A 57,671-nucleotide genomic window follows, 5' to 3' on the forward strand; every position below is an offset into this window, starting at 1 on the left:
GTCCGCGCGTCTACATCGAGCGCATCAACGTGCGCGGCAACAGCCGTACCCGTGACTATGTCATCCGTCGCGAGTTCGATCTCGGCGAAGGCGACCCCTACAACAAGGTGCTGATGGAGCGCGCCGAGCGCCGCCTCAACAACCTTGGCTTCTTCAAGCGCGTTCGTGTTTCGAACGAGCCGGGTTCCGCCCCTGACCGTGTCGTCGTGAACGTGGACGTGGAGGATCAGAGCACGGGTGCCTTCTCGATTTCGGGCGGTTACTCGACCTCCGACGGCTTCATCGGTGAAGTCGCGGTCAGCGAGTCGAACTTCCTCGGTCGTGGTCAGTATGTCCGCGTCGCCGGTCAGCTCGGCCAGCGTACCAACGGTGTCGATTTCTCGTTCACCGAGCCGTATTTCCTCGGCTACCGTCTGGCGGCCGGTATCGACCTGTTCTCGAAGTTCAGCGATCAGACCAAGTATGCCCGCTACGAGAACCGCATGACCGGTGGTCAGCTCCGGTTGGGCATGCCCTTCACGGAAGAACTGACGATCACGGCGCGTTACTCGCTGTATCAACAGAGCCTGAAGATCCCGAACGACTTCAAGCAGCCCTACAACGACTGCTCGGTGCCGCTCGCGAACACGCCTATCAATGGGCCGGACACGATCGCTCCCGGCACGCCGAACCGAACCTTCTGTGAAGGCAACGGCGAAGCCTCGCTCGCGATCAAGCAATCGCGCGGCGACACTCTGACGTCGCTCGCGGGTCTGACCTTCAACTACAACACCCTCGACAACACCAAGGATCCGCGCTCCGGCTTCTATGCCGAAGTGAAGACCGACGTGGCTGGCCTGGGTGGCGACTCCAAGTACTTCCGCGCCACCGGCGACGCGCGCTACTACTACGAAGTCCTCGATGACGTTGTCGGTATCGCTCGCGTTCAGGGCGGTCAGATCACCGGCTTCGGAAACAACAACAGCAACGGTTTTGCTGGCGGCGGAAATCTCCGCATCGTCGACCAGTTCTTCCTCGGCCCGTCGCTGGTTCGCGGTTTCGCGACCAACGGTATCGGTCCGCGTGATATCTCGACCCTCGATACGAACGCCAACGCCGTCGGCGGCACGACCTACTTCGGTGGCTCGCTCGAACTGCAGTTCCCGATCTTCGGGCTCCCGCGCGAGCTGGGTCTGAGGGGCGCTGTGTTCGCCGATGCCGGTACTCTCTATGGCTATGAGGGTCCGACCCGGTTCGACACCAACAACAACGGCGTCATCGAAGGCTTCAGCCCGACCCTTGGCTGTACGCGTACTGCCCTTGTTTCTCAGGAATGTATCGTCGTGCGCGACAGCCACGTGATCCGCTCCTCGGTCGGTGCCTCCATCCTGTGGACCTCGCCGCTCGGACCGATCCGGTTCGACTACGCGTTCGCTCTCTCGAAGGATGACGGCATCAAGGTCAACGGCGTTAGTGTCGGCGGTGACCGGACCCAGGCCTTCCGGTTCTCCGGTGGCACTCGCTTCTGATTTGGGAGGGCGCCCTTGCGGCGCCCTCGATCTTTCTACATGACAGATTCCAGTTTCTTCTCGCAGACCCGGACGTTGCTTTTGCGTCAGGTCGCGGAGATGGCAGGTGCAACACTCCCCGAGGGTTCCGACGGGGAGTTTTTGCTTACAGGGGTCGCGCCGCTTGAAAGTGCGGGGCCGAGCGAACTCGCGTATATGGACAATGCCGCCTATGGCGAGATCCTGCGCGACACCAATGCGGGCGTCTGTCTCGTCACGCCGCGCTTCGCCGCCAAGGTTCCCTCCGGCACTATCGCCATCGTCACGCCGCAAGCCTATCGTGTCTTTGCGCAGGTGATGGCGCTGCTCTTCCCGAGCTCCATGCGCCCCGGTTCGTTCTTCGAGGCGGCCGGTGTTTCTCCGGGTTCGTTCGTGCACCCGACCGCACGCCTGGAACACGGTGTGCGCGTCGATCCGGGCGCTGTGATCGGACCCGGGGCTGAAGTCGGTTCCGGGACAATCGTCGGGGCTCACGCGGTCATCGGACCCCAGGTGCGGATCGGGCGCGATTGCTCGATCAGCCCGAACGTGACGATTTCAAACGCTCTCATCGGCAACCGTGTCATTCTACATCCCGGCGTCTGCATCGGGCAGGACGGTTTCGGCTTCGCCATGGGGCCACAAGGCCATCTGAAAGTGCCGCAGGTCGGCCGCGTCATCATTCAGGACGACGTGGAGATCGGGGCGAACACCACAATCGACCGGGGCGCCAGCCGCGATACCGTCATCGGCGAGGGCACCAAGATCGATAATCTGGTCCAGATCGGGCACAATGTCGTCATCGGGCGTCATTGCGTGATCGTGGCCCAGGTCGGCATTGCAGGATCCACGACCATCGAGGATTTCGTCGCGCTTGGTGGGCAGGTGGCAGTTAAAGGTCATGTGCGCATCGGCATGGGCGCGCAGATCGCTGCAACCAGCGGTGTGAACGGCGATGTTCCCCCGGGCGCACGCTGGGGTGGCATACCGGCCCGGCCCATGCGCGAATGGTTCCGTGAGATCAACGCCCTAAAAAAGCTTGCATCCCAGAGCGATTCCAGCGATTCCGCCGGGGATTGAGAACGTTTTCGGTCGCGGCTCTATCGCTGCGCCACAAGAAAAATGCGAAACATTTCAAACCGAGCCTGATCGAGCGAGCCCGCTCAATCGAGGTTTGTAAAAGACCTTCGGAGTTGACGTCATGAACGAAGCGCCGACTACGCTTCAAACCGCCGATATCATGCAGATCCTCGATCTGCTGCCGCATCGCTACCCGTTCCTTCTCGTGGACAAGATCATCGAGATCGACTCGGACAAGTCCTGCATCGGCATCAAGAACATCACGTTCAACGAGCCGCAGTTCCAGGGCCATTTTCCGACCCGGCCGATCTATCCCGGCGTGTTCCTGATCGAGGGCATGGCCCAGACGGCGGGTGCGATCTGCGTCGCCTCGAAAATTGCCGAGCAGGCCAAGCCGAAGCAGGTCTTCTTCATGACCATCGACAAGGTGAAGTTCCGCCGTCCGGTCGAGCCGGGCGACCGGGTCGAGTTCCACATGACCAAGCTCAACAACCGCCGCAACATGTGGTGGTATCGCGGCGAGGCGAAGGTGGACGGCGCTCTCGCCTGCGAGGCGGAAGTCAGCGCCATGCTGGTGATGGAATGAGCGCGCTCATTCATCCCAGCGCCATCGTCGACGATGGCGCGAAGCTGGGGCAGGGCGTCAAGATTGGGCCGTTCTGCACGGTCGGTGCGGATGTACAGCTCGGCGACGGATGCGAACTCGTCAGTCATGTCGCGGTTGCCGGTCACACGACGATCGGCGCGAAGACGCGGATTTTCCCCTTCGCGTCCATCGGTCATATCCCGCAGGATCTGAAATATCACGGCGAGCCTTCGACCCTGACCATCGGGTCTGATTGCATCATCCGCGAAGGCGTCACCATGAATCCCGGCACCGAGGGTGGTGGCATGGCGACGGTAATCGGCAACAATTGCGCGTTCCTCGCCAATTCCCATGTGGGCCATGACACGAAGGTCGGCAACAGCGTCATTCTGTCGAACAACGTGATGCTCGCGGGCCATGTGACGGTGGGCGATTTCGTGATCTTCGGCGGCGGCGCTGCAGTGATTCAATTCGCGCGCGTCGGCTCTCACGCTTTCGTCGGCGGCCTCACGGGGCTCGAGAACGACCTCATTCCCTATGGCATGGCCATGGGCAACCGGGCTCATCTCGCCGGTCTCAACATCATCGGCCTGCGCCGACGTGGTTTCACCCGCGAGCAGATCCACGAGATCCGTCGCGCCTATCGTCTCCTCTTCGCGGAAGAGGGTACGTTGGCCGAGCGGGTCGAGGATGTGGGCAACGAGTTTTCCGCACATCCTTATGTGCAAGAAATCATCGATTTCATTCGTGCTGGCGGAGATCGCGCCATCTGCACGCCTCGGGACCCGGTCGGATCCGCTTGATGACGACGAGTGGCCCGATTGCGATCCTCGCCGGGGCCGGTCAACTTCCCATTCAGCTTGTCGACCACCTCAAGCAGAAGGGGCAGGATTACCGCGTTCTGGCGTTCCGGGGCTTTGCCGCTCCGGAACTGCGCTTGCGCGCGGACGCGACCGTCGGTCTGCTCGATCTGAAAACGATCATGGCGACCCTCGATACTTGGCAGCCTTCGGCGGTAGCCCTTGTCGGCGCGGTCCAGCGCCCCGGCTTTTCGGCGCTGCTCGGAGCCTATTCACTCCTGCGCAACATGCAGGAAGTGAAGGACGTGATTTCGCGCGGCGACGATCAGGTGTTGCGCGGTGCCGTCATGCTCATCGAGGAGCGCGGTCATCGCGTGGTCGGCGTGCAGGATCTCGCGCCTGAACTCATTGCACCGCCGACCTTGCGTGGGCGGTTGGAGCCGAACGCCGAAGATCGCGCGGCTATCGTCTTCGGTCTCTCTTTGCTCGAATCTCTCTCCGATTTCGACATTGGTCAGGCGGCGGTTGTCGCCAAGCGGCACGTGCTCGCCATCGAGGGGCCTGAGGGAACCGACCGCATGCTGCGTCGGGTGAGGGGATTGCGCCGCTCCATGTTCGGCTTCGGCCGACGCAAAGAAGGCGGTGTTCTCATCAAGGCGGCCAAGAAGGGGCAGGACCTGCGCGTGGACATGCCCGCCGTTGGCCCGCGCAGTGTCGTCGAGGCTGCACGTGCGGGCCTCTCCGGCATCGCCATCGGCGCGGGCTCGACTCTCGTGCTCAACGAGGAAGAGACCCTTCGCACTGCTGACCGCCTCGGCCTTTTCTTCACCGCCGTCGAACTGCCCTGAGGAGCTGCCATGCCCGATGCGAAACCGCTCAAGGTCTGGATCGTGGCGGGTGAGGAATCCGGCGATCAGCTCGGCGCGAAGCTGATGCGCGCGTTGAAGGCGCGGCTGGGAGTGGAACGTCTGCAATTCGGTGGCGTCGGCGGTCACGCGATGGATCAGGAGGGGCTCAAGAGTATCTTTCCCCTCGAAGAGATCGCGGTGATGGGCTTTTCCGCCGTCATCGCCCGGTTGCCTACGATCCTGCGTCGGATCAAGGATACGGCGAACGCGATCGTCGCTGCAAAACCCGACATTCTCATCATCGTCGACAGTCCCGATTTCACGCACCGGGTCGCGAAGGCCGTGCGCAAGCGTGCGCCGCAGATTCCCATCGTCGATTATGTGAGCCCCTCCGTCTGGGCGTGGCGCCCGGGGCGGGCCGCGAAGATGCGCGCCTATGTGGATCATCTTCTGGCGCTTCTGCCGTTCGAGCCGGAGGCACACCGCCGCCTCGGCGGTCCGCCGACCACCTATGTGGGGCATCCGCTCATCGAACGTCTCGACGAGATCAGACCAACCGGAGCGCGCCGGCTCGCGCATGAAGGTCCGTTACGCCTTCTGGTTCTACCGGGCAGCCGCCGCTCCGAGGTCAGCCGTCTGATGGAGCCTTTCGGTGAGGCATTGTCGCTTTTGAAACAGCGCTCTTCACGTCCCTTCGAAGTCACCATTCCGGCTGTGCCGCATCTGGTGGACGAGATCAGGGAGCGCGCGAAGTCCTGGAGCGTGACGCCTAAAATCGTGCAGGGCGAAGCGGCGAAATGGGCCGCTTTTCGCGAAGCGGATGCCGCGCTTGCCGCCTCCGGCACGGTGACGCTGGAACTTGGTCTCTCGGGCGTGCCGATGGTGGTGGCCTATCGCGTGTCGAAGATCGAGGAAGTGCTGAAATACCTCATCAAGGCTCCTTCGATCGTCCTTACCAATCTGGTGCTCGGCGAGAACGTGATTCCCGAATTGATCCAATGGGATTGCACGCCGGAAAAGCTTGCCGATGCGCTCCTGCCGATGCTCGGCGAGACGCCCGAACGCCAACGGCAGATTGAGGCCTTTGCAAGAATGAACAGCCTCATGCTAATCGGTGACGAGATGCCGAGCGAGCGCGCAGCGCGCATTGTGGACGAAGTGCTGGCGGCGCGATCTTCCTCATAGGGGCGTGCATATGGGAAAGACCCACTCATCTCTGTTCCTCGCGGCTGCCGCAGGAGTGGGGCTTCTCTCTTTTCAGCAGGCTCATGCGGACGAACTGAAATGCGAGGGGCCTTTTTCACCGGACACCACGCATGCGCGTCTCGTCAAAGCCTTCGGCGCGAAGAACGTCTTGCGCAAGACCACCCATGGCCCGGAGGGCGAGGTCTATAAGGCAAGCATCGTGTTCGACAAGGATCCGGCGCGCAGCCTGGAGGTGATCTGGCACGATGAAGCCGGTGGCAGGCGTCCGGCCCGCATCTATTTCACCGGTGCCGGTTGGTCGGTAGGGAACGGCCTGCACGTGGGAGCTTCGCTGGCCGAGTTGGAGGCCGCGAACGGACGGCCCTTCACCCTCTACGGATTCGAGTGGGATTTCGGAGGTCTTGTCTCCAACTGGAAAGGGGGCGCGCTCGAAAAGCAGCCCGGAGGCTGCACCGTCTTTGCCATGCTGGAGACGGACGAAAGTTCGAAAGAAGAAGACCTGACGAAGGTCGCCAGCGATCGCGAGTTCAGTTCTCAAGACGAGGTCATGAAAGCCGTGCGCCCGAAAGCGACGTTGCTCGGCGTGCAATATACGCGCAAGTGAAATCAAACGCGGCGGCAGACAAAGAAAAGGGGCCTTTCGGCCCCTTTGACGTTTGCATTGGGGTGAAACCCTTTAACCGCGCGATGCAACCGTCACGTAGTCGCGCTTGGGCGAGCCCACATAGAGCTGGCGCGGGCGGCCGATGCGCTGGGACGGGTCTTCGATCATCTCGCTCCACTGGGCGATCCAGCCGACCGTACGGGCGAGTGCGAACAGCACCGTGAACATGGAGGTGGGGAAGCCCATCGCCTTGAGGGTGATGCCCGAATAGAAATCGATGTTCGGGTAGAGCTTCTTCTCGACGAAGTATTCGTCCTTGAGCGCGATCTGCTCGAGTTCCACGGCGACGTCGAGGAGCGGGTCGTCCTTGATGCCGAGTTCGTTCAGCACTTCATGCGTGGTCTTCTGCATGATGCGGGCGCGCGGGTCGTAGTTCTTGTAGACCCGGTGGCCGAAGCCCATGAGACGGAACGGATCGTTCTTGTCCTTGGCCTTGGCGATGTATTCCGGAATGCGGTCGGGCGTGCCGATCTCTTCAAGCATCTTGAGCGCGGCCTCGTTGGCGCCGCCGTGAGCCGGTCCCCACAGGCAGGCGATGCCCGCCGCGATGCAGGCGAAGGGGTTCGCACCCGACGAACCGGCCAGACGCACCGTCGAGGTCGAGGCGTTCTGTTCGTGATCGGCATGGAGGATGAAGATCCGGTCGAGCGCGCGCGCCAGCACCGGATTGACCTTGTAATCCTCGCACGGCACCGCGAAGCACATGCGCAGGAAGTTCGAGGTGTAGTCGAGATCGTTCTGCGGATACACGAAGGGCTGGCCGATGGAATACTTGTAGGCCATGGCGGCGAGCGTCGGCATCTTCGCGATCATACGCATGGACGCGATCATGCGCTGCTGCGGATCCGAGATGTCGGTCGAGTCGTGATAGAAGGCCGAGAGCGCACCGACGGATGCGACCATCACCGCCATCGGGTGGGCGTCGCGGCGGAAGCCCTGGAAGAAGCGGTTCATCTGGTCATGCACCATGGTGTGGCGCGTGACGCGGTAGTCGAAGTCAGCCTTCTGAGCGGCGGTCGGCAGTTCCCCGTAGAGCAGCAGATAGCAGGTCTCGAGGAAGTCGCCGTGCTCGGCCAGTTGCTCGATGGGGTAGCCACGATAGAGCAGAACACCCGCATCGCCGTCGATATAGGTGATCTTCGACTCGCAGCTTGCCGTCGAGGTGAAGCCGGGATCGTAGGTGAACATCCCCGTCTGGCCATACAGCTTCGAGATGTCGATCACCGACGGGCCGATCGTTCCCTCTTTGATCGCGAGTTCGACCGGCTTGTTGTCCACAGTGAGCGTGCTGGAGGTAGAGCTCATGCGTCTTCGCCCTTTCAACAGGAGGCCGTGCATTTACCTAGAGCAGCCGAGACTTTCGAGAACACGCGTTCTTCAGCGGGGCTGTCGACCTGAGGGATGCCGGTCGGTTGGATTTATGGGGGGTTCGGTAGCTTATCCGTATGAATGGAGCAAGCACGTCTAAAGGCGAGTGACGCCCGCTATGCAGCGGGCGCATCCGTCAGCTTGTCTTTGAGGCGTTCCAGTGTTTCGTCCCGGCCGAGAACGGCCATCACGTCGAACAAGCCGGGGGAGGTGGCTCTGCCGGTGAGAGCTGCGCGCAGTGGCTGCGCCACCTGGCCGAGTTTGGCTCCGATAGCCTCCGCATGCTCGCGCACGATGGCCTCCACGCTCTGCGCGGACCAATCGGAAACGCCGGCCAGTTTCTCAACGATGCCCTGGAGTTTTCCGCGGCCGTCAGCGAGGAGACCTGCAGCCTTCTCGTCAAGATGAAGCGGGCGCTGCGCGTAGAGGTAATAGGCGCTGTCGAGCAGCTCGATGAGGGTTTTGGCGCGCTCCTTCAGGCCGGGCATGGCGGCGATGAGCTTTTCGCGTAAAACGGGTGCAAATTTCTCGCCCAAGCCTCGCTCCGCACCAATTTCCGGCAAGAGACCTTCGATCGCGGCAACGAGAGCCTCGTCGCTCGACTGGCGCATGTAATGGCCGTTGAGGTTTTCGAGTTTGGCGAAATCGAAGCGGGCGGGAGAGCGGCCGATGCTGCCGAGATCGAAAGCATCGATCATCTCCTGCGTCGTGAACATTTCCTGATCGCCATGGCTCCAGCCGAGGCGCACGAGATAGTTGCGGAGAGCCGCGGGGAGATAGCCCATGCTGCGATAGGCCTCGACGCCGAGCGCACCATGCCGCTTGGACAGCTTCGCACCGTCCGGGCCGTGGATGAGGGGCACGTGCGACATGTTCGGCACCGCCCAATCGAGCGCCTGATAGATCTGCGTCTGGCGCGCGGCATTGGTGAGGTGGTCGTCGCCCCGGATGACATGCGTCACGTTCATATCGTGATCGTCCACGACAACCGCGAGCATGTAGGTCGGCGTGCCATCGGAGCGCAGCAGGACCAGATCGTCGAGATCCTTGTTCTGCCACACGATGCGGCCCTGAACCGAATCCTCCACGACAGTCTCGCCTTTCTGGGGCGCTTTTAGGCGGATCACCGGCTTGACGCCGGCCGGAGCCTCGGACGGATCACGGTCGCGCCAACGCCCATCGTAGCGCGAGGGGCGGCCCTCGCGGCGCGCGGTCTCGCGCATCTCTTCGAGTTCTTGCTGGGTCGCGTAGCAATAATAGGCGCGGCCCTTGGCCAGAAGGCTCTCGGCGACCTCCTTGTGCCGCGCGGCGCGGGAGAACTGGTAGACCACGTCGCCGTCCCAATCGAGGCCGAGCCAGTTGAGCCCGTCGATGATGGCTTGAATGGCGGGTTCCGTGGAGCGTTCGCGGTCCGTGTCCTCGATCCGCAACAGCATCGTGCCGCCATGCCGCTTCGCGTAGAGCCAATTAAAAAGGGCCGTGCGCGCGCCGCCGATATGCAGGAAGCCGGTGGGAGAGGGGGCAAAACGGGTAACGACGGTCATGGTGAACCTTTGGCGAACTTGGGTATGCAACCGAAGAATGGGTAGCGTTTTAAGCGTATTCCGCGACTCGTCCACAGGCCGGGTTGGGTCGCGCGCTGCGGTCGTCTAACATGCAAGGTCTTCCGCGTTAAGCCGAACCGATGGCCGAATACGAAACTCAAGCGCGCAAACAGGTTCGGAACGCCACCGCGCGGGCCTTGAGCGTTGCACGTCCACGCTTCTGGCCTGCCCCTCTCTTCCTGCCCGACTGGCGCGGCTGGATTGCGGCGAATGTGGCGAGGGAAGTCGAGCAAAGGCGGCTTTTCCCCTGGATCGCGGTGTGTTTCGGTCTCGGTATCGTGCTTTTCTTCCAGGCGGACGGACGTCCGGCCCTGTGGGCTCCATTGGTCGGCCTTGCTCTCAGCGCCGCCCTCACGGTGCCCTTGCGACGCAGCGTCTGGGGATTGGCCCTCGCCATTGGTTTTGCCGCCCTGTCCGCCGGGTTCGCCGCCGCCGTGATCCGCACCGGGCAGGTGGCGGCTCCGGTGCTTAGTAGGGTCATGATCGTTCCGGTCTCGGGCTTTATCGAGAGCGTCGAGCAGCGTCCGCAAGGGGCGCGGTTGTTGCTCAAGGTCGTCGACATGAAGGACGTGGCCGAGAATGCGCGACCGCGCTTTGTGCGCGTGACTGTGAAGAAGGGGGAGGGGCTTGCCGCCGGCCAGTTCATCGAGGGCAAGGCGCGCCTTCTGCCGCCGCCTCAGCCCGCATGGCCAGGCGGCTATGATTTTGCGCGCGATGCCTTCTACAAGGAGATCGGAGCGGTCGGCTCTATGCTCGGCTCTATTCGATATGTGCCGCCGCCTCATCCGATATCCTGGAATTTGTGGCTGGCAAGCGAGGTTGATGCCGCGCGCAACGCGCTGACGGAGCGCATTGCGCGTTCCATCGGCGGGCAGGAAGGGGCAGTCGGCGCGGCGCTGATCACCGGCAAGCGCGGGCTCATCGGTGAGACCACGAACGATGTCCTGCGAGCCGCCGGGATCTACCACATCGTCTCCATTTCTGGCCTGCACATGGTGCTCGCAGCCGGAACGTTTTTCTGGCTCGTGCGCGCGTTTCTCTCTCTGTCTCCGGGCATCGCCCTGTCGTGGCCGGTGAAGAAGATCGCTGCCGTTGCCGCCATGATCGGCGCTGTCGCTTATTGTGTATTTTCCGGCTCCGAAGTCGCGACGGAGCGCTCGCTCATCATGACACTCGTCATGTTCGGCGCGATTCTGGTGGACAGGCCTGCGCTCAGCATTCGCAATCTCGCCATCGCGGCGTTGATCGTGCTGGCGCGCGAACCGGAATCCGTTCTCGGCCCAAGCTTTCAGATGTCGTTCGGTGCTGTGGGAGCGCTTGCCGCAAGCACGCCGCTCTTGAAATTCGGGACGCCTGAGGCGCGGTCGGAATCCGCCTTCGACAAGGTTGCGACATGGGGCATGCGCGGCCTCACAGGTCTTATCGCCACCACGGTCGTGGCGAGCATCGCGACGGCGCCGTTCACGGCCTATCATTTCCAGACGCTCAATCCGCTCGGCCTGATCGGCAATTCGCTCGCGCTGCCGCTGGTCTCGGTCGTGGTGATGCCGTCCGCCTTGCTCGGCGTCATCGCCTATCCCTTCGGTCTCGACCGGCCGATCTGGCAGGTCATGGGCCTTGCGGTCGCCAAAGTGCTCGACATCTCCGCATGGGTCGGCGGCCTGAACGGTTCGACCGTGCTGGTTCCTGCCTTGAGCGTCGGTGCCATCGTTCTCATGAGCCTCGCGCTCATGATGGCGACGCTAATGACCTCCAGTCTGCGATGGTTCGCTCTCATTCCCGCAAGCATAGGGCTGATGCTTGGAGCGATGCCGGATCGCGTGGATGGGTTTGTCGATCGTGAAGGATCGGGCGCGGCCATACGCGGAAGGGATGGGAGGCTGACCCTCGTCGGCAAGCCATCGAGCTTCGTTGCGGAGCAATGGCTTCATGCGGATGGTGACGCGCGCTCCCCCGATGACAAGACGTTACGTGACGGAGCGCGCTGCGACCGTATCGGGTGCATCGTCGAAACGCGTTCCGGTAGAACCGTCGCCTTCGTGCAAGACGCGGCCGCCTTCGATGAGGATTGCCGGCGTGCAGGCCTCATCATCACCCGCCTGAAGGCGCCTGCGACGTGCGGTGCATCTGTCGTTCTCGACAAGGCGGCTCTCGCCGGTCGTGGCGCGACGACGATCCGCTTCAACGATGGCGCGATTGTACTGAAATCGGCGAGAGGCGAGGGCGAAGCCCGCGCCTGGGAGGACAAGCCGCGTGTCGCGACGGAGGCAAAGCCGTCAGTTCAGGAGCCGCCGCGTCCCGCGCAGGCGGTTCCTGAACTCGATATTCCCGAGGATGTCAGTAGCGCCGAACCAGACTGACGAGCTTGCCCTGAATCTTGACCCGATCAGGGCCGAGCACGCGCGTCTCGTAACTGGGATTGGCCGCCTCCAACGCGATGGATGAGCCACGGCGGCGGAAGCGCTTCAACGTCGCCTCCTCGTCATCGATCAACGCGACGATGATGTCTCCCGTGTTCGCGGAATCCTGCTTGCGGACGACCACGAGATCGCCGTCGAGGATGCCTGCCTCCACCATTGAGTCACCGCGCACTTCGAGTGCGTAATGCTCGCCCTGCGCCAGGAAGTCGGCGGAGAGCGTGATGGAATGGCTCTTGTTCTGGATCGCCGAGATCGGCACACCGGCTGCGATCCGGCCCATGACCGGAATGGAAATGTCGCGGGTCTTTTCTTCCGCGACGGGCGCTGCCGCGGGCTTGGCTCGCGTCGCGAGCCCGCCTTCGACGATGCTCGGCGTGAACTGACGGCGTCCCGCCGTGCCGCCCACGGTTTCCGGCAGGCGGATCACTTCAAGAGCGCGCGCCCGGTTGGGCAGGCGGCGAATGAAGCCACGCTCTTCCAGCGCCGTGATGAGGCGATGGATGCCCGACTTGGACTTGAGATCCAACGCGTCCTTCATCTCGTCGAAAGAGGGCGGAACCCCGGATTCCCGGAGGCGCTCGTGGATGAAGCGAAGCAGTTCGTGCTGTTTACGCGTCAGCATGGCCGGTCCTTGCAGCTCAGTTAAGAGAGCGATTCTGAAACAAATCGCGAACAAGGTAGCTGTTCTTGCTGTGTTCTGCAAGCCTATCGAGGGATTTATGCATCTTCGGGAGCGGGCTGTCTGTTGTAAGCCTTACGCCGCAACCGGATGTAACTTGAGGATGGGTCAGGATGCAATGAGAAAGCCCAACCGCGGTCCGCAGGATCTCCTGTCGAGATACAACGCGCAGACGAGGTGTTCGCCGGGATCCGGAACAAGAGCCAAATGCTTTCAATATCAAGCGAAACAATGTAATGTTGCGCACATCATGAATCGGGCGGCTGAGATATGCCTGCCGTTACAGCAGCATTGAAGGCGGAGGTCTATCGTGACGGCACCTGAGGTTTGGGGCGGGCAGCTCTATTTTGGATTGTCGCAATATTACGAAGGCTTGGACGAAACCGTTTTGCAAGACGGTCGTATCGTCATGACCTGGAAGGACTATACCGACGTTCGTTCCATCAAGGCGCAGATCCTGAACGCAGATGGAACGCTTAGCGGACAGGCTATCACGGTTTTCGCAAGTGCGGACATCACGGTCAGTAGTCCAAAAATCGTCACGCTCGCGGATGGGAACTTCGCCATCTCCTATCGGACCTACAATCCAACAGACCAAGTCGATGGGATCAGTGTTGCAATCTACAGCCCGTCAGGGGTGCAAAGCGGTCCCATTCACACGATGAGGGACGAGAGAGATTTCGCTCTAAGATATGATCTGACAGCTCTTGCAGGCGGGGGGTATGCGGTCATCATTCCGACGATGGACGGGTCCGCCAATACTTCCGAAGGTCTCATGTATCTGCTTGTCCGCAATGGTCAAGTCACTAAATACCAAGTTCACAATGGAGACCTACTATCTCCACTCGGTTTAGACGTTCTCAACAATGGAAATATCGTCTCTCTCTTCGATAAGTACACCAGTACCACTGACAAGGTCCTGTTCGAGATTCGAAACCCTAACAATCCTTATCAAACGCCCATTACGCGGGCCATTGACGGCGTCCCGGCAGCTAATAACAGCGCCGACCCGCTACCCCAAATCATCGCACTCGACAATGGCGGGTTTGGCGTCATTTGGCGCCAATCACGGTCATCTGGAAACTACGACATCAACCTAAAGCTATTTACCGAAACAGGCACGCCTATTGGCACCACGATTACACTTGCTTCAGGTGAGATGCGTGCCGATCCGGAGATTACCAGGAAGCCTGGCGGGTTCATCTTTTCGTACGCAACCGCGACTTCTTCCAATCTCTATGTGAGGTATTTCGGGTCATTCGATATCAGCACGAAAACGAGCGAGGTGATCGCACTATCAAACGAGACTAGCGTCTTCACTGGCTATGTCGCACCGGTCCAGCTGGATGACGGCCGTTACCTCGTGCGCTGGCTTGAAAAGGCAAATGGGCCGAATACTCCATATATCCTGAAGGCCCAAATTTTCGATCCCCGTCACGAGGCCGTGAGCTGGGTGAACACGGGCGATGCCAAGCAATATGGCGGGACAAACTACAACGACGATCTGACCGGCGGAGTCGGCAACGACAGCCTTTTCGGCGGAGCTGGAAACGACTACCTGAAAGGCGGTAACGGGGCCGATGTGCTCAAAGGAGGCGAGGGCGACGATCGTCTCGAAGGTGGGGACGGCGCTGACGAACTCGATGGCGGAGACGGAACCGACATCGCTCAATATTTCGGCAATGCCGTGGATGTCGACCTCGTGCGCGGCACGGGGATCGTCACGGGCATCGGCGGCATGGTGGATGTCGACGTGCTCACCAGGATCGAGTGGCTGATCGGGACGCGAAATGGCGACATTCTGGCCGGCGACAACAACAGCAACGTCATCTATGGAGCCGACGCCGTCGCCAGCGGGCCGAACGACAACGACCATTTGTATGGCCGCGGCGGCGACGACGCCTTGTTCGGCTACGAAGGCAATGACATCCTCGACGGTGGAGAGGGTAACGACATTCTCGACGGTGGAGCGGGCCGGGATACGGCGGATTACACCTCTTCGTCGCGCGCGGTGCTGGTCGACTTGTCGAATGGATCGGTTGGAGGCGCTGCCCAGGGCGACCGGCTGATATCGATCGAAAATCTCGTCGGCTCGGCTTACGACGACAGCCTGACCGGTGGCGACGGCGAAAACCATCTCTACGGCGGCGCCGGCAATGACATCCTGGTGGGCGGCCGGGAGGATTCTCTATGGGGCGGAGCGGGCGATGACAGGCTCGCCAACGGCCATGTGATCTTCGAAGGTTCCTTGGGGCGCAATATCGATTTGGCCGCGGGCAAGGCCACGAACGCCGAGGAGACCGATACGCTGGAGAACGTCGTCTACGTCACGGGCGGCGACGGCAACGACACCATCACCGGCGCGGGCGATGCCGATCATTTCATCAACGACACGCTCGAAGGCGGCGCGGGCTCCGATCACTTTATCGCCAGCTACGGTGACGACGTGATCGATGGCGGAGCGGATGGCGGTGAGATCACCTATTTCTACGTTGGCAATGGGGTCTACGGGGTCAATCTGAACCTGAAGAGCGGTCAGGTGACCAAGTACACCGGCCAGCACGATACGCTCATCAACATCTGGCACGCATGGGGGTCGCGGGCCGACGACGTCATCACCGGCGACGACAATCACGGCAACATCCTGTTCGGCATCGACGGGAACGACACCATCGATGGCGGAGGCGGCAACGATACTCTCTGGGGCGGGGACGGCAGCGACAAGCTGATCGGCGGCGCCGATGTAAGCGTCGATGAGCTACACGGCGAAAAGGGCAACGATTCCCTCGTCGGCGGCGCCGAGGACGTGCTCTACGGCGGTGAGGGTGATGACACGCTCGACGGTGGGCATGTGGTGTTCGAGGGGCCGGGCCGGACGATCAATCTCAAGACCAACATCGCGACCGTCACCAACGCTCAGGGCGCGGTGGTCGAGACGGACGTTCTCCGGAATGTCCGGTCGATCACGGGCGGCGACGAGAGGGACACCATCGTCGGGAGCGACGGCAACGACTCGGTCGAGGCCGGCGGCGGTTTCGACATATTCTACGGCTCGACCGGCAACGACACCCTCGACGGCGGCAATGACTACGCTGCGGTGGATTATCAGGGATTCGGCAGCAAGGTTATCGTTGATCTTCGGCTGAGCAAGGTCTTCAAGTCGGATAACCAGAGCGATTCGGGTAACGGGACCGATTTGATCTCCCACATCGCCGACGCCTACGGGACCGGCTTCGGCGACCAGTTCTACGGGGACGATCTCGCGGGCGGCAACGTCTTCGACGGACGGGCGGGCGACGACACCATCGACGGTGGGGGCGGCAACGACAAGCTCTATGGCGGAGACAATAGTGACCTGCTCTACGGAGGGGCGGACAACGACACCCTCGACGGCGGAGCAGGCGCCGACCGGATGGTCGGCGGAACCGGCAACGACGTCTACTACATCGACGATCTGAACGACGTGGTGGTAGAGGCCGCAGGCGAGGGCAACGACACGGTCATCATCCGGGTGAGAGGCTACGACCTCTCGCGGCTTCACAACATCGAAATCATCCAAAACACGTTGAACCGGCTGCCGGTGATCACAGACGTATCGCCGTCCGGAGATGGCGCGATGGGCACCGGCCCCGACGCGGGCAAGATCGTGATCGGTGAGAACGCCGGCACGAACATCCTCGTCGAGGTGGCCGACGTGGACGCCAGCGACGATGACCTCGACACTATCGCCTATTCTCTCATGAATACATACGGCGGTCTCTTTGCGATCGATACGAACGGGACGATCCGGATAGACAAGTCCAAGCTGCCGCCCATCACCATCGACAAAGACTACACGCTGCAGGTATCCGTCTCGGACGGCCACGGGGGCGTCGCCACGCAAGATATCGAGATCAGGGTGAAAAACGTGAACGCCCGTCCGTCCGTTCCCGGCTTCGACGAGATCGATTCTTCTACGGTGACGATTGAGGAGAACCTCAATGGCTCCTTCAAGCTTCTCGCCACCGACGACGACACGCCTTTGTCCGGCCTGGAGTTCCTGTTCGACACGACAGGAGACGGTGGGGGCGATGCCGGGGGGCGCTTCGAGATCGTCAAGGCTGGCACTCAGAGCTATCTCAAGCTCAAGAACCCGCTCGACTACGAGAGCGCACCGAAGAACGCTCAGGGAGAGGGGTTCTACACGGTCTACGTCAAGGTGAAGGACGGATTGGGAGCCCTGAGCGACACGCGAGCCTTGACGGTCAAGATCACGGACGTGGACGAAGCCGCGCGGGATTTGGACTTCCAAAATCCACAGACCGTCGTCATCGGCCAGACCGGCGCCAATGTAGTGAAGGCCCAATGGCTTAACGATCCCGATACCAAACCCGAATTCCAGGTGAACAAGTATAGTTTCCACCTGGACGATGGCTCATATGCGACGGTTGACGGCGGCTTCACCATCGACGCGGAAACGGGGCAGATCAGCACCAATAACGACTTCGGCGATGAAGGGCCCGGTCCGCGGATTCTCCATGTGGTGACCTACGCGGAAACGAACGAGGTCACGTACGAGGAGGATTACACGGTCGACATCAAGACCCCGGTCATCTCGGTCTCGACCACGACGGCCTCCGTGTCCGAGGGCGGCTCAGGCAGCTTCGTTGACTACACCTTCACGGCGACGCGAACCCTCTCGGGCGCCGCCGCGACCGTGAACTGGTCGATCGCGACGGGAGCCGGCATCGATGCGAACGACTTCGCATCTCTCAGCGGGACCTTCGGTTTCGCTGCTAACGAGACCAGCACGACCTTCAAGGTGCGCGTGAGAGGCGACAAGCTCGCCGAGGCGAATGAGGCCTTCACGGTTACCCTCTCGGACCCGACCCACGGTACGATCAGCACCACGAACGGCAGCGCGACCGGCGTCATCATGAATGACGATCACGCACCGACGCTGACGGTCACGGTCGGGCAGGAATCGAAGAGTGGGGTGGTCGGCAGTACTATTTCCGAAGCTCTTAAGGCGGTCCAGATCGAGGATTTCGACGATGATCCGCTCACCGTGACGATCTCGTTTGACGTCGGGCACGGCGATCTCCAATACGATTTTGATGACAGCGGAGTGACCTGGACTGTCAGTGTGAACAATAACGTCGCTCGAATTACGCTCCAGGGAGCGGCGGCGAACATCAATACCCTTCTCGACACCGTCAGCTTCACGCCAACCAGCGTCGGGCAGACCGACTTCTCGTTCACCGTCACCGACGGAACAAACGCGCGGGTCTTCGCGAACGCGATCTCGGTGGTGAGTTTCGACGCCTCGAACCCCCCGCCGCCCGTTCCCTCCGGCACCCACACGGTGCATGAGAGCAAGACCAACGGCTTCGTGGTAAAGACTCTTCCGCTCCAGGATGGAGGCGTCAACATCGCCTACAAGTTTGAGAACCACCTCGCGGACGACGAGAAGATCAGCTTCGACGGTCGCTATGAGATCGTCGACAACGAGGTGAGAGTCCGTGGTGCCGCCTGGGTTCCGATCTCAAGCGACTACACGAATACGTACCGGATCGTGGCGTCCGACGGTGTGAATGCGGTCACCGGCAATGTCACCATCACGGTGAACAACAATGTCGGTCCGTCGATCACCTCTATCGCTATAGCTGGCGGTGGTCACGCCGGCGAGAATGGAACGATCCTCGTCAGCGACACCGCAGGAGCTGTCGATATCGGGATCGTGCAGGCGTCCGATCCCGATGCCGCTTCGGACGGGCGGCCTCTGTCCTACTCGCTCGCCAACACATACGATGGCCTGTTCGGCATCGATGCCGCAGGCCACATCAAGATCGCGGATGCGAGCCAGCTACCGGTTGAAACGAACACGACGTACCAGTTAAGCGTTCGGGTCTCGGACGGCAGCAGCGACGATGTGGCGACCCGAGACGTCACGGTCATCGTGACGGATGGGCCGATCAGCAACCCGAACCACGCCCCGACGGACATCGCCTTCACGGGTTCTGCCGTGGAATATGCGGAACCGGGAAAGCTGATCGGTACGCTCAGTGCCGTGGACGACGGTGTTGGCGGGGGCATGCTGGAATACACCCTGCTCGACAATGCCGGCGGCCGGATCAAGCTCGTCAACGGCAACCAAATTGTGGTCGATAACGGTTTCCTGTTCGATGCCGAACAGTCCCTCTCGCACAAGTTCAATGTGCGGGTGAAGGATGCGGGTGGTGCCACCTATGTGAAGGAGCTCGCCTTCGGCGTCCTCGATTTGAACCCCGAGGTCACTTCCGGCACGACTGCCAATGATGTGTTCCATGGCGGCGCGCTCAACGATGCGCTGTCGGGCAATGCCGGCAACGACCGTCTATTCGGCGGAGGGGGCAAGGATATACTCAAGGGCGAGGCGGGCAACGACACGATCGGAGGCGGCGCGGGTCTCGACAAGCTCTACGGCGCCAAGGGCTCAGCAAGCAGGGACGCCTTCGTGTTCGACACGAAGCTCACCAGCAAGAGCGTAGCCAACAAGAACAAGGACACGATCTACGATTTCGGGCCGAAATACGATTCGATCTTCCTCGACGATGCGGCGTTCACCAACAAGACGATCGCCAAGTACCTCAAGGGGAAAGGTGCGGGGCTCGATACGCCTTACAAACTGAAGAGCGGGTACGTCCGCATCGGCGACATGGCGCTCGATAAGGACGACTTCGTCATCGTCAAGAAGATTAAGCCGAACGAGTACAAGCTGTACTGGGACGTGGACGGTTCTGGCGCGAAGGCGATGCTCGAGATCGGCACCGTGAAGCTGCAGAAGGGCGAGGGCACGGCCATCACCTCCAAAGACTTCTTCTTCATATGAGCGAAAAAGGGGCGGTTCTCTCGGACCGCCCTTCTGTTGCGTGTCGCCTCTACATCCGGTGTCTTCTCGCTATCGTAGGACGTCGAGCCGAATGCTGTGCATATGAACGACCCTCGGCAACAAGAGTAAATTCAGATTAACTACAATAGACAGGCCGTTGTCATGACCTCCAAAGCTGGCACAACCCACTCCGCTGTCACGAGCCCGGGTAACGACACCATCGTCATCACGGCCAGCGAGCTTGATTTCAGACTCACACTGGATGGCGGCGAGGGCACGGATACGCTCCAGCTGAACGGGGGAGGCTACTTTGATCTGAGCATCCCTCCCACCTTCTCGTCGATCGAGATCGTCAGGGGGTCTGCCGCCGACGACCACATCTCGATCACCGACGATTATTGGTACACCAACCCATTGGACAGCATCCGCACCATCGAGGGCGGCGGCGGTAACGACACTCTTTCCTTGCAGGGATTGGATATCGATTTCCGGGGCAAGACCATCACGGGATTCGCGGAGATCGAGCTGGCGGGTTTAGGGGGTATCGAGATCGCGCTTGATGACAGGGATTTGGCGTTCCAGCTTACGGGCTATTGGAGCGGCTCTGATCATCTGATCTTCGAGGGTGGGACCTTCGATGAGGCCGAGCGGAAAGCCTTGTTCGACAAGGGCATCGACACGGTCACGGATGCGAGCGGCCTCACTTATTATGCTGCTCCCCCGGTGGTGTCGAATCTCGATGAAGAGATCATCCTTACCGTCGGTCAGATCGGCCAGCCTGTCCGGCTTGATGTCGGCGCCGACGCGATCGTGACGGATGGCGACGATGCGACCATGACCAACTTATACATTGTCCATGGCACGCTGACGAACGGAGAGGCCGTCTATATTGCCCAGACCGCGCAGGTTTTTTTGTCGGACGGCATGAATGTCGGCAGCAAGATCTTTGTGGGACCAGAAGATGACCGCGTCGAGATCGGCAGCATTACCCCGCATAACGAATACGGTTTCAATATCGCCTTCAACGGGAACGCTACCCACGCAAGGGTGGAAGAACTGCTCCACGCCTTGGAATACAGCAATGCATCGAACGATCCGTTGCTGATGATTCAGCGCAATATCCATATTTATCTCGGCGACAAAGGCGGCCGGACCTCCATGCCGTCCATTTCCATAGCCATCGCTCCCGACGGCGTGAAGGTGCTGACCTCAGGTGTCGATCACCCGGCGGGTACCGCCGGGGATGATATTTTCGCTGGGACTGGGATTACTTTGAGCGATGGGGACGTGATCCATGGCGGCGACGGGACGGACACTCTCATAGCATTGGACAATTTCGTTCCCGGTGCTCTTTTTGACCTTACCAAGCTTGCCGCATTCAGCGGCGTCGAAATCATCCGGCTGAGCGATTCGTCAGGTGAGGTGCTGCGCACGAACGCCCAGCGCCTGAATGGGGTGATGACCATCGATGGCGGGGCGGGCAGTGACGATCGGCTGAAGCTCGTAGGATCGTCGTTCGACCTGACAGGGAAAACCATCACTGGCATCGAGAAGATCGAGCTGGCCGACCGAGCCGCCTCGATCACGGTCGACAGCAAGGAGGTGGCGGCTCTCGTCGATGCCGATCCTTACGGCACCGCTAGCCTGACGCTTGCGGGTGGCACCTTTACGAGAGCCGAGCGCAAGCTCCTCTTCGAAAACAACATCAAGACTGTTACCGATGCATCGGGCACCTACACCAACGAGGCCCCTCGGGTGAGCGGTCTCGACGGAGACAGAATCCTGGCTACCGTAGGGATGAAGGTCTTCGTCGATGCAGGCCGGAACACGACGCTCTCGGACGATTACGAAGCCCTTACCGCACTTGAAATCAGCGTCCGGGACGAGGCCTCAAGTGAGCAAGTTCTCGGAGATCGACTCGGGATCGACACATCGGGATCGATTTCGCTCTCTGACGGAATGAATGAAGGCAGCATCATTCTCATCGGCCAGAGAGAAATTGGCGCAATTTCTTTCTCCTCCGGGAGTTACCTCAGGATCAATTTCAGTGTCGCGACGACGGTCCCTCATGTGCAGGAGCTCGTTCGTGCCCTCACGTTCACCCATGACGGGCCTCCCGGAACGCCCCTGGGCCAGCGAGAGATCTCGTTGCTTCTCTGGGATACGGCCGGCAAGGCGACCAGTTCGACGGTTCATGTCAGCGAAAACCTAGCACCGTCGCAGCTCGATTTGTCCCAGAACAGCGTCGCCGAGATGGCGATGGCAGGAACGGTGGTAGGCTCATTCCAGGCAACGGATGCCAATCCAGGCGACAGCTTCACATATCGGCTGCTGGACGATGCAGGTGGCCGTTTTGCGCTTCGCGGCGAACAGCTCGTGGTCGCCGATGGCGCCAAGCTCGATTTCGAGCAGGCAGTTTCCCACAATGTAAAAGTGCGAGTCACAGACAAGGGCGGCTTGAATTTCGACAAGAGCCTCACGATCAATATCCGGAACGTGGAACCCGAATTGGCCTCCGGCACTGCGGGCGATGACCGTTTCGTGGGTGGATCGAAGAACGATACTTTGGCGGGTGGCGCCGGCAACGACGCACTCTCGGGTGGCGCAGGAAACGACCGACTGTCGGGTGGATTGGGTAAGGACACTCTGATCGGTGGAACCGGCAAGGATGTTTTCGTCTTCGACAGGGCGGTCTCCAGGAAGAACAACATCAATGTCGATACGATCGTCGACTTCAATGCCAAGGACGATGCCTTCTGGCTCGACAACGCGGTCTATAAGGGGCTGGGCAACAAAGGCTCGATCAAGAAGCCCGTCAAGTTGTCGGAGGGCGCATTCTTCAAGGGCGAAGCTGCCCACGATGCGTCCGATCGCATCATCGTCAGTAAGAAGACCGGCAAGATCTATTACGATGCCGACGGCATCGGCTTACAGGCGAAGATCCACATCGCCACGGTCACCAAGGCGGCTGTAAAGGCGATGGGCCATGGCGACTTCTTTGTGATCTGATCTCGCTAAAAGACGGCTCGAAGAAGCGACCTTTGCAAAATTTGAGCTGCATCAGAGCCGAGAGGTCTGCCGTCAGCAGTACCGCGAAAGTTTGATGATCCGACATTCGTCCCCGGCCTTGGCGGCCTCGGCGTGAGGCGGACGGATCAAAAGCGCCTCCGATGTGGCGAGCAGGCGGAGCATCGAGGAATCCTGAACCGGGTGAGGGCGCACCACAGGACGATGCGCCTCCCAACTGACACGCTCGGTGGCGAGGCTCGCGCGCATGTAATCCTGGCGCATCGCATTCGGCGGCAGGTCCTCGCCGAGGATCGCGGGCTCGGTCGGATCGTCGCCCGCCGCAGGGTCTCCGCTGAGCGCGCGGATGGCGGGAACAAGGAAAAGAATGGCGCAGACGAAAGACGAGACGGGGTTCCCCGGCAATCCCAGCACCGTCGTGCCCTGAAACGAGCCATGCATCAGCGGTTTGCCCGGCCGCAGGGCCACCTGCCAGAAATCGAGTTCCATACCGTGCGCGGTCAGCGCCTTTTGCACGAGATCATGATCGCCGACCGATGCGCCGCCGAGCGTCACGAGGATATCGGCCTCGGCGTCGCGTGCGGCGCGCAGGCGCTCATTGAGATCGTCGAGATTGTCGCGGGCAATGCCGAGATCGATAGGCTCACCGCCTGCCTTGGCGACCATGGCGGCTATCGCGGGCAGGCTTGAGGCTGCGATCTGATCCGGCCCCATGGGATCGCCCGGCCGCACCAATTCGTCACCCGTCGCGAGAATGGCGACGCGTGGCCTCTCATACACGAGAAGCGAGCCATGCCCCATGGCTGCCGCGAGCGAGATGTGGCGCGCGTCGAGGCGCTGTCCGGCTTTCAGCAACACATCGCCGCTGCGAAAATCGAGACCGGCGGGCCTGATATGACGGGACGCCTTTGCGGCCTCCTTGACGGTCACCTGATCGCAGTCCCGCGTTGTGTCCTCTTGCAGGACGACAGCGTCCGCGCCTTCCGGCAAAGGAGCGCCGGTGAAGATACGGACCGCTTTGCCGGGGCCGACTTTCCCCCCGAACCGCGCTCCGGCGACGCTGGCGCCGATGACGTGCAAGGTGGCAGGGATAGTCGCGGTGTCAGTGCTTCGAACGGCATAGCCGTCCATGGCGGAGGCGGGGAAGGGCGGTTGGTCGCGCGTGGCTCCCACATCCTCGCCAAGGGTACGCCCGGCGCAGTCCCCAAGCGCGACGCGCTCTATCTCCACCGGTTTCGCGATCCCGGCCAAAACACGTTTCAGGGCATCCTCGACGGAAATGAGACTCATACTCTCGCCCTCATGTGTTCTTCGTTACGGTGCCTCGTAGAGCCCGGAGCGTCCGCCGCTCTTCATGCGCAGGCGAATGCCCTCGATTCTCATGTCGCGGTCGGCGGCTTTCACCATGTCATAGATCGTGAGGCAGGCGACGGAGACAGCGGTGAGCGCTTCCATCTCGACGCCCGTCTGGCCCGATACTTTCACTTCCGCGGTCACGCGAATGCCGGGAAGCGCCTCGTCGATGCTGCAATCGACCGAGACCTTGGAAATGAGAAGCGGATGGCAGAGCGGGATCAGCTCGTGCGTGCGCTTCGACGCCATGATGCCCGCAAGGCGGGCGGTGCCGAGCACGTCGCCCTTCTTGGCATCGCCCTGGCGGATGAGAGCGACCGTTTCCGGCAGCATCACCACGCGGCCTTCCGCGATGGCGGTGCGCGTGGTCATGCTCTTCTCCGAGACGTCGACCATGTTGGCCGCGCCGGTGGGATCGAGATGCGTGAGCGTGCTCATGCGGCTTCGCCGAAGAGCAGACGGTGTGTCGCCGCGCTCACATCGGATTGGCGCATCAGGCTCTCGCCCACAAGGAAGGTGCCGATACCGACCTTCGAAAGGCGCTTGATGTCGTCGAGGGTGAAGATGCCGCTTTCGCCCACGACGATGCGATCCGATGGGATCAGCGGCGCAAGCGCCTCGCTGGTCGCCAGCGTCACGTCGAAGGTGCGCAGGTTGCGGTTGTTGATGCCGACGAGTTTCGTGTTCAGCGGCAGGGCGCGCTCAAGCTCAGCGCGGTCGTGCACTTCTACCAGTACGTCCATGCCGAGGGAGTGGGCTGTGTCGATCAATTCGCGCGCTTCCTCGTCGCTCACGCTCGCCATGATTACGAGAATGCAATCCGCGCCCCAGGCGCGGGCCTCATAGACCTGATAGGGCTCGAACAGGAAGTCCTTGCGCAAAGCGGGAAGGCCCGAGGCTTCGCGCGCAAGGCCGAGATATTCCGGCTTGCCCTGGAATGAGGGTTCGTCGGTGAGAACCGAAAGACAGGTCGCGCCGCCATCGGCGTAAGCCTTGCCGAGAAGCGCCGGATCGAAATCCGCACGGATGAGGCCCTTCGACGGGCTCGCCTTTTTCACTTCCGCGATGAGGGCGGGGCGGCCTTGAGAAAGATGCCGCTCGATGGCCTTCGCGAAGCCGCGCGGCGCGGAAGCGGCCTTCGCGCGTCGTTCGATCTCGGACTGCGGCACGGCCGCTTTCGCCGCCGCGATTTCCTGGCGCTTATAGGCTTCGATGCGGGCGAGAACGTCGCTCATCTCAAGGACTCGTTTGGTTTGGAGCGGGATCCGCTCTCAAGCATTCGACGCGCGGACGAGACGGTCAAGGGCCACCTTCGCCGCGCCGCTGTCAAGAGCGCGCGAGGCGCGATCGATGCCATCGCGCAGGTTCGCCGCTTCACCCGCGACAACGAGCGAGGCGGCTGCATTGAGAACGCTCACATCGCGGTAAGCGTTGCGCGCGCCTTCCAGAACGCCGCGAAGATGCGCGGCGTTGTGCTCCGGATCTCCCCCCTTCAGGTCTTCGAGCTTGGCCACCGGCAAACCGACTTCCTCGGGCGTGACCGTGAAGCGGCGGATGATGCCGCCTTCAAGCGCGGCCACATAGGTCGGGCCGGTGGTGGTCATTTCGTCGAGGCCGTCCGAGCCGTGGACAGCCCAGACATTCGTTGCGCCAAGTTCCTTCAGAACTTGAGTCAACGGCTCCAGCCAAACCTCTGAAAACACACCGAGAAGCTGCTTCTTCACGCCTGCCGGATTGGCCAGCGGGCCGAGGAAGTTGAACAAGGTGCGGGTGCCGAGTTCGACGCGCACAGGGGCCACATGGCGCATCGCCGCATGGTGCGTCTGCGCAAACATGAAGCACAGGCCCGCCTCGTCGAGGCAGCGCTTGAGGCCAGCTGGATCGAGGCCGAGCTTGACGCCGAGGGCGTTGAGCACGTCCGCCGTGCCGGATTTGGACGAAGCCGCGCGGTTGCCGTGCTTGGCCACCGGTACGCCGCACCCGGCCACGATAATGGAGGCCAGCGTCGAGATGTTGTAGCTGCCGGAATGGTCGCCGCCCGTACCGACGATATCCATCGCGTTCGCGGGCGCCTCGACCTTGAGCATCCGCGCGCGCATGGCCGCAACCGCGCCGACGATTTCATCCAGCGCTTCGCCACGCACGCGCAAGGCCATGAGGAATGCGCCAGCCTGGGCGAGGGTGACTTCGCCGGAGAGAAGATCGTCGAAAGCCGCGCGGGATTCGTCACGCGATAATGACGCGCCGGTAGCGACCTTGGCGAGATAAGGCTTGAAGGATTCCATTGTGCTCAGTGCTTGTTGCCGCGCTTCGCGTTCCAGGCGGCCGCGAGGTCGAAGAAATTGCGCATGATGGTGTCCCCATGCTCCGAGAGGATGCTTTCGGGGTGGAATTGGACGCCATGGATCGGCAGCGAGCGGTGCGACATGGCCATGACGAGACCATCATCCGATTCCGCCGTAATAGTGAGATCGCTCTGGCTGCTGTCGCGCTCGACGATGAGTGAGTGATAGCGCGTGGCGTGGAACGGGCGGTTGATGCCGCGAAAGACCGTCTCACCGCGATGGGAGATTTCCGAGACCTTGCCGTGCATCGGCAGCGGCGCGCGGGTGACATGCCCGCCGAAAACCTGTCCGATGGTCTGCAGGCCAAGGCATACGCCGAAGGTCGGAATCTCGTGGCTCACCCGCCGCACGAGTTCAAGGCAGATGCCCGCCTCGTTCGGGGTGCAGGGGCCGGGCGACAGCACGATCGCGTCGGGATTGGACGCGATCACCTCGTCCACCGTAATGGCGTCGTTTCGCACCACGTCCATGGACGTGGCGAGAGGCGCGATCAGATGGACCAGATTCCAGGTGAAACTGTCGTAATTATCGATAACGAGAACGCGGGTCATGACACGGGCACGTTTGCCGACCGGCGGCACAAGGTCAAGCGATTCATTGTCGTGGATGCCTGACGACCTCGCTCCCGCCTCATCCTGAGGAGCAGCCGTCAGGCTGCGTCTCGAAGGAGGGTCCAGCGTGCTCTGGAGACGCCTCGCCCTTCGAGACGGCCTGGCGGCCTCCTCAGGGTGAGGCTGCGTTGTGCGTGCTTCCACCGTGAATGACGCCGAGGCCTTACTGCCCGAACCGCGCCCGGCTTGCGAAATTCACCGCTTCTTCCGCCGCCCGGAACAGGGCTTTCGCCTTGTTCACGCATTCCTGCTGCTCGGAGGTCGGGTTTGAATCATAGACGATGCCCGCGCCCGCCTGTACGGCCATGCGGCCATCCTTCACGATGGCGGTGCGCAGCACGATGCAGGTATCCATTTCACCGTCGGCGCCGAAATAGCCGATGCACCCTGCATAAGGCCCGCGCTTGTCCTTCTCCAATTCGTCGATGATCTCCATGGCGCGCACCTTCGGCGCACCGGAGACGGTGCCGGCGGGGAAACCCGCGACAAGAGCGTCCAGCGCATCGAATTTCGGATCGAGCGTGCCTTCCACGTTCGAGACGATGTGCATCACCTGGCTGTAATATTCGAGGAAGAATGAATCCGTGACCTTCACGCTGCCCATGGCCGAGACGCGGCCCGCATCGTTGCGGCCGAGATCGAGCAGCATCAGGTGCTCCGCGCGTTCCTTCTGGTCGGCGAGCAGGCTCTCCGCGTGAGCACGATCCTCTTGCGCCGTCTTGCCGCGCGGGCGCGTTCCGGCGATGGGGCGGATCGAAACCTTGCCCTCGCGCAGCCGGACCAGAATTTCCGGCGAAGAACAGACGATCTGGAAATCCTCGAAATCGAGATAGCAGAGAAACGGCGCGGGATTTACGCGGCGTAGCGCCCGATAGAGCGCGAAAGCCGGGAGCGGGAAGGGGGATTCGAAACGCTGCGAGAGCACCACCTGGAAGATGTCGCCCGCGCTGATGTATTCCTTCGCCTTCGCCACCATCTGCTCGAACTCTTCGGAGCTCGTGTTCGAGACCGGCGGTTCGAAATGGATGGCGGTCGGATCGGTGCGGTCTTCAAGCGGCAGCGGGCGCTCCAGCGCCCAGGTGACCTGATCGAGCCGAGCGAGAGCCGTCTCGTATGCGGTCTTCGCCGTCAAGCCGTCCTGCGGGCGCACGGGAGTGATGAGCGAGATCTCGTCCTTCACCGCGTCGAACACGACCATCACCGTCGGCCGCACGAGGATCGCGTCGGGCACCTTCAGCACATCCGGGTTCGGCTCGGGCAGGCGCTCCATCTGGCGCACCATGTCGTAGCCGAGATACCCGAAAAGCCCCGCCGACATGGGCGGCAGGTCGCTGCCGAGGGGCATGGCGCTTTCCGCGATGAGCGCGCGCAGGCTCTCCAGCGGCTTTTGCGCTTCGGTGACGAAGGCCCCATCGCGCTTGATGGAAGCGATGCCATCCTGGCAGCGCCAGACCAGATCGGGATCGAGCCCGATCATCGAATAGCGGCCGCGCACTGCGCCACCTTCGACGGATTCGAGAAGAAACGCCGCGCCTTCACGGCCTTGCCGCAGCAGCATGAAGGCCGCGACCGGGGTCAGGAGATCGCCGACAAGTGTCGCGCGAACCACGCAAGGCGCACCGGCAGCAAAGCCCTTGGCGAAGGTTTCGAAATCCGGCGTGATGGTCATGGCTAGAGCATTTTCAGCAAAAGTGGGTACCGGTTTTGCGGCGGAAAATACATCGAAGCATCCGCCGATGCTCTAGAGCTTGATCATGTCTCTTTGAAACATGATCAAGCTCTCGATTCTTTGATTCCTCATGATCCGGGCGAACAACCGGTTTCCACTTGTTCTGATCATGCTCTAGAACTCGCCGCCGATCGCCTGACGCATGGCCGTCTGGTTGATGGTGACGCCGAGATCCTGACGAATCTGGGCCACGAACTGCGAGATCAGGTCGTCGTTCATGCTATTGCGCAATTGCTCGTCGATCCGCTGGATTTCCGGCGAGGTCGCCACGAGCGGCGGGACGGTGGCGCCGGTGACCTTGAACACGGCACGGCTGTCCGCGCCGTTGGACGCGTTGCCCGCCTTGGCCACAGGCACCGAGAAGATCCTGTTCACCACATCGGCGCTCAGGTCGTCCTTGGCGGTGGCGCGGACGAGATCGGTCCCGTTCTTGACCTCGGCATCGACATCCTTCGCCACGGCTTCAATGGCTTCGCCTTTCTCCAGACGCTCGGTGAGAAGGCGCGCCTTCTCCGTCAGGCGCTGCGCGGTCTCGTCCGCCTTCCACAGGCGCGCGACCTCGTCGCGAACCTCGTCGAGGGTCTTCTCGCGAGAGGGCGTGATGCCGGTCACATCGAACCAGACGTAGCCGCCTGGGGTCCGCAGGGCTTCGTTGTCGACGCCCACATCGGAGGCGAAAGCGCTCTTCAACAGAGCATCCTTGTTCGGGATTTCGACTGGCTTGCCGTCCTTATCGAGGCCGCTGGCGTCGATTGCGGGAATCTGGATGAGGGTCAGACCCTTCTCCTTGGCGATGTCGGCGAGCGGGCGGGCGCTGGCGCGCTGGTCCTCGATGGCATCGTGCGCCGCCTCGAGTTCGGAACGCGAGCGCTCGGTGGCGATTTCGGCGCGGACCTGTCCCGCGACTGTCTCGAAGGGGCTCACGGCCTCCGGCTCGACCTTGCTCACCCGGACGATGACAGGACCGAAGCGTCCCGCCAGCGGCCCGCTGGTTGCGCCCTCTTCGAGCGCGAAAGCGGCGTCGGCGACGATGGGATCGAGCATCTGCGGCTTGGTGAAGGTACCAAGTTCCAGATCCTGCGCCGGAATGTTGCGCTCTTGGGCGATGGCATCGAAGGTCGCGCCGTCCTTGATCTTCTTGAAGGCGGCCTCAGTCTCCTCTTGCGAGGGGAAGACGATCTGCTGGATCGTGCGCTTTTCAGGCGCGCCGAACTTGGCCTTTTCCCGCTCGTAGCGCTGGCGGGCATCCGCATCGGAAACCTTCTCAGGCTTGGAGACGGCGGTCGCATCGAGGCTCAGCACGCTGAGAGCGCGGTATTCGGGAGCGCGGAAAGCGTCCTTGCGCTCGTTGTAGAAAGTCTGAAGCTGCTCGGTGGTCGGGGCCGGGATATCACCGGCCATGGTCGGTTGCAGCACGAAATAGGAAGCCGCGCGGCGCTCGGCGCCGTAGCGGTGCGCCGCATTGAGGGCGGCAGCAGGCACGTTCAAATCGCCGGTAATCGCATCCACGAGCTGCGATCGCGTCATGGTGGTGCGCTGCTCCTGGACAAAGCCGGTCTCGGTCAGGCCGACATTGCGCAGGACCTGGTCGAACATGGCGCGGTTGAACTGGCCGTCCGTGCCCTTGAAGGCAGGCTCGTCCAGAATCGAGCGGGCCACGAGCTGGTCGGAGACGCTCAAGCCCAGCTTCTTGGCCTGTTCAGCCAGGACTGCCTGCGTAACAAGCGAGTTGAGAACGCGCTGATCCACACCGAACATGCGGGCCTGTTCCGGGGTGAGCACCGTGCGGAACTGCCGCCCGAGGCGTTGCAGTTCGTTGTTGTAGGCGGTGCGGAATTCCTCCCGCGAGATGTTGGTCTGGCCGATATGGGCGACCGTGGTCGGCGGGGTGGCGCGGAAAATATCGCCGATGCCCCAGATCGCGAAGCTGCCGATCAGGACGCAGAACAGGAGGGTGGCGATAATCTTGCCGACCAGGCTTTGTCCGGCGTTGCGCATTCCGCGAAGCATAGTGAACCCGTTTTTCTCAAAACTCGTTAGCCACGCGGATAGCCGATCAAAGGCCCGGCGAAAAGGGCATGGCCGGTTGAAAGATACATCCTCCCTCTGCTAGTGGCGAATATTCGAGCGTGACAGGAGTGCTTCATGAGCGTCGATCGGCCGCGCCCGCTGGTAGCGGGAAACTGGAAAATGAACGGATTGAGGGCCTCCGCCAAAGTCCTGGCCGAGATCCAGGCCGATTACGGCCCCGGCCTCTGGCGCCATGTGGATCTCGTGGTCTGCCCGCCCGCGACCCTGACCGCTTCCTTCGCGGTCGCCGCCATCGGCACTCGGATCGGCATTGGCGGGCAGGATTGCCACGGAAAAGAATCAGGCGCCTTCACCGGCAACGTTTCCGCTGAAATGCTTGTGGATGCCGGCGCGACCCATGTGATCCTCGGCCATTCCGAGCGCCGCCAATACCACGGCGAGAAGGACCCCGATGTGCGCGCCAAGACTGAGGCGGCGCACCGCGCGGGGCTCGTCGCCATCGTCTGCATCGGCGAAACGCGCGAGGAGCGTGAGGCCGGCAAGACACTCAGCGTCATTCGCAAGCAATTGCGCGGCTCGGTCCCAGTCGGCTCGATCGCTGAAAACCTCGTGATCGCCTATGAGCCCGTCTGGGCCATTGGCACGGGCCTCACTCCGACTACGGCTGACGTGGCCGAGGTTCACGCCGCCATCCGCGACGATCTGAAACGCCTTGTGGGTAAGGCGGAGCAGAACAAGGTCAGAATTCTCTATGGCGGTTCGGTGAAGCCTTCGAATGCCGGGGAGCTGATGTCGGTCGCGAATGTCGACGGTGCGCTTGTGGGCGGCGCGAGTCTCGTCGCGGTGGATTTCCTGGGAATCGCAAGAGCTTACTCGAAGTAAAAGGCCTTTTCCGTCATGGCCGGACTTGATCCGGCCATCCACGTCTTGGACGGGGTGAGAAGCAGCAGACGAAGGCGTAGATGGCCGGGACAAGCCCGGCCATGACGGAGTGAAAACCCTCCTTGCGGGTCTTTGATCCCGCGCACACCTATGCTACAGCCCGCCCAACGTTCGAAGCGAGCGGCCGTGTTTTCGCCCGGCCGCTTGAGGTTTTGGAAACGATGCAAACAGTTCTTATCATTGTTCACCTGATCATCGTGCTCGCGCTGATCGGCGTGGTTCTTCTGCAACGCTCCGAGGGTGGCCTCGGTCTCGGCGGCGGCGGTGGCGTTTCCGGGTTCATGACCGGTCGCGGCCAGGCCAACGCTCTGACCCGCGCCACGGCGATTCTGGCTGCATTGTTTTTCGTGACCAGCCTGGCGCTGACGATCATGGCGAGCTACAGCCGTGGTCCGCGCTCGATTCTCGATGGTGCCGCTCCGGCGGGCCAGCAGGCTCCTGCGGGCACGCCGGGCGGCAATGTTCTCGAGCAGCTTCAGCGCATGCAGGGCGAGCAGCCCGCACAACCGGCAGCTCCGGCTCCGGCCCCCGCCGCTCCAGCGGCCCCGGCTGCGCCACAAGTGCCGCAGTCTCAGTAAGTAACGAACCAGGGCCGGACCTTCCGGCCCTCTCTTTTTGTGGATAGCGATAGACGCGCCCGATTAGCGTTTGCGAATCGGCACGTCATCTTTTTGGATTGGGGTCCATGACGCGGTACGTATTCATCACCGGCGGCGTGGTGTCTTCGCTCGGCAAGGGGCTTGCTTCGGCGGCTCTGGGAGCGCTTCTCCAGGCTCGTGGTTACAAGGTCCGGCTTCGGAAGCTGGATCCTTATCTCAACGTCGATCCGGGCACCATGAGCCCGTATCAGCACGGCGAAGTGTTCGTGACTGATGATGGCGCTGAGACCGATCTCGACCTCGGCCATTACGAGCGGTTCACGGGCGTGCCCGCGACCAAGGCCGACAACATCACGACCGGCCGGATCTATCAGGACATCATCACCAAGGAGCGACGGGGCGATTATCTCGGCGCGACGATCCAGGTGATTCCGCACGTCACGAACGCCATCAAGGATTTCGTGCTCAGCGGCAACGACGGCTTCGATTTCGTGCTCGTCGAAATCGGCGGCACGGTGGGCGATATCGAAGGTCTGCCGTTCTTCGAGGCCATCCGCCAGCTCGGCAACGATCTTGAGCGCGGTCAGGCGATCTATGTTCACCTGACCCTGCTGCCGTTCATTCCGTCCGCAGGCGAATTGAAGACCAAGCCGACACAGCACTCGGTGGCGGAGCTTCGCTCCATCGGCATCCAGCCCGACATTCTCCTGTGCCGCACGGATCGCGAGATCCCGAAGGACGAGCGCCGCAAGCTGGCGCTGTTCTGCAACGTGCGCGAGACGGCGGTGATCGAGGCGCGGGACGCGGCGTCCATCTACGATGTGCCGTTGGCCTATCACGAGGCGGGTCTCGACAACGAAGTGCTCGCCGCCTTCGGCATCGAGGGCGAGAAATCCCCGAAGCTTGATCGCTGGACGACGATTTCCGGCCGCATCCACAATCCGGAAGGCGAAGTGAACATCGCCGTCGTCGGCAAGTATACCGGCCTGAAGGATGCCTATAAATCGCTCATCGAATCCCTTCACCATGGCGGTATCGCCAATCAGGTGAAGGTGAACCTGCAATGGATCGAGAGCGAGATCTTCGAACGCGAAGATCCGGCTCCGTTTCTGGAGGGCATTCACGGCATCCTCGTTCCCGGCGGCTTCGGCCAGCGTGGCGCGGAAGGTAAGATCCGCGCGGCGCAATTCGCCCGCGAGCGCAAGGTGCCGTATTTTGGTATCTGCTTCGGTATGCAGATGGCGGTGATCGAGGCGACCCGTTCGCTCGCGGGGGTCAAGGAAGCCAGCTCCACCGAATTCGGCCCGACACCGGAGCCGGTGGTCGGCCTTCTGACCGAATGGCTGCGCGGCAACGAACTCGAGCGCCGCACTTCGGGTGGCGATCTCGGCGGCACCATGCGCCTCGGCGCTTATCAGGCCTCGCTCGCTCCCGGCAGCAAGGTCGCGGAGATTTACGGCTCGACCGAAATCTCCGAGCGCCATCGCCACCGCTACGAGGTCAACATGGGCTATCGCGAGCGGCTGGAGGCCCACGGCCTGCGTTTCTCCGGCGTCTCGCCGGACGGCATCCTGCCCGAGATCGTGGAATACGATGACCATCCCTGGTTTATCGGCGTGCAGTACCACCCGGAACTGAAGTCCCGCCCGTTCGAACCGCACCCGCTCTTCAAGAGCTTCATCCACGCGGCGATCGAACAGAGCCGGTTGGTGTGACGAAGAACGCATCATCCCGGACGCCGAAGGCGATCCGGGATCGCACGACGAGAAAAGCGCCACATCCGGCCGCCGATCCCGGGTTCCGCTGCGCGGCCCTGGGATGACGCTGAACACTCGACGCAGGAGACACGTCCATGACCCGTGGCATCGATCATCTTGTCGTCGCCGTCCGCGATCTGGACGGGGCGGGGGCGTTCTATGAGCGTCTCGGGTTCAAGGTTGGCGCGCGCAATCGCCATTCCTGGGGCACTGAAAACCGGCTGGTGCAGTTTCCCGGCTCGTTCATCGAACTGATCGCGGTGGGCGAGGGGGCGGCCATCCCGCCGCATACGCCGACAACCTTCAGCTTCGGCGCTTTCGTGCGCGATTATCTCGAACGTCGCGAAGGGCTCGCCATGCTCGTTCTCGACAGCGAGGACGCCAAGGGCGATGCGGCTTCCTTCGCGGCGAACGGGATCGGCGCTTTCGAGCCGTTCTTCTTCGAGCGCAAGGGCCGTCGCCCGGATGGCAGCGAAGTGCAGGTGGCCTTCACGCTCGTTTTCGCCCGCGACGAGGCGGCGGCGCATGCGGGCTTCTTTGTGTGCCAGCAGCACTATCCCGAGAATTTCTGGAACCCGGTGTTTCAGGTACATCAGAACGGAGCAAGCGCGCTGTCGGCGGTGGCGCTCGCTGCGCCGGAGCCGGAGCGCCATCTCGCGTTTCTCAAAGCTTTTACAGGCCTCGCACCGACCGAGCCGGACCGGCATGATTTCTCCTATCCGTTGGCGCGTGGCCATCTCGATCTCATGACCCCGGACGATGCGGGCGAGATCTATGGCTCTGTCGAGATCGAGCCTAACGAGCCGGGTTTCGTGGCTTTCGGTGTGCGGATCGCTGACGTTGCCGCTCAGGCACATCGACTCGATTCAGCGCAGATCCCTTACCAGCGGATCGGCTCCCGCCTCATCATTCCCGCCAGCGCCGCTTTCGGCGTCGCGATTGCCTTCGAGGCAACGTAAGATCGGTCGCGAATCAAAAACGTTTTCTGGGGGATAACATCGTGGCTTCATCCTTGGCGGGCCTGCCCGACTTTCTGATCTTTTTCGTCATCGCCATCGTGCTCGTGGCGCTTTACCTGACGATCTACACGCTGGCGACCATGCACAATGAGTTCGCTCTCATCCGTCAGAATGTGATCTCGGCGGCGACCGCGCTCGGCTTCAGCCTCGTCGGTTTCGCCCTACCGCTCGCCAGCGCCATCGTCCACGCGCAAACCATCGTCGATTGCCTCATCTGGGGTCTGGTGGCGCTTGCGGTGCAGATCCTCGTCTACTGGCTCGTGCGCATCGTCATGCCGAACCTGTCGCAACGCATCGCCTCGGGCGAAATGGCGGCAGCATTGTTCCTCGGCGCGGCCTCGCTCTCGGCCGGCATCATCAACGCCGCGGCGATGACGTTTTAAGAAGCACCGCTCCGTCATTCCGGGGCGCGCGCAGCGTGAACCCGGAACCCATAGCCGCCGCGTTCTTCAATAAATCTCCATCGCGGGATGATTTCTCGAAATACGTCGCGGTTATGGGTTCCGGGTTCCGCTTTGCGGCCCCGGAATGACGAGGGCGAGGTTTGGGAATGATGTCGGGAGAACGATCGTGTTGCGTTGTCCCCTTTGCCTTTGCGCTCAAACAAGGGTAGGTCACGGGCCATGACGAAACAGACAGCACCCTCCGTCGTCGAAGTCGGCTCCGTTCGCTTCGGCAACCACCTGCCGCTCAGCATCATTGCCGGGCCCTGTGCCATGGAAAGCCGCTACCACGCGCTGGAAATGGCAACGGCGCTGAAGGAGATCACGACCAAGCTCGGCATCGGGCTCGTCTATAAATCCTCCTTCGACAAGGCAAACCGCACTTCGTTGTCCAGCGGACGCGGGATCGGCATCGACAAGGCGCTCGATGTGTTTGCGGAAGTAAAGGAAAAGCTCGGGCTTCCCGTCCTCACCGACGTGCACGAGAACGATCAATGCGCCATCGTCGCCAAGGTCGTGGACGTTTTGCAAATTCCTGCCTTCCTCTGCCGTCAGACGGATCTTCTCGTGGCCGCCGCGAAAACCGGCAAGGTTGTGAACGTAAAGAAGGGCCAGTTCCTCGCTCCGTGGGACATGGCCAACGTTGCGGCCAAGGTCACGGGCGCGGGCAACCCGAACGTGATGCTGACCGAGCGCGGCGCGTCCTTCGGCTACAACACCCTCGTCTCCGATATGCGCTCGCTCCCGATCATGGCCGAGACCGGAGCGCCTGTGATTTTCGATGCCACCCATTCCGTGCAACAGCCGGGAGGGAAGGGCACCACCACGGGCGGGCAGCGCGAATTCGTGCCGGTTCTGTCGCGCGCGGCTGTCGCCGTGGGCGTCGCGGGTGTCTTCATCGAGACCCATCAGGACCCGGACAAGGCTCCCTCCGACGGCCCCAACATGGTGCCGCTCAAGGAGATGGAAGCATTGCTGGCGCAATTGAAGGCGTTCGACGCGCTCGCCAAGGCGTAAGTCGCCCCGTCTGACGGTGGAGACGCGCGCGATCTGCCCTACACCTCATCTTGAGGAGCCGCACAGCGGCGTCTCGAAGGAGGGTCCAGTGGGCACTGGAGACGCCTCGCCCTTCGAGACGGCCTTTGGCCTCCTCAGGGTGAGGCTGTGTTGATCGCATCCTGACGCAGGCCCGGTATGTTCGAGCCGCCGCTCGTGCTCCTGCCTGCCCGTGCTAAGGAGCATCTTGCTTCCCATCGCGACCACCAGGGCGTCATGTCTCCACGCAATCTGATCCTGATCCTCGGCACCAGCGGCTTCGCGGGTACGTTTTCCTCCCGCGCCGTGGAGCCGATGGTGGGGATTATCGCGCGGGATCTGCACACCAGCCCTCAAACTATCGCGCTTCTTTCCGCAGCCTTTACCCTGCCTTACGCCTTCATCCAGCCGATCCTTGGCCCCATCGGCGATGCGCTCGGTAAAGAGCGGGTCATGAAGGTTGCGCTGACGCTGCTATTTCTTGCGTTGACCTGCTCGATCTTCGCACCGGATGCACAGACCCTCTTTGGCTTGCGCATCCTGGCGGGCGCTGCCGCAGGCGGCGCGGTACCGGTCTCCCTTGCCCTTATCGGCGACCGGGTGGAGATGGCGCAGCGCCAGGTGGCCTTGAGCCGCTATCTCGTCGCGATCATCATCGGCCAACTCGCCGGGTCTTCCTTTGCCGGATTGCTCGCCGAGTTCGTCGGCTGGCGCGGCGTGTTTGTTCTCTCCACGGGGATGATGGCGGTCGCCCTGATTTGCACGGTCGTCGGCTTTCGCGGAGCGGCTCCCGGCGGGAAATTCGATCTGCGGGCGGCTGGCCGGCGCTACGGCGACATTCTCTCCAATCCCCGGGCTCTTGCATTGTTTGGCTTCGTCTTCGTTGAAGCCATCGCGATCTTCGGCATTTTTCCCTATATCGCGCCGTTGCTTGAAGAGCGCGGTGGGGGCGGGGCGGCGCAGGCCGGCTTTGCGATTGGCGGTTTCGCCATTGGCGGGCTCGTCTATTCGGTTCTGGTATCGTGGATGCTCCGACGCCTCGGCATTGTCCGCATTCTGGCAGCCGGTGGGCTTTTCGCCGCCGCCGCGCTCATCGTTATGGGCTTCGGCAGCGACTGGAAGGTTGATGCGCTGGCCATGCTGCTCATGGGCCTCGGCTTCTACATGCTGCACAACACGTTCCAGGCGCAGGTGACGGAGGTTGCTCCGCATGCCCGCGCTTCCGCCGTGGCCCTGCACGCGTTTTCGTTCTTCTGCGGTCAGGCGCTCGGCGTCGTGATCATGGGCGTGGGCCTGCGGTCGGTGGGGCTCACGGCCTCGACGATGGTGGCCGCGCTCGTCATCGCGAGCGTCGGCTTAACCGCCGCCTTCGTGCTGTCGCGCCCCGTTCAGCCTCGCGCACGATAAGGTGCGACGCCCTGATCGGGCAGCCAGAGGTTCTTCGGCATTTCGCCGGTCTGCCAGAACACGTCGATGGGAATGCCGCCGCGCGGATACCAGTAGCCGCCGATGCGAAGGTAACGTGGTTCAAGAAGTTCCGCGAGGCGCTTTCCGATGGCGACGGTGCAGTCTTCATGGAAGGCCCCGTGGTTGCGGAAACTATGGAGATACAGCTTCAGCGATTTCGATTCCACGAGCCACGGCCCCGGCACGTAATCGATCACGATGAGCGCGAAATCCGGCTGGCCGGTGACGGGGCAGAGCGAGGTGAATTCCGGGCACGTGAAGCGCGCCACGTAATCCGTATCCTGATGCGGGTTTGGCACCCGGTCGAGAATCGCTTCTTCGGGGGATTGGGGCTGGGCCGCTGCGTGGCCGAGTTGGAGCGAGGTATTCGTCATGGGCTTTAAGCCTTTGGCAATCGTGCGTTGGATTTTCCGTGCGCGAATTCTGTAGCGTCCTTGCCCGATTAGTCGTTTCGGTCAATAAGCCTCGCATGGTGCTTTTGGCCGCAATGGCCTCAATTCGTCTTCAGGAGCCTCTTTCATGACAGCGATCATCGACGTCCATGCCCGTCAGATTCTCGACAGCCGTGGCAATCCCACCGTCGAAGTGGACGTGACGCTGGAAGACGGCTCCATGGGCCGCGCCGCCGTTCCCTCCGGAGCATCCACCGGCGCGCATGAGGCGGTTGAGCTTCGCGACGGCGACAAGTCGAAATATCTCGGCAAGGGCGTGCTCAAGGCCATCGACGCGGTCAACAACGAGATCCTCGATGCCATCGGCGGCCTCGACGCCGAGGAGCAGATCTTCATCGATGAGACGATGATCGAACTGGACGGCACCCCGAACAAGAGCCGCCTCGGTGCGAACGCCATTCTCGGCGTGTCGCTTGCCGTCGCCAAGGCTGCCGCCGAGGCCTCCACGCTGCCGCTCTATCGCTATGTGGGTGGAACACAGGCCCGCGTGCTGCCGGTGCCGATGATGAACATCATCAATGGCGGCGCGCATGCGGACAACCCCATCGACTTCCAGGAATTCATGATCATGCCGGTGGGCGCGCCAACGCTCTCCGAAGCCGTGCGCATGGGCGCCGAGGTGTTCCACACCCTGAAGAAGGCGTTGAAGGACGCCGGCCACAACACCAATGTGGGCGACGAGGGCGGCTTCGCCCCGAACCTGCCGAGCGCTGAAGCCGCTCTCGACTTCATCATGAAGTCCATCGAGCAAGCCGGTTACAAGCCCGGCCAGGACATGGTGATCGGCCTTGATTGCGCCGCAACCGAATTCTTCAAGAACGGTGCCTATGTCTATGAAGGTGAAGGCAAAAAGCTCTCGCCCATGCAGCAGGCCGAATACCTCGCCAAGCTCGCTGCCGCCTATCCCATCGCCACCATCGAGGACGGCATGTCGGAAGACGATTGGGAGGGCTGGAAAGCCGTCACCGATCTCATCGGCTCCAAGTGCCAGCTGGTGGGCGACGATCTGTTCGTGACCAACGTCACCCGCCTGTCGCAGGGAATCAAGAAGGGCGTCGCCAATTCGCTGCTCGTGAAGGTGAACCAGATCGGCACGCTCACCGAGACGCTCGCCGCCGTCGATATGGCCCAACGCGCGGGGTACACCGCCGTCATGTCCCACCGCTCGGGCGAAACCGAGGATTCGACCATCGCAGATCTCGCAGTCGCGACCAATTGCGGACAGATCAAGACTGGCTCACTCGCCCGTTCCGACCGGTTAGCCAAGTACAACCAGCTCATCCGCATCGAGGAAGAGCTCGGCTCGCAGGCGGTTTACGCTGGACGCGGAGCGCTGAAGGCTTTGGTGTAAGACAACTACCTTTCGGTTGAGGGAGGGCCGCCTTGTGCGGCCCTTTTTTGTTGAGACTATCATTCGAGGAAAGTTGAGGCTTAAGTTGACGGCACTGTCAGCGCATAATTGCCTTATTTTATGATATTTTATAACATAATGTGAGACTCACTCATATTGTGGAGATTGGCTTTGCCTACCTATGATTTGGATGCGACTACGAACATCATGAAGACAGCCGCCGGTGACCACGGCTATGTCATCAACAACCTTGAAAGCCTCGAACTCGCCGCTGGCGGAATAATCAAAGTAAAAGGCAACAATGCTTATGGTTTGGCAACGAGCGGTAATACAATTCTGACTGTCCAAGGCAGAGTTGAAAGCACATTGAGCTATGCAATTGCTTATATTGGAGTTACGAGCGGAATCACAACGACGGTTCACATTTCGAAAACAGGCTATATCAAAGGTGTTGCCGGGATCGCCTCAGCGGAAAGCTTGGTTGTTGTTAACGCCGGCACGATCGAAGCGGAAAATGCCCTGCTTGCATTTAAATCGCTYAGTTTGTCGAATTCTGGCGAAATTATCGGTAATGTATCAGGCTCAATTGGATTAAGCGGAGAGGTGATAAACTCCGGCATTATCAGAGGAGATTTCGACTGGCATTCAGCTTCGCGCATTATATTTGATAATAGGCATGGTAGTGTCTCAGGTAATATTTTATTATCGGATAGTTACAATAGTATTTTCTATGGTGGAGTCCAAAACGAAGACATCTCTATCGGAACGGGCAGTGACTTTATCGATACTGGAGGCGGCAACGATATAGTTCGCATGTCGAATATTCGTGGTCTCGACACTATTATAGGCGGCGGTGGAAACGATACTATCATTGTCAATAAGTCTATAGCTCAGTTCAATATTACATCCGTTTCGACAGCTGATTTCAGAGTTGATTCTGTTGCTGACCCAGCTCACGACTCGCTGAAAATGCAAGAGATTCGCTTCTTGCAGTTTACTGATGCGTTCAAAGTTCTTTGGAACACGAGACCAAACAATATCGCTCTTTCCAAGACCTCCGTGTCCGAGACGGCGCCCGTTCACAGCGTCGTGGCCACCCTCTCGTCCTTCGATGCGGATGGAGACACGGTGGGCTATACGCTGATCAACGATGCTGGGGGGCGTCTTCCGCGTCGACGGCAACAACCTGATCCTCAACCGCGCGCTCGACTACGACACCGGCCCGCACGAATACACGATCAACGTCGAGGCCAAGGACCAGTTCGGCGAGAAGACCACCAAGAGCTTCACGCTCGATTTGACGAATGTGGTCGAGACCAATCCGCTGGTCCTCATCGGAACGGCCGGCGCGGATCGGCTGGTGGGCGAGAACGGCAACGACAAGTTGACCGGTTCTGCAGGCCGGGACGTGCTCACCGGTGGGGCAGGGCGGGACCTCTTCGTGTTCGACCGGCTCGCCAAGACGAATGCGGCGCACAAGCGGGCGGAACTCGACACCATCACCGACTTCAACTCGGCAAACGACACGATCTGGCTGCAGAAGAGTGTGTTCAAGGGCATCACCAAGAAGGGCGTTCTGGCCAAGAGCGCCTTCTATGCCGGAACAAAGGCGCATGATGACAGCGACCGGATCATCTACGATAAGAAGAAGGGCGTACTCTGGTACGATGCGGACGGCACGGGTTCGAAGGCGGCCATCCAGATCGGCCAGCTCGAAAAGAACCTGAAACTCACGGCAGCCGATTTCTTCCTGTTCTGACACAGGTGGCAGGCGTCACGCTCGGTTTCAGGTTATAGCAATGGGTGGTGCTCAGTTTGGTCCGCGCTCTTCCCTCCCCCTTGCGGGGAGGGGGGGTGGGGGGTTGAAAAGTCAGAGCGTTGCCTGGGTCCGATAAGCAGGAAAGCTGTTACAGCGCCGGACGTCTGAAAGTTTCACCCGGTCAGACTACCACCACCTCTGCCCCTCCCCGCAAGGGGGAGGGAAAGCCTGTGCCTTATCCTCTTCAAACTGAGTCGCGACCTAGCAGCACATTGTATTGATATAAAATTACCTCGAATCTAAAATACGCGGCAGAAGACGGTCGCGGAGCGCGAGCGTCGGGGATGTCGCCATGCTGCCGATTGATTTGCCGCAAGTTTCGCACGGGACCGTTCAGGAAACCTCTCCGAGTCTCGATCAGACTTTGACGCTGACAGGTCTCGAAGGAGACGCGGCGAGGAGCGCTGCCGGGCAGGCCGTTCATATCGATGTCGGGTCCAATGCGGTCATCAGCTCGGCAAGCGGGTTGGTGTCCTATATGTACATCGTCAATTATGGCTTCTCGAGCGGCGAGCATTTCGGCCTCGATTCTCTGTTCACCCGCGTGACCGCGACCGACGGGCTCAACAACCTCAGCGTCATATCGGTGGACGGGCACGTCATCGGCCAGGTGGCCGATTGGAGCGACCAATGGCAACTCACTTTCGAGTTCAATGACGAAGCGACACCCGAACGGGTCTCGCAGCTTCTCCACGCCTTGACGTATGTGAATTCGTCGGCTGATGCGAACAAAATCAGCCATTCCTTGATCACGGTCGAGATCGCCGGTCCGGACAATTCCAGTGTGAACGCCAGTGTTACCGTCATGACCGCGCCGGATGATCCCAACATCCTTACCGCGGGAATTGACGACCTCGTCGGCACCGCTGGCGATGACGTTTTCACCGCGGCGATGTTTGGCATCTCCAACGGAGATAAGATCGCGGGCGGCGAGGGTAACGATACGCTGCAGCTCTACGGTGAAAGCCCTTTCACGCTTCATTACGAACTGAATCGCCTGGCGACATTCTCCGGAATCGACACGATCTTCGGCAGCAATGGCGACGATGTCATCTGGTTCAAGGCTGGCCAACTGGCGGATACGCACCTGATCGATGGAAAGGGCGGCGGGAATTTACTTCGGTTGGCGGGAGCCGACATCAATCTCGTGGGAAAGACGATCCGCAATTTCACGAAGATCTCTGTGCTTGACGACAATGCGGTTATCACCGTCGACGATAGTCAGACGGCAAAACTTGTCCGTGGGAATGAGGCCGACAACGAAACCCTCGTCCTGACCAACGGCATACTCACCGCGGCAGAGCGCAACGCGCTTCATACGACGGGCCGTGTCGATATCATCGTCGCCAGAGAGACGGCCAATGGACCGCTCATCACCACGAGTCATCTGCCTCCGGCGATCGGCGCTCTCCATGACGACCATGTCAGGCTGACGGGCCAGGCGCCTGTGCGGCTCGACGCGAACCAAGATGCCGTCGTTACCGCAAATGGAAAGCTTACCTCTCTCTCAATCAGCGTCGTGGCAGGTGACCAGGACGATTTGCTCGGCATCGATGTTTCGGGCTCGGTCACATTGTCGAACGGCCTAGCGGTCGATAGCATCATCAGCGTTGCCGGAACCCAAGTTGGTATTATCAAGGCGGTCGATAGCTTGCAGATGTGGATTCAATTCCCCGCTTCGGACACGCCCGTCGCCGGAGTGCAGGAAATTCTCCGCTCATTGACATATTTTCATGCGAACGGCGCCATCACGGCGCCAAAGCAAATCAGCTTGTCTTTGGCTGACGAGACTTCCCGGGAGGCGACGATCACCGTGACCGTCGATCCCGGAGCGCCGGTTCCGCCGCCGGTCCCCGTTGCTCCGACCGCCATAGAGGCCACTGGCTCCAGCGTTGCCGAAGGCGCTGTTGCGGGAACGCCAGTCAGCGTCTTGAAAGCCATCGACGCGAATTCCGGCGACACCTTCACCTACAAGCTTCTCGACGATGCGGGCGGGCGGTTTGCTCTCAAGAGCGATGCTCTTGTTGTGGCCGACGGTCTGAAGCTCGATTTCGAGCAGGCGACGAGCCACAGCGTTACGGTGCGCGCCACGGACCAGACGGGGCGCTTCGTCGATCAGCGCCTCACCATCAAGGTCAGCGATATCGCGTCTGAGGACATCAAGGGCTCTGCCGGAAACGATATTTTCTTCGGCGGCGCGAACAGCGATAAATTCGCCGGTCGCGACGGCAAAGACATTCTCAATGGTGGCAAAGGCCGCGACATCTTCGTGTTCGACACCAAGCTGAACAAGAAGAACAACGTGGACAAGCTCGCTGATTTCAACCACCGCGACGACACCATCCATCTCGCCAAATCGGTGTTCTCCAAGATTGCCAAGAAGGGCGTTCTGGCGAAGTCCGCATTCTGGATCGGCGACAGCGCGCATGATGCGTCGGATCGGATCATCTACAACAAGAAGACCGGTGCGTTGTTCTACGATCAGGACGGCAACGGCGCGAAAGCGGCGGTGCAATTCGCGATCCTGCCCAAGAAACTCGCGCTGATGGCGAACGACTTTTTCGTGCTGTAAGGTTGCGCTGCGAGGGCCGGCGCCGCAGCGCTCCGATCTTTCTCTTCCACGCGGTCATGCCGTGCTTTTTTCGCGACGGCTGAGGTTGTGGATTTCGGGTTCTCGCTGACGCTCGCCCGAGGCCACGATTTCGGCGGGATTCCGAGAACCCGGCGGGCGGATGACGCGTTGAGACGTTGAACGCTTTTGTTGGCGTTGGACCCATCAAGGAGGAATCCATGGCACGCAATCCATTGTCTCCCTATGGCTTCGGCGGTTTGACGGAGTCGGGTTTCGGGCGTGATCCCTTCATGTCCATGAATCGGGAGATCAACCGCCTGTTCGACGACATGATGCGTGGCAGTGCGCTCCCCGCCACGGCGCCACAAAGCGCGGGGATGCTGATGCCGCAGATGGATGTCAGCGAGACAGAGAAGGAAGTGCGGGTTCGCGCCGAGCTTCCCGGCGTGGCCGAGAATGATATCGACGTCCGGCTCGACGACGGCGTGCTCACCATCCGTGCAGAGAAGAAGACTGAGATGAAGGAAGAGAAGGAGGATTACCACTTCGTGGAGCGCTCCTTCGGCACTTTCCAGCGCGCGCTGCGGCTGCCGTACGCGATCAATGTCGATGAGGTGAAGGCGAATTTCCAGAACGGCGTACTGACCGTGACCCTTCCGAAAGGCAAGGAAGAGGAGCGAACCCACCGTATCCAGGTGCAACCCGGCAACGGCCCCGGCGGTGCGAGCGGCCCATTCGGGGATTGAAACGCAGTTCCCCGTCATTCCGGGGCGCGCATAGCGCGAACCCGGAACCCATAGCCGCTAGTGTCGCCGGATAAAGCTCCTCCACCTTAGAGCGCCTTCTTGAACCACGTCGCGGTGATGGGTTCCGGGCTCCGCTTGCGCGGCCCCGGAATGACGAAGGGGACATGACCTAACGGCTTCTTAACCATGGGATTGTAGGAATCCTCCCATGGTTGTTCGTAGACGCGCCCGAAAGATCCTGATTCCGCTGATGCTCTACAGCATCTCCGCGGGTGTTGTGGGGTATTTCATGCACCACGCGCAGACAGGTGCACGCGGCGCACAGGCGCGCGAACAATACGAGGCTCTCGCCGCCGATCTCACGAAAGAGCTCAATGGCTTGAAGACCGAGCACGGCAACTGGGAACGCCGTATTGCGCTTCTCCGCAGCGACCAGATCGACCGTGATCTGCTCGAGGAGCGGGCGCGGGTCATGCTCGGACGTGTGCACCCCAATGATCTCGTCATCATCACCGGACCTTGAGCATATACCTCCAAATTTTCTGATTAACTGAAATTCGGTTGATTGATAAATTTATTTGCAATTTCAACCGGTTGCAATCTTTACCTTGTCGCATAAACTCTTTTTTAACCCTCTCGCTTTCCGCCTTGGCCTGCGATAGAACTTTCGTCTGAGGAAACCCTTCGGAGGACCCGATGGCTGTTGCTGCCCGAAAGGCGGGCCGCGCTGGTTCAAGCGCGGCTAACAAGTCCATTTCCAATAAGAGCGCGGCGCGAAAAGCCGCTCCCAATACACCGCAATTCAACAAGGATGAGGATCTGGCCGCCTATGGCGACATGCTCCTGATCCGCCGTTTCGAAGAGAAATCCGGCCAGATGTACGGCATGGGTCTCATCGGCGGTTTCTGCCACCTTTATATCGGGCAGGAAGCGGTGGTCGTCGGCATGCAGATGGCGACGAAGCCCGGCGATCAGGTGATCACCGGCTATCGCGATCACGGCCACATGCTGGCCTGCGGCATGGACGCCAAGGGCGTCATGGCGGAGTTGACCGGGCGTCGCGGCGGCTTGTCGAAAGGCAAGGGCGGCTCGATGCACATGTTCTCGAAAGAGAAGCACTTCTACGGCGGCCACGGTATCGTGGGCGCGCAGGTGTCTCTGGGAACCGGCATCGCGTTTGCGAACCATTATCGCGAAAACGGCAATGTGTGCCTCACCTATTTCGGCGACGGCGCAGCCAACCAGGGCCAGGTCTATGAGAGCTTCAACATGGCGCAGCTCTGGAAGCTGCCGGTTGTCTACGTGATCGAGAACAACCGTTACGCCATGGGCACGGCGGTGAGCCGCGCTTCGGCGCAGACCGATTTCTCGAAGCGCGGCGTGTCGTTCAACATCCCCGGCGAGCAGGTGGACGGCATGGATGTCCGCGCGGTCTACGCCGCCGGCCAGCGCGCCATCGAGCATGCACGCTCCGGCAAGGGACCGTACATTCTCGAAATGCAGACCTACCGCTATCGCGGCCACTCCATGTCCGACCCGGCGAAGTATCGCACGAAGGACGAGGTGACCCGCATGCGCGAGGAGCACGACCCCATCGAGCAGGTGCGCCGCCGTTTGCTGGAAAGCTGGAAGCTGTCGGAAGACGAGCTGAAGGTCATGGACGGCAAGGTGCGCGAGATCGTCAACGAGGCGGCCGAATTCGCCACGCACGATCCGGAACCGGATCCGTCAGAGCTTTACACCGACATTCTCCTCTAAGCGCGTTCGCGTTTTGAAGAATTCGCCGAAAGCATAACTGGAGAAACGAGTTTTCCATGGCGATCGATATTCTCATGCCCGCGCTCTCCCCGACGATGGAGCAGGGCAAATTGGCCAAATGGCTGAAAAAAGAAGGCGACAAGGTCAAGTCCGGCGACGTGCTGGCCGAGATCGAGACCGACAAGGCGACGATGGAAATCGAAGCCGTGGATGAAGGCGTTCTCGCCAAGATTCTCGTCGGTGACGGCACCGACAATGTGGCCGTGAACACTCCCATCGCGGTTCTGGCAGGCGAGGGCGAGGACGTTGCTTCCGCCGTCGCCAACGCGAAGATGCCGGATCTCGGGGTCGCTCCCGCCGCGCAGCCAGCGCCGACCCCCGATGCCCAGGCTGAAGGCATGGCGGCAAAACCGGCCGCCGTACCGGCCGCCGTACCGGCGCAGCCCGCGCGTGGCTACGATGCGGGCCTGGAAGTTCCGGCCGGCACCGAAATGACCAGCATGACTGTCCGCGAAGCGCTTCGCGACGCCATGGCGGAAGAGATGCGCCGCGATGGCAATGTCTTCGTCATGGGCGAAGAGGTCGCAGAATATCAGGGCGCCTATAAGGTTACGCAGGGCCTGTTGCAGGAATTCGGCGCGAAGCGTGTCGTCGATACGCCGATCACCGAGCACGGCTTTGCCGGTATCGGCGTCGGCGCGGCGTTCACGGGCCTTCGTCCCATTGTCGAGTTCATGACCTTCAACTTCGCCATGCAGGCGATCGACCAGATCATCAACTCGGCGGCCAAGACCCTCTACATGTCCGGCGGTCAGCTCGGCGCGCCCATCGTGTTCCGTGGTCCGAACGGTGCCGCGGCCCGCGTGGCGGCACAGCACAGCCAGGATTTCGCGGCGTGGTATTCCGCCATTCCGGGCCTCAAGGTCGTGGCGCCTTATTCCGCCGCTGACGCGAAGGGTCTGCTCAAGAGCGCCATCCGCGATCCGAACCCGATCGTCTTCCTCGAGAACGAGATCCTTTACGGTCAATCGTTCCCGGTGCCGGTGCTGGACGATTTCACGATCCCTATCGGCAAGGCGCGCATCCATCGCCAGGGCAAGGATGTGACCATCGTGTCCTTCGGCATGGGCATGACCTACGCCATCAAGGCCGCGCTGGAATTGGAGAAGGAAGGCATCGACGCAGAGATCGTCGACCTTCGCACCATCCGCCCGATGGATACGGAGACCATCGTCGCCTCGGTCATGAAGACGGGCCGCTGCATCACGGTGGAAGAGGGTTATCCGCAATCCGGCGTCGGTGCTGAGATCGTCGCGCGCATCATGGCGGAAGCCTTCGATTATCTCGATGCGCCGGTCCTTCGCGTCACGGGCAAGGACGTGCCCATGCCCTACGCCGCGAACCTCGAAAAGCTCGCTTTGCCGAATGTCGGCGAAGTGGTGCAGGCTGTGAAAGCGGTAACCTATCGGTGATCCAATGGCTGAACGGAAATTCGAAGCGCTGAACGTTCCTCCCGACGCCGTTGAAAAAGGCGGTGTCGAGATTCTCCGGGCTTCGGTGGTCGAGGGGGCGGTGAGCATCGCGCTGCGCCGCGCTTTCGACGATCCGTTTACCTGGGGCGTGCTCCTCGTGGACCTCGCCCGTCACGCCTCGCGCGTCTACGCCATGGAAACCGACCTCTCGGAGGAAGAGGCCATGGCGGAGATCACCGCTGGAATTCAGGCCGAGTTGGAGGATCCGTCCGATCCCGGCTCGACCCAATCGCTCAATTAACCCATCTCTGCTCAGGATCTAAAACGCCATGCCCATCAATATCCTGATGCCAGCCCTCTCGCCGACCATGGAAAAGGGCAACCTTGCCAAGTGGTTGAAGAAGGAAGGCGACACAATCAAGTCCGGCGACGTCATCGCCGAGATCGAGACCGACAAGGCCACCATGGAAGTCGAGGCCGTGGATGAAGGCGTCCTCGCCAAGATCGTGGTGCCGGAAGGCTCCGCCGACGTGCCCGTGAACCAGCTCATCGCGCTCATCGCAGGCGAGGGCGAGGATCCGAAATCCGTCGCGGCTTCCGGCGGCGCTGCCGCTCCAGCGGCTGCAGCTCCCGCGCCGAAGGCTGAAGCTCCTGCCGCCGCGCCTGCTCCTGCACCCCAGGCCGCTCCGAGCGCTCCGGCTCCCGCCGCGAAGCCGAACGGTCAAGCTGCCGGGCAGGGCGCGCGCGTGTTCGCTTCGCCGCTTGCCAAGCGCATTGCAAAGGACGCAGGCATCGATCTTGCCGCCGTTCAGGGCTCCGGCCCCCATGGCCGCATCGTCGAGAAGGACGTGCGCGCGGCCGTTGCCGGTGGTGGCGCGAAGCGCGCTCCTGCCGCTGCTCCCGCAGGCGCTCCCGCCGCCGCGCCGTTGGCTGCAAGCGCTTCCGCCGATCAGGTCAAGGCGATGTTCGAGCCGGGATCTTACGAGGAGATCCCCCTCGACGGCATGCGCAAGACTATCGCCAAGCGCCTCGTCGAGTCCAAGCAGACGGTGCCGCATTTCTATCTGGCGCTCGATTGCGAACTCGACGCGCTGATGGCCATGCGCGAGCAGATCAATTCGGCTGCGCCGAAGGATAAGGACGGCAAGCCCGCCTACAAGCTCTCGGTGAACGATTTCGTCATCAAGGCGCTCGCCATTGCGCTCCAGCGCGTGCCGAACGCCAACGCCGTGTGGGCGGATGACCGCATTCTTCGCTTCAAGCATTCGGATGTGGGCGTGGCGGTCGCTATCGAAGGCGGCTTGTTCACACCCATCATCCGCAAGGCGGACACGAAGACGCTCACCGCCATCTCCGCCGAGATGAAGGACCTCGCGGGCCGCGCCCGCAACCGTCGCCTGAAGCCGGAGGAATATACCGGTGGCACGACGGCGGTCTCCAACCTCGGCATGTTCGGCATCAAGGACTTCCAGGCCGTCATCAACCCGCCGCACGGCACGATTTTGGCCGTCGGCGCGGGCGAGCAGCGCGTTGTGGTGAAGAACAACGCTCCCGCTATCGTACAAGCCATGACCGTCACACTCTCCTGCGACCACCGCGTGGTCGACGGCGCATTGGGCGCGGAACTCTTGTCGGCGTTCAAGGGGCTGATCGAAAACCCGATGGGGATGCTTGTTTGAGAAACGCCACGCCTTTTCCCTCCCCCTTGCGGGGAGGGACCAAGGGTGGGGGTGGTTCGACGGGGTGAGAGCGTAAGGAGGCTCGGGCTGTATGGCTCCCTGTGCCTTCTTATCGGGAGACGCGAGTTCCGACTTTGCGACCCCCACCCCCAACCCCTCCCCGCAAGGGGGAGGGGAAACGAAGGCAGAAGTCGCGATGCCGTGGAATCGACCAGCCGCAAAACCTGTCTCGCCGCGTGCAGCACGCTACGCGAAGGATTTGCGCCGAACGCCGACGGAGCCGGAACAGCGGTTGTGGTGGCATCTGCGCCATCGCCTCCCGGTCACCGGCACGCATTTCAGGCGTCAGGTTCCTATCGGCTCCTACATCACGGATTTCTGCTGCCTCGGCGCTCGGCTCATCGTCGAGGTCGACGGTAACCAACACGGGGCGGACGAAGCGCAGGCTTACGACAAACGCCGCACGAACGATCTGGAGCGCGAGGGCTTCCACGTCCTGCGCTTCAGCAATGCCGAAATCATGCGCGACATGGATGTCGTGCTCGACACAATACATGCGGCGCTTGTCCGCACCATCCCTGACCCATCCTCGCAAGCGGGATGGGAGCCGGAGGCTTAAATGGCAGAACAATACGACATCATCGTCATCGGCGGCGGCCCAGGCGGCTACGTGGCCGCGATCCGCGCCGCGCAGCTTGGGTTCAAGACTGCGGTCGTGGAGCGCGAGCATCTCGGCGGCATCTGCTTGAACTGGGGCTGCATTCCGACCAAGGCGCTGCTGCGCTCGGCGGAAATCTATCACTACATGGAGAACGCCAAGGATTACGGGCTCGTGGCCGAGAAGATCGGCTTCGATGCGGCCGCTATCGTGCAACGTTCGCGCGGCGTGTCGGGCAAGCTCAACGGCGGCGTCGGCATGTTGTTGAAGAAGAACAAGGTCGATGTGATCTGGGGCGAGGCGACCATCTCTAAGCCTGGTGAGGTCGTCGTCGCCGCGCCGAAGAAGGCCGCCATGCAGCCGCAGCATCCCGCGCCGAAGGGCACGCTTCCGGCGGGTACTTACTCTGCTAAGAACATCATCGTTGCCACCGGCGCGCGTCCACGCGTGCTGCCGGGCATCGAGCCGGACGGCAAGCTGATCTGGACCTATTTTGAAGCGATGGTGCCGCCCACCATGCCGAAATCGGTTCTGGTGATGGGCTCCGGCGCCATCGGCATCGAATTCGCCTCGTTTTACCGCACCATGGGCGCGGACGTGACGGTGGTGGAAGTGCTGCCGCAGATCCTGCCTGTGGAAGATGCGGAGATCGCGGGCCTTGCCCGCAAGCGCTTCGAGAAGCAGGGCATCAAGATTTTGACCGGCGCGAAGGTGACGAAGGTCGCCAAGGGTGCGAACTCGATCACCGCCACCATCGATGACGGCAAGGGCACGCAGGACATCACCGCCGAGCGGATGATCTCTGCCGTCGGCGTCGTCGGCAACGTGGAAAATCTCGGCCTTGAAAAGCTCGGGCTGAAGATGGAGCGCGGCACCATCGTCACGGATGGCGTCGGCCGCACCAACGTTCCCGGCATCTTCGCCATCGGCGACGTGGCGGGTCCGCCCATGCTGGCGCATAAGGCCGAGCATGAGGGCGTGATCTGTGTGGAGGGCATCAAGGGCCTGCACCCGCACGCCATGGACAAGCTCAAGATCCCCGGCTGCACCTATTGCAACCCGCAGGTCGCTTCCGTCGGCCTCACGGAAGCCAAGGCCAAGGAAGCGGGCTACGACATCCGCGTCGGCCGGTTCCCCTTCGTCGGCAACGGCAAAGCGATTGCGCTTGGCGAGCCGGAAGGCCTCGTGAAGACGATCTTCGACAAGAAGACCGGCCAGCTTTTGGGCGCGCACCTGATCGGCGCGGAAGTCACCGAACTGATTCAGGGTTTCGTCATCGCCATGAACCTGGAGACGACGGAAGAGGACCTGATCCACGCGGTCTTCCCCCATCCGACGCTCTCCGAGACGATGCATGAGAGCGTGCTCGATGCGTATGGTCGCGTGATCCATATGTGATGCGACTCCCCCACGTCCACGCTCAACAATCATGCCCGGCTTCGTGCCGGGCATTTTCGTTTCACCCGCCATCGTCATGGCCGGTTTGATTTCGGAGCCCCTAGGGCGTGGATCTGGGGCAGCGCTCCCGCGTTGCCCTCAGGCCTACGGCGAGATCGCTGCGCGCAACGTGCGCATCGTTCTCCCACCTCAACGCGACAACATCGATTTTGAATCCAACGGGAGAGAGATGATGTCGGAGAAGATCAATCCTGACCGCCGCCGCTTCTTGGGTGCTGCGGCCATGGTCGTTGCCGCCGCCGAGCTTGGTGTAATCCCAACCGCGAACGCACAGGCCGGCAAGCTCAAGCCGATGCAACTGCCGACGATCAAGCGCGGAGCACACACGTCGTTCGGCTCACTGAAGCAGACCGACGCGGGCCTCCTGAATGTCGGATATGCTGAAGCTGGTCCCGCCGATGGCTCCGTAGTCATTCTTCTGCACGGCTGGCCGTATGACATTCATAGCTTTGTCGATGTCGCTCCGTTGCTGGCCTCAGCAGGCTACAGGGTGATCGTCCCGTATCTGCGCGGCTATGGCACGACACGCTTTCTTTCGGGTGAAACGGTCCGCAATGGCCAGCAATCGGCGCTCGCTGTCGATATCGTCGCCTTGATGGATGCTCTCAAAATCGAAAAGGCGACGCTCGCCGGTTTCGATTGGGGAGCGCGGACGGCCAATATCATCGCGGCGCTCTGGCCGGAGCGTTGCAATGGCCTCGTCTCCGTGAGCGGCTATCTGATCGGCAACCAGGAGGCCGGGAAGTTGCCCTTGCCGCCGAAAGCCGAACTCGAATGGTGGTATCAATTCTATTTTGCCACAGATCGCGGCCGGGCTGGCTACGACAAATACCGGCACGATTTCTCGAAGCTCATTTGGCGACTTGCTTCGCCGAAATGGAACTTCGACGATGCCACGTTCGATCGCACTGCAGCGTCCTTCGACAACCCGGATCATGTCGCCATCGTGATCCATAACTACCGCTGGCGACTCGCCCTGGCTGACGGCGAGCAGAGATATGACGATCTGGAAAAGCGGCTTGCCGCTGGCCCGGTCATCACCGTCCCCACCATTACCCTTGAAGGCGATGCGAACGGCGCACCGCACCCGGACCCGAGTTCCTACGCCAAAAAATTCTCGGGGAAATATGAGCACCGGCTCATCAAGGGCGGTGTCGGGCATAACCTGCCCCAGGAGGCGCCACAGGCTTTTGCCCAAGCTGTGGTGGACGTCGGCCGCCTTTGATCGACGGTTCGTGGGGTGGGCGCAACAAAACCGGCGGCCTGTCCGTTGACCCTTCAGACATTGGAGCATGACCGGGACCCGAATCCCGTTAGATCAAGCTCCGTTTTCTTTGGCTACGAGCCCCTGGACCGCCGAAGCCGGTTTTCCGGAAGGATTGCAGGAGCATGATCTTTCTCGTGAAGCGGCTTTCAGCTTCGCGGGATCATGCCGGGAAGGAGATGAAAAATGGGTGGGGTCGGCATTTTGATGATGCTTCTGATCGGCGTTCTGGCCGGTTGGATCGCGGAGAAATTCACGAAATCGAGCCATGGTCTGATCACCAACATGCTACTCGGCATCCTGGGCGCGTTCGTCGGCGGGTTTCTGGCCAATCTGGCCGGGATCGAGGTCAGCGGATTCTGGAGCGTTCTGATTGCCGCTATTTTCGGCGCTACCATCCTGATCGTGGTCTATCGCGCGGTCACAGGACGCCGCCCGTCCTACTGATCCATTCGCGGGACGAGGGCCGGCCATGCCAATGCGATTTCGCCATTTGCACGCGGGGCCCGAAACCCTTAAGTCACTGGGGTGGCGCATTTTCGCAGAACCGGGCACCGTTTTGCGGGGAAAAATGCGGCAAATCAAGACACTGCCCGATGTGCAAGAGGGTTTCGATTCCATGGCCGTCGTTCTCGATCTTCTGAACAGGGACAACCGCCCCCGCCATCCTGAGAAGGCGCACCGGCCGGACCAGCCTGTCCAGCAGCGCAAGCCCGACTGGATTCGCGTGAAGGCTCCCGGCTCGCCCAAATGGGCCGAGACGAACCGGATCGTGCGCGAGAACAAGCTCGTCACGGTCTGCGAAGAGGCCGGCTGCCCCAATATCGGCGAGTGTTGGGAGAAGAAGCACGCCACCTTCATGATCATGGGCGACACGTGCACCCGCGCTTGCGCCTTCTGCAACGTGAAGACGGGTATGCCGCAGGCGCTCGATCCGCATGAGCCCGAGAACGTGGCGAAGGCCGTCGAAAAGCTCGGCCTGGAGCACGTGGTCATCACCTCCGTCGACCGTGACGATCTCGATGACGGCGGCGCGCAGCATTTCGCGGATGTGATCCACGCCATTCGCGCCCGTTCGCCGAAGACCACGGTCGAAATCCTGACACCCGATTTCCTGCGCAAACCCGGCGCGTTGGAGGTCGTCGTCGCGGCGCGTCCCGACGTGTTCAACCACAATCTCGAAACCGTGCCCTCGAAATATCTCAAGGTTCGTCCCGGCGCGCGGTATTTCCACTCCATCCGCCTTTTGCAGCAGGTGAAGGAGCTGGATCCAACCATCTTCACCAAGTCGGGCATCATGGTCGGCCTCGGCGAGGAGCGGAACGAAGTGCTCCAGCTCATGGACGATCTGCGCTCGGCGGACGTGGATTTCATGACCATCGGCCAGTATCTCCAGCCCACGAAGAAGCACCATCAGGTGATCCGCTTCGTGGAGCCGAACGAGTTCAAAGCCTTCGAGACCACGGCCTATGCCAAGGGCTTCCTGCTCGTGTCCTCGACGCCGCTGACGCGCTCCTCGCACCACGCGGGCGACGACTTCGCGAAGCTGAAAGCGGCACGGCTTGCGAGGCTCGGGGCCTGATCCCGCATGCACCGCATCCTCGTCATAGGATCGCCGGGCGCCGGCAAGACGACCCTCGCTCTCCGCATGGCGGAACGGCTCGGCTTGCCCCTGACCCATCTCGACCGGGAATACTGGCGCCCCGGCTGGATCAAGCCTTTGAGCGACGAATGGGAGGCGCAGGCCGCCAGGCTGGCGGCTGAGCCATCTTGGATCATGGACGGCGAATATCTGGACGAGGCCGGGCTTCAGGTCGCGCGGGCGACCTCCATCGTGATGCTCGACAGACCGCGGGCCTTGTGCCTTTTCCGGGCGATCTGGCGCGTTGTCCTCAACTACCGGAAAGAGCGCCCGGATCTCGGCGAGGGCTGCCCGGAATATTTCAATCGGGATTATGTGACCTTCGTCCGCTTCATCTGGACTTATCCGAAGAAGATCCGCCCGAAGATGCTTGCGGTTTTGCGGTCCTTGCGGCCGGATCAAACCGGTTTCATTCTCAAATCGCAGGCGGAGATTCAGGCTTTCGAGGCCGATCTTCCGGCTGTTCTCAAGGCCGCTTGACCATGCCGTCCTTCCGCAGCATTCAACCGGTGAAGCACACGCCGATGCAGATGTTCGACCTCGTGGCGGACGTGGAGCGTTATCCGGAATTCCTGCCGCTTTGCGAGTCGCTGCGCATCATCCGCAAAAGCCAGAGTGGGGAGGGTATCGAGACCCTCGTGGCCTCCATGGGCGTCGGCTACAAGGCAATCAAGGAAACCTTCACCACCCGCGTCACCCTCGACCAGCCACGCCTGCGCATTCAGGTCGAATATGTGGACGGGCCGTTCAAGTATCTCGAAAACCGCTGGAGCTTCAAGGAAACTCCGACCGGTTGCGATATCGAGTTCTACATCGTCTACGAGTTCAAGAGCTTTGCGCTGGGCATGCTCATGGGCGCCATGTTCGACAAGGCGTTCCACAAATTCTCGGACGCCTTCGAAAAGCGCGCGGATATTGTCTACGGCAAGCCGTCCGTCGCGAGCGCCTGAGCCAGCAGTTCGAGAGCATCCTCGACCGCCGATTGCCTCACCATCTGCCGCCCGAGGTCGCCATAGCGCCGCTCGAGCGTGATCGTCGAGCGGCCTTTTACGCTCAGCCCGAAATGCACGAGCCCGACCGGCTTTTCCGCCGAGCCCCCGCCGGGGCCCGCAACACCGGTAATCCCTACCGTCACATCTGCACGGGAATGAGACAGCGCACCTTCCGCCATGGCCTGGGCGACCGGCTCACTTACCGCGCCATAAGCGGCGATCAGGTCCATCGGAACGCCGATCATCTCGTTCTTTGCTTCGTTGGAATAAGTCACGAAGCCGCGTTCGACGACTGCTGATGATCCGGCGATGTCGGTGAGAAGGCCGATTACGAGGCCGCCGGTGCACGATTCCGCCATGGCGATCTTCCATCCCCGCGTCGCATAGGCCTGAAGCAGGTCGGCAGCGCGGTTTCGAAGGGCAGGGGTCATGATGCGCTCTCCTCGGGCAGGCGGATCGTCGCGGCGGCCTGCGCCGCAATGCCTTCTCCTCGTCCGGTGAAGCCGAGCTTCTCCGTCGTCGTGGCCTTCAGCGACACGCCGCCGATCCCGATCCCGGCGATCTCCGCAATCCGCCGGCGCATGGCTTCGCGATGCGGCCCAAGGCGGGGCGCTTCGCAAAGCAGCGTCACGTCGAGATGATCGACAATGCCGCCCCGGCCGCGAACCCGAGCCACCGCATCGGCCAGGAACCGATCCGACGATGCTCCCTTCCATTGTGGATCGCTCGGCGGGAAATGCACGCCGATATCCCCATCCGCCAAGGCGCCGAGAATGGCGTCGGTCAGGGCGTGCAGGATTACATCACCATCCGAGTGGGCGACGACGCCACGGCTATGCGGGACCTTGATGCCGCCGAGCCAGACATGGTCCCCGTCGCCGAAGACATGAACGTCAAAGCCCGTACCGAGTTTCGTCAGATAGGTCATGGGCGTGCCTTTCAACCGTCTTTCCGCTTCCGCGAAATCATTGGAATGCGTCAGCTTCACATTGGTCGGATCCCCTTCGAACACGTGAACGGGAAAGCCCGCCCATTCCATCAAGCCGCCATCATCGGTGAAGGTGAGCGACTCGGCGGCGAGCGCCTTGCGATGGGAGTCCAGTAAGGGAGCGAACTGAAAGGCCTGAGGCGTCTGCACGGCGCGAAGGTTTGCCCGATCAGGCGTCGCGACGACCTCGCCGCTCTTACCCACGAGCTTGATTGTGTCGGTGACTGCAAGACCCGGAACGGCCGCCCCGGTTCTATCGGCCGCCTCGATCGCTCTGTCGATCAGTGCTTGATCGACGAAGGGCCGGGCCGCATCGTGAACCAGCACGATCGTCGGTTTGAGAGACGATAAGGCTTCGAGGCCATTCAGGACCGATTGCTGCCGTGCCTCTCCGCCTTCCGCCGCTTGAATGAGCTTGGCTTTCAGATCGCCGGGGATTTGGCCCAGGCTGTCATCGTAGAGTTGCTCATCGCGGCCATCTATCACCACCGCCACACGATCGATCTTAGGATGACTTAAGAATGCGGTGAGTGTTCTTTCCAGAACGGTGCGCCCGGCGAGAGGGCGGTATTGCTTCGGAAGGCCGTCTCCGGCCCGAAGTCCACGTCCTGCAGCAACGATGAGAGCGACAATGGTCATGAAATTGCGATCCAGGCGAGAGGCGATGTCCTACGCGGCACTGTCGGCTAAAGCAAACCCTCACATCCTCGCAGCGTGAAAACGCATGGTGAAGGACTTGCACAGACGATAGATTTGGTTATTTACTAGGCACAATGAAAATTGATCAAAAAATAGGCGACGGCTTCCGAATCGGACCGGTCGAGATCGGCG

The 57,671-nt window shown here is 61.4% G+C and carries 47 protein-coding genes (2 of these 47 cut by a window edge); 34 read left to right on the top strand and 13 right to left on the bottom strand.

Annotated elements, in window-relative coordinates:
• The 7 genes from bamA to AB4072_RS05345 form a co-directional block, all read left to right on the top strand.
• Positions 1-1,508, top strand: partial view of an outer membrane protein assembly factor BamA gene (gene bamA / locus AB4072_RS05315; protein ID WP_441966014.1) — the 3' portion only. 895 nt of this gene lie to the left of the window's left edge; only the last 1,508 of its 2,403 coding nucleotides appear in the window; its start codon lies beyond the left edge, outside the window; it ends in the stop codon at positions 1,506-1,508.
• A 39-nt stretch (positions 1,509-1,547) separates the two neighbouring features.
• The gene (lpxD, locus tag AB4072_RS05320) at positions 1,548-2,606 is read left to right on the top strand and encodes a UDP-3-O-(3-hydroxymyristoyl)glucosamine N-acyltransferase (protein WP_441966015.1); all 1,059 of its coding nucleotides are present in this window, start codon (positions 1,548-1,550) and stop codon (positions 2,604-2,606) included.
• A 121-nt stretch (positions 2,607-2,727) separates the two neighbouring features.
• Positions 2,728-3,192 carry a 3-hydroxyacyl-ACP dehydratase FabZ gene (gene fabZ, locus AB4072_RS05325; RefSeq protein WP_441966016.1) on the top strand — a complete coding sequence of 155 codons (465 nt, stop codon included), beginning with the start codon at positions 2,728-2,730 and terminating at the stop codon, positions 3,190-3,192.
• Positions 3,189-3,995 carry an acyl-ACP--UDP-N-acetylglucosamine O-acyltransferase gene (gene lpxA / locus AB4072_RS05330; protein WP_441966018.1) on the top strand — a complete coding sequence of 269 codons (807 nt, stop codon included), beginning with the start codon at positions 3,189-3,191 and terminating at the stop codon, positions 3,993-3,995. Before fabZ ends, lpxA begins: the two co-directional genes overlap by 4 nt.
• Complete coding sequence (locus tag AB4072_RS05335; RefSeq protein WP_441966019.1) at positions 3,995-4,840, top strand: LpxI family protein; 846 nt, start codon at positions 3,995-3,997, stop codon at positions 4,838-4,840. The genes lpxA and AB4072_RS05335 overlap by 1 nt, the downstream gene beginning before the upstream one ends.
• A 9-nt stretch (positions 4,841-4,849) precedes the next feature.
• Positions 4,850-6,025, top strand: a complete 1,176-nt coding sequence (gene lpxB / locus AB4072_RS05340) for a lipid-A-disaccharide synthase (RefSeq protein WP_441966021.1) — start codon at positions 4,850-4,852, stop codon at positions 6,023-6,025.
• 10 nt (positions 6,026-6,035) lie between these two features.
• Positions 6,036-6,650: a hypothetical protein gene (locus tag AB4072_RS05345; protein WP_441966023.1), complete on the top strand. Its 615-nt coding sequence runs from the start codon at positions 6,036-6,038 to the stop codon at positions 6,648-6,650.
• A gap of 72 nt (positions 6,651-6,722) precedes the next feature.
• Here AB4072_RS05345 and gltA read toward each other — a convergent pair whose 3' ends face one another.
• A complete protein-coding gene (gltA, locus tag AB4072_RS05350) occupies positions 6,723-8,015 on the bottom strand; it encodes a citrate synthase (RefSeq protein WP_441966025.1) in 1,293 nt (430 codons plus the stop codon).
• Positions 8,016-8,194: 179 nt separating this feature from the next.
• The gene (gltX, locus tag AB4072_RS05355; RefSeq protein ID WP_441966026.1) at positions 8,195-9,622 is read right to left on the bottom strand and encodes a glutamate--tRNA ligase; all 1,428 of its coding nucleotides are present in this window, start codon (positions 9,620-9,622) and stop codon (positions 8,195-8,197) included.
• Positions 9,623-9,762: 140 nt separating this feature from the next.
• On the opposite strand from gltX, the gene AB4072_RS05360 reads away from it, so the two are divergent.
• Positions 9,763-12,042, top strand: a complete 2,280-nt coding sequence (locus AB4072_RS05360) for a ComEC/Rec2 family competence protein (protein WP_441966028.1) — start codon at positions 9,763-9,765, stop codon at positions 12,040-12,042.
• Here the strand turns inward: AB4072_RS05360 and lexA are convergent.
• Positions 12,020-12,724 carry a transcriptional repressor LexA gene (gene lexA, locus AB4072_RS05365; protein WP_441966030.1) on the bottom strand — a complete coding sequence of 235 codons (705 nt, stop codon included), beginning with the start codon at positions 12,722-12,724 and terminating at the stop codon, positions 12,020-12,022. The two genes, AB4072_RS05360 and lexA, sit on opposite strands and share 23 nt — an antisense overlap.
• A gap of 367 nt (positions 12,725-13,091) precedes the next feature.
• Between lexA and AB4072_RS05370 the strand changes: the two genes are divergently transcribed.
• Together AB4072_RS05370 and AB4072_RS05375 are read left to right on the top strand one after the other, a co-directional pair.
• Entirely contained in the window at positions 13,092-19,631 is a 6,540-nt protein-coding gene (locus AB4072_RS05370; protein WP_441966032.1) for a Calx-beta domain-containing protein, read from the top strand.
• 162 nt (positions 19,632-19,793) lie between these two features.
• Positions 19,794-22,640 carry a hypothetical protein gene (locus AB4072_RS05375; RefSeq protein ID WP_441966034.1) on the top strand — a complete coding sequence of 949 codons (2,847 nt, stop codon included), beginning with the start codon at positions 19,794-19,796 and terminating at the stop codon, positions 22,638-22,640.
• Between the two features lie 72 nt (positions 22,641-22,712).
• Here the strand turns inward: AB4072_RS05375 and AB4072_RS05380 are convergent, their stop codons facing one another.
• From AB4072_RS05380 to AB4072_RS05410, 7 genes are all read right to left on the bottom strand, one after another.
• On the bottom strand, positions 22,713-23,948 hold the full coding sequence (locus tag AB4072_RS05380) for a molybdopterin molybdotransferase MoeA (protein ID WP_441966036.1): 1,236 nt from the start codon (positions 23,946-23,948) through the stop codon (positions 22,713-22,715).
• Positions 23,949-23,972: 24 nt separating this feature from the next.
• Positions 23,973-24,449 (bottom strand): cyclic pyranopterin monophosphate synthase MoaC, encoded by a 477-nt coding sequence (moaC, locus tag AB4072_RS05385; protein ID WP_441966038.1) that lies wholly within the window; start codon positions 24,447-24,449, stop codon positions 23,973-23,975.
• Positions 24,446-25,246, bottom strand: coding sequence for an indole-3-glycerol phosphate synthase TrpC (trpC, locus tag AB4072_RS05390; RefSeq protein ID WP_441966039.1), 801 nt, complete (start codon positions 25,244-25,246; stop codon positions 24,446-24,448). Before trpC ends, moaC begins: the two co-directional genes overlap by 4 nt.
• Positions 25,247-25,282: 36 nt before the next feature.
• Entirely contained in the window at positions 25,283-26,296 is a 1,014-nt protein-coding gene (trpD, locus tag AB4072_RS05395; protein ID WP_441966041.1) for an anthranilate phosphoribosyltransferase, read from the bottom strand.
• A 5-nt stretch (positions 26,297-26,301) separates the two neighbouring features.
• On the bottom strand, positions 26,302-26,907 hold the full coding sequence (locus tag AB4072_RS05400) for an anthranilate synthase component II (RefSeq protein WP_441966043.1): 606 nt from the start codon (positions 26,905-26,907) through the stop codon (positions 26,302-26,304).
• Between the two features lie 223 nt (positions 26,908-27,130).
• Positions 27,131-28,636 (bottom strand): anthranilate synthase component I, encoded by a 1,506-nt coding sequence (gene trpE / locus AB4072_RS05405; RefSeq protein WP_441966045.1) that lies wholly within the window; start codon positions 28,634-28,636, stop codon positions 27,131-27,133.
• Positions 28,637-28,810: 174 nt separating this feature from the next.
• Positions 28,811-30,706, bottom strand: coding sequence for a SurA N-terminal domain-containing protein (locus tag AB4072_RS05410; protein ID WP_441966047.1), 1,896 nt, complete (start codon positions 30,704-30,706; stop codon positions 28,811-28,813).
• A gap of 135 nt (positions 30,707-30,841) precedes the next feature.
• Here AB4072_RS05410 and tpiA point away from each other — a divergent pair, with 135 nt between their 5' ends.
• The 7 genes from tpiA to AB4072_RS05445 all read left to right on the top strand — a co-directional run bounded on the left by tpiA (position 30,842) and on the right by AB4072_RS05445 (position 37,929).
• Positions 30,842-31,609: a triose-phosphate isomerase gene (gene tpiA / locus AB4072_RS05415; RefSeq protein WP_441966048.1), complete on the top strand. Its 768-nt coding sequence runs from the start codon at positions 30,842-30,844 to the stop codon at positions 31,607-31,609.
• A gap of 221 nt (positions 31,610-31,830) precedes the next feature.
• Entirely contained in the window at positions 31,831-32,247 is a 417-nt protein-coding gene (gene secG / locus AB4072_RS05420; protein WP_441966050.1) for a preprotein translocase subunit SecG, read from the top strand.
• 107 nt (positions 32,248-32,354) lie between these two features.
• Positions 32,355-33,983, top strand: a complete 1,629-nt coding sequence (locus AB4072_RS05425; RefSeq protein ID WP_441966052.1) for a CTP synthase — start codon at positions 32,355-32,357, stop codon at positions 33,981-33,983.
• 137 nt (positions 33,984-34,120) lie between these two features.
• Positions 34,121-34,984 carry a VOC family protein gene (locus tag AB4072_RS05430; RefSeq protein ID WP_441966054.1) on the top strand — a complete coding sequence of 288 codons (864 nt, stop codon included), beginning with the start codon at positions 34,121-34,123 and terminating at the stop codon, positions 34,982-34,984.
• A gap of 38 nt (positions 34,985-35,022) precedes the next feature.
• Complete coding sequence (locus AB4072_RS05435) at positions 35,023-35,427, top strand: DUF350 domain-containing protein (RefSeq protein ID WP_441966543.1); 405 nt, start codon at positions 35,023-35,025, stop codon at positions 35,425-35,427.
• Between the two features lie 240 nt (positions 35,428-35,667).
• Positions 35,668-36,504 carry a 3-deoxy-8-phosphooctulonate synthase gene (kdsA, locus tag AB4072_RS05440; RefSeq protein WP_441966055.1) on the top strand — a complete coding sequence of 279 codons (837 nt, stop codon included), beginning with the start codon at positions 35,668-35,670 and terminating at the stop codon, positions 36,502-36,504.
• Positions 36,505-36,681: 177 nt separating this feature from the next.
• Positions 36,682-37,929, top strand: a complete 1,248-nt coding sequence (locus AB4072_RS05445) for an MFS transporter (RefSeq protein ID WP_441966057.1) — start codon at positions 36,682-36,684, stop codon at positions 37,927-37,929.
• Here AB4072_RS05445 and queF read toward each other — a convergent pair.
• Positions 37,911-38,363: a preQ(1) synthase gene (gene queF, locus AB4072_RS05450; RefSeq protein WP_441966058.1), complete on the bottom strand. Its 453-nt coding sequence runs from the start codon at positions 38,361-38,363 to the stop codon at positions 37,911-37,913. The two genes, AB4072_RS05445 and queF, sit on opposite strands and share 19 nt — an antisense overlap.
• A 145-nt stretch (positions 38,364-38,508) precedes the next feature.
• Between queF and eno the strand changes: the two genes are divergently transcribed.
• The 16 genes from eno (at position 38,509) to AB4072_RS05530 (ending at position 55,810) form a co-directional block, all read left to right on the top strand.
• A complete protein-coding gene (eno, locus tag AB4072_RS05455; RefSeq protein WP_441966060.1) occupies positions 38,509-39,792 on the top strand; it encodes a phosphopyruvate hydratase in 1,284 nt (427 codons plus the stop codon).
• Between the two features lie 1,150 nt (positions 39,793-40,942).
• Positions 40,943-41,551, top strand: coding sequence for a M10 family metallopeptidase C-terminal domain-containing protein (locus AB4072_RS05460; RefSeq protein ID WP_441966062.1), 609 nt, complete (start codon positions 40,943-40,945; stop codon positions 41,549-41,551).
• Positions 41,552-41,903: 352 nt separating this feature from the next.
• Positions 41,904-44,183, top strand: a complete 2,280-nt coding sequence (locus tag AB4072_RS05465; protein WP_441966064.1) for a hypothetical protein — start codon at positions 41,904-41,906, stop codon at positions 44,181-44,183.
• 218 nt (positions 44,184-44,401) lie between these two features.
• The gene (locus AB4072_RS05470) at positions 44,402-44,929 is read left to right on the top strand and encodes an Hsp20/alpha crystallin family protein (protein ID WP_441966066.1); all 528 of its coding nucleotides are present in this window, start codon (positions 44,402-44,404) and stop codon (positions 44,927-44,929) included.
• A gap of 208 nt (positions 44,930-45,137) precedes the next feature.
• Positions 45,138-45,452, top strand: coding sequence for an FtsB family cell division protein (locus tag AB4072_RS05475; protein ID WP_441966068.1), 315 nt, complete (start codon positions 45,138-45,140; stop codon positions 45,450-45,452).
• A gap of 173 nt (positions 45,453-45,625) precedes the next feature.
• Positions 45,626-46,687, top strand: a complete 1,062-nt coding sequence (pdhA, locus tag AB4072_RS05480) for a pyruvate dehydrogenase (acetyl-transferring) E1 component subunit alpha (RefSeq protein ID WP_441966070.1) — start codon at positions 45,626-45,628, stop codon at positions 46,685-46,687.
• Between the two features lie 56 nt (positions 46,688-46,743).
• The gene (locus AB4072_RS05485) at positions 46,744-48,159 is read left to right on the top strand and encodes a pyruvate dehydrogenase complex E1 component subunit beta (protein WP_441966072.1); all 1,416 of its coding nucleotides are present in this window, start codon (positions 46,744-46,746) and stop codon (positions 48,157-48,159) included.
• Positions 48,160-48,163: 4 nt separating this feature from the next.
• Positions 48,164-48,460 (top strand): DUF5076 domain-containing protein, encoded by a 297-nt coding sequence (locus AB4072_RS05490; protein WP_441966073.1) that lies wholly within the window; start codon positions 48,164-48,166, stop codon positions 48,458-48,460.
• A 28-nt stretch (positions 48,461-48,488) separates the two neighbouring features.
• Complete coding sequence (locus AB4072_RS05495) at positions 48,489-49,838, top strand: pyruvate dehydrogenase complex dihydrolipoamide acetyltransferase (protein WP_441966075.1); 1,350 nt, start codon at positions 48,489-48,491, stop codon at positions 49,836-49,838.
• A gap of 196 nt (positions 49,839-50,034) precedes the next feature.
• The gene (locus AB4072_RS05500) at positions 50,035-50,457 is read left to right on the top strand and encodes an endonuclease domain-containing protein (protein WP_441966076.1); all 423 of its coding nucleotides are present in this window, start codon (positions 50,035-50,037) and stop codon (positions 50,455-50,457) included.
• On the top strand, positions 50,458-51,894 hold the full coding sequence (gene lpdA, locus AB4072_RS05505; RefSeq protein WP_441966078.1) for a dihydrolipoyl dehydrogenase: 1,437 nt from the start codon (positions 50,458-50,460) through the stop codon (positions 51,892-51,894). It abuts the gene before it with no gap.
• 232 nt (positions 51,895-52,126) lie between these two features.
• Entirely contained in the window at positions 52,127-53,179 is a 1,053-nt protein-coding gene (locus tag AB4072_RS05510) for an alpha/beta fold hydrolase (protein WP_441966545.1), read from the top strand.
• A 225-nt stretch (positions 53,180-53,404) separates the two neighbouring features.
• Complete coding sequence (locus tag AB4072_RS05515) at positions 53,405-53,665, top strand: GlsB/YeaQ/YmgE family stress response membrane protein (RefSeq protein ID WP_441966079.1); 261 nt, start codon at positions 53,405-53,407, stop codon at positions 53,663-53,665.
• 172 nt (positions 53,666-53,837) lie between these two features.
• Positions 53,838-54,800, top strand: a complete 963-nt coding sequence (gene lipA / locus AB4072_RS05520) for a lipoyl synthase (protein WP_441966547.1) — start codon at positions 53,838-53,840, stop codon at positions 54,798-54,800.
• Positions 54,801-54,806: 6 nt separating this feature from the next.
• Positions 54,807-55,340, top strand: a complete 534-nt coding sequence (locus AB4072_RS05525; protein ID WP_441966081.1) for a topology modulation protein — start codon at positions 54,807-54,809, stop codon at positions 55,338-55,340.
• Between the two features lie 2 nt (positions 55,341-55,342).
• Entirely contained in the window at positions 55,343-55,810 is a 468-nt protein-coding gene (locus AB4072_RS05530; protein ID WP_441966083.1) for a type II toxin-antitoxin system RatA family toxin, read from the top strand.
• Here the strand turns inward: AB4072_RS05530 and AB4072_RS05535 are convergent.
• Positions 55,780-56,283: a CinA family protein gene (locus tag AB4072_RS05535; protein WP_441966084.1), complete on the bottom strand. Its 504-nt coding sequence runs from the start codon at positions 56,281-56,283 to the stop codon at positions 55,780-55,782. The two genes, AB4072_RS05530 and AB4072_RS05535, sit on opposite strands and share 31 nt — an antisense overlap.
• The gene (locus AB4072_RS05540) at positions 56,280-57,479 is read right to left on the bottom strand and encodes a bifunctional 2-C-methyl-D-erythritol 4-phosphate cytidylyltransferase/2-C-methyl-D-erythritol 2,4-cyclodiphosphate synthase (protein ID WP_441966086.1); all 1,200 of its coding nucleotides are present in this window, start codon (positions 57,477-57,479) and stop codon (positions 56,280-56,282) included. The genes AB4072_RS05535 and AB4072_RS05540 overlap by 4 nt, the downstream gene beginning before the upstream one ends.
• Positions 57,480-57,613: 134 nt before the next feature.
• Here AB4072_RS05540 and dusB point away from each other — a divergent pair, with 134 nt between their 5' ends.
• Positions 57,614-57,671, top strand: the beginning of a protein-coding gene (gene dusB / locus AB4072_RS05545) for a tRNA dihydrouridine synthase DusB (RefSeq protein ID WP_441966087.1). Its footprint extends 959 nt past the window's final position; the window shows 58 of its 1,017 coding nt (coding positions 1-58); the start codon lies at positions 57,614-57,616; its stop codon lies off the right edge, out of view.

The sequence above is a fragment of the Microvirga sp. 2MCAF38 genome (genome assembly GCF_052115485.1).
In the GTDB taxonomy this organism is placed as follows: Bacteria; Pseudomonadota; Alphaproteobacteria; order Rhizobiales; family Beijerinckiaceae; genus Microvirga.

What these genes read in the sequence shown, in the direction of transcription:
- AB4072_RS05375 (WP_441966034.1), top strand. Translation starts at nt 19,794, where the DNA reads ATGACCTCCAAAGCTGGCACAACCCACTCCGCTGTCACGAGCCCGGGT.
- AB4072_RS05540 (WP_441966086.1), bottom strand. Translation starts at nt 57,479, where the DNA reads ATGACCATTGTCGCTCTCATCGTTGCTGCAGGACGTGGACTTCGGGCC.
- kdsA (WP_441966055.1), top strand. Translation starts at nt 35,668, where the DNA reads ATGACGAAACAGACAGCACCCTCCGTCGTCGAAGTCGGCTCCGTTCGC.
- AB4072_RS05465 (WP_441966064.1), top strand. Translation starts at nt 41,904, where the DNA reads ATGCTGCCGATTGATTTGCCGCAAGTTTCGCACGGGACCGTTCAGGAA.
- AB4072_RS05530 (WP_441966083.1), top strand. Translation starts at nt 55,343, where the DNA reads ATGCCGTCCTTCCGCAGCATTCAACCGGTGAAGCACACGCCGATGCAG.
- lpdA (WP_441966078.1), top strand. Translation starts at nt 50,458, where the DNA reads ATGGCAGAACAATACGACATCATCGTCATCGGCGGCGGCCCAGGCGGC.
- lipA (WP_441966547.1), top strand. Translation starts at nt 53,838, where the DNA reads ATGGCCGTCGTTCTCGATCTTCTGAACAGGGACAACCGCCCCCGCCAT.
- AB4072_RS05345 (WP_441966023.1), top strand. Translation starts at nt 6,036, where the DNA reads ATGGGAAAGACCCACTCATCTCTGTTCCTCGCGGCTGCCGCAGGAGTG.
- AB4072_RS05400 (WP_441966043.1), bottom strand. Translation starts at nt 26,907, where the DNA reads ATGACCCGCGTTCTCGTTATCGATAATTACGACAGTTTCACCTGGAAT.
- pdhA (WP_441966070.1), top strand. Translation starts at nt 45,626, where the DNA reads ATGGCTGTTGCTGCCCGAAAGGCGGGCCGCGCTGGTTCAAGCGCGGCT.
- AB4072_RS05430 (WP_441966054.1), top strand. Translation starts at nt 34,121, where the DNA reads ATGACCCGTGGCATCGATCATCTTGTCGTCGCCGTCCGCGATCTGGAC.
- trpE (WP_441966045.1), bottom strand. Translation starts at nt 28,636, where the DNA reads ATGACCATCACGCCGGATTTCGAAACCTTCGCCAAGGGCTTTGCTGCC.
- AB4072_RS05510 (WP_441966545.1), top strand. Translation starts at nt 52,127, where the DNA reads ATGTCGGAGAAGATCAATCCTGACCGCCGCCGCTTCTTGGGTGCTGCG.
- AB4072_RS05515 (WP_441966079.1), top strand. Translation starts at nt 53,405, where the DNA reads ATGGGTGGGGTCGGCATTTTGATGATGCTTCTGATCGGCGTTCTGGCC.
- secG (WP_441966050.1), top strand. Translation starts at nt 31,831, where the DNA reads ATGCAAACAGTTCTTATCATTGTTCACCTGATCATCGTGCTCGCGCTG.
- AB4072_RS05485 (WP_441966072.1), top strand. Translation starts at nt 46,744, where the DNA reads ATGGCGATCGATATTCTCATGCCCGCGCTCTCCCCGACGATGGAGCAG.
- AB4072_RS05490 (WP_441966073.1), top strand. Translation starts at nt 48,164, where the DNA reads ATGGCTGAACGGAAATTCGAAGCGCTGAACGTTCCTCCCGACGCCGTT.
- AB4072_RS05500 (WP_441966076.1), top strand. Translation starts at nt 50,035, where the DNA reads ATGCCGTGGAATCGACCAGCCGCAAAACCTGTCTCGCCGCGTGCAGCA.
- tpiA (WP_441966048.1), top strand. Translation starts at nt 30,842, where the DNA reads ATGAGCGTCGATCGGCCGCGCCCGCTGGTAGCGGGAAACTGGAAAATG.
- AB4072_RS05470 (WP_441966066.1), top strand. Translation starts at nt 44,402, where the DNA reads ATGGCACGCAATCCATTGTCTCCCTATGGCTTCGGCGGTTTGACGGAG.
- AB4072_RS05425 (WP_441966052.1), top strand. Translation starts at nt 32,355, where the DNA reads ATGACGCGGTACGTATTCATCACCGGCGGCGTGGTGTCTTCGCTCGGC.
- AB4072_RS05460 (WP_441966062.1), top strand. Translation starts at nt 40,943, where the DNA reads ATGCTGGGGGGCGTCTTCCGCGTCGACGGCAACAACCTGATCCTCAAC.
- lexA (WP_441966030.1), bottom strand. Translation starts at nt 12,724, where the DNA reads ATGCTGACGCGTAAACAGCACGAACTGCTTCGCTTCATCCACGAGCGC.
- lpxB (WP_441966021.1), top strand. Translation starts at nt 4,850, where the DNA reads ATGCCCGATGCGAAACCGCTCAAGGTCTGGATCGTGGCGGGTGAGGAA.
- AB4072_RS05360 (WP_441966028.1), top strand. Translation starts at nt 9,763, where the DNA reads ATGGCCGAATACGAAACTCAAGCGCGCAAACAGGTTCGGAACGCCACC.
- fabZ (WP_441966016.1), top strand. Translation starts at nt 2,728, where the DNA reads ATGAACGAAGCGCCGACTACGCTTCAAACCGCCGATATCATGCAGATC.
- AB4072_RS05475 (WP_441966068.1), top strand. Translation starts at nt 45,138, where the DNA reads ATGGTTGTTCGTAGACGCGCCCGAAAGATCCTGATTCCGCTGATGCTC.
- trpD (WP_441966041.1), bottom strand. Translation starts at nt 26,296, where the DNA reads ATGGAATCCTTCAAGCCTTATCTCGCCAAGGTCGCTACCGGCGCGTCA.
- lpxA (WP_441966018.1), top strand. Translation starts at nt 3,189, where the DNA reads ATGAGCGCGCTCATTCATCCCAGCGCCATCGTCGACGATGGCGCGAAG.
- eno (WP_441966060.1), top strand. Translation starts at nt 38,509, where the DNA reads ATGACAGCGATCATCGACGTCCATGCCCGTCAGATTCTCGACAGCCGT.
- AB4072_RS05380 (WP_441966036.1), bottom strand. Translation starts at nt 23,948, where the DNA reads ATGAGTCTCATTTCCGTCGAGGATGCCCTGAAACGTGTTTTGGCCGGG.
- gltX (WP_441966026.1), bottom strand. Translation starts at nt 9,622, where the DNA reads ATGACCGTCGTTACCCGTTTTGCCCCCTCTCCCACCGGCTTCCTGCAT.
- AB4072_RS05495 (WP_441966075.1), top strand. Translation starts at nt 48,489, where the DNA reads ATGCCCATCAATATCCTGATGCCAGCCCTCTCGCCGACCATGGAAAAG.
- queF (WP_441966058.1), bottom strand. Translation starts at nt 38,363, where the DNA reads ATGACGAATACCTCGCTCCAACTCGGCCACGCAGCGGCCCAGCCCCAA.
- lpxD (WP_441966015.1), top strand. Translation starts at nt 1,548, where the DNA reads ATGACAGATTCCAGTTTCTTCTCGCAGACCCGGACGTTGCTTTTGCGT.
- trpC (WP_441966039.1), bottom strand. Translation starts at nt 25,246, where the DNA reads ATGAGCGACGTTCTCGCCCGCATCGAAGCCTATAAGCGCCAGGAAATC.
- AB4072_RS05410 (WP_441966047.1), bottom strand. Translation starts at nt 30,706, where the DNA reads ATGCTTCGCGGAATGCGCAACGCCGGACAAAGCCTGGTCGGCAAGATT.
- AB4072_RS05335 (WP_441966019.1), top strand. Translation starts at nt 3,995, where the DNA reads ATGACGACGAGTGGCCCGATTGCGATCCTCGCCGGGGCCGGTCAACTT.
- AB4072_RS05445 (WP_441966057.1), top strand. Translation starts at nt 36,682, where the DNA reads ATGTTCGAGCCGCCGCTCGTGCTCCTGCCTGCCCGTGCTAAGGAGCAT.
- moaC (WP_441966038.1), bottom strand. Translation starts at nt 24,449, where the DNA reads ATGAGCACGCTCACGCATCTCGATCCCACCGGCGCGGCCAACATGGTC.
- AB4072_RS05525 (WP_441966081.1), top strand. Translation starts at nt 54,807, where the DNA reads ATGCACCGCATCCTCGTCATAGGATCGCCGGGCGCCGGCAAGACGACC.
- gltA (WP_441966025.1), bottom strand. Translation starts at nt 8,015, where the DNA reads ATGAGCTCTACCTCCAGCACGCTCACTGTGGACAACAAGCCGGTCGAA.
- AB4072_RS05535 (WP_441966084.1), bottom strand. Translation starts at nt 56,283, where the DNA reads ATGACCCCTGCCCTTCGAAACCGCGCTGCCGACCTGCTTCAGGCCTAT.